52 protein-coding genes and 4 tRNA genes (2 of these 56 cut by a window edge) are annotated in these 56845 nt (G+C 69.1%); 37 read left to right on the top strand and 19 right to left on the bottom strand.

What is annotated here, in order from left to right:
- Positions 1–338: the 5' portion of a potassium channel family protein gene (locus tag IPJ61_RS04440; RefSeq protein ID WP_297105518.1), read on the bottom strand. Its footprint begins 310 nt before the window's first position; only the first 338 of its 648 coding nucleotides appear in the window; its start codon is at positions 336–338; its stop codon lies beyond the left edge, outside the window.
- 68 nt (positions 339–406) lie between these two features.
- On the opposite strand from IPJ61_RS04440, the gene IPJ61_RS04435 reads away from it, so the two are divergent.
- From IPJ61_RS04435 to dxs, 4 genes are all read left to right on the top strand, one after another.
- The gene (locus tag IPJ61_RS04435; RefSeq protein ID WP_297103564.1) at positions 407–2401 is read left to right on the top strand and encodes an APC family permease; all 1995 of its coding nucleotides are present in this window, start codon (positions 407–409) and stop codon (positions 2399–2401) included.
- 50 nt (positions 2402–2451) lie between these two features.
- Positions 2452–3573 carry a class I SAM-dependent RNA methyltransferase gene (locus tag IPJ61_RS04430; protein WP_297103562.1) on the top strand — a complete coding sequence of 374 codons (1122 nt, stop codon included), beginning with the start codon at positions 2452–2454 and terminating at the stop codon, positions 3571–3573.
- 106 nt (positions 3574–3679) lie between these two features.
- Positions 3680–6355, top strand: a complete 2676-nt coding sequence (acnA, locus tag IPJ61_RS04425) for an aconitate hydratase AcnA (protein WP_297103559.1) — start codon at positions 3680–3682, stop codon at positions 6353–6355.
- Positions 6356–6461: 106 nt separating this feature from the next.
- Positions 6462–8411 (top strand): 1-deoxy-D-xylulose-5-phosphate synthase, encoded by a 1950-nt coding sequence (dxs, locus tag IPJ61_RS04420; RefSeq protein WP_297103557.1) that lies wholly within the window; start codon positions 6462–6464, stop codon positions 8409–8411.
- Here dxs and IPJ61_RS04415 read toward each other — a convergent pair.
- The 9 genes from IPJ61_RS04415 to IPJ61_RS04375 form a co-directional block, all read right to left on the bottom strand.
- Entirely contained in the window at positions 8349–9548 is a 1200-nt protein-coding gene (locus tag IPJ61_RS04415; RefSeq protein WP_297103554.1) for an HRDC domain-containing protein, read from the bottom strand. The two genes, dxs and IPJ61_RS04415, sit on opposite strands and share 63 nt — an antisense overlap.
- Positions 9545–10129: a DUF3000 domain-containing protein gene (locus IPJ61_RS04410; RefSeq protein WP_297103551.1), complete on the bottom strand. Its 585-nt coding sequence runs from the start codon at positions 10127–10129 to the stop codon at positions 9545–9547. Before IPJ61_RS04410 ends, IPJ61_RS04415 begins: the two co-directional genes overlap by 4 nt.
- Positions 10130–10192: 63 nt before the next feature.
- Positions 10193–10603 carry a peptide-methionine (R)-S-oxide reductase MsrB gene (gene msrB, locus IPJ61_RS04405; protein WP_297103549.1) on the bottom strand — a complete coding sequence of 137 codons (411 nt, stop codon included), beginning with the start codon at positions 10601–10603 and terminating at the stop codon, positions 10193–10195.
- Positions 10604–10638: 35 nt separating this feature from the next.
- Positions 10639–11409 carry a sirohydrochlorin chelatase gene (locus tag IPJ61_RS04400; RefSeq protein ID WP_297103546.1) on the bottom strand — a complete coding sequence of 257 codons (771 nt, stop codon included), beginning with the start codon at positions 11407–11409 and terminating at the stop codon, positions 10639–10641.
- A 70-nt stretch (positions 11410–11479) separates the two neighbouring features.
- Positions 11480–11551 (bottom strand) — tRNA-Val (locus tag IPJ61_RS04395).
- 117 nt (positions 11552–11668) lie between these two features.
- A tRNA-Val gene (locus tag IPJ61_RS04390) sits at positions 11669–11740 on the bottom strand.
- Position 11741: 1 nt separating this feature from the next.
- Positions 11742–11812, bottom strand: a tRNA-Cys gene (locus IPJ61_RS04385).
- 53 nt (positions 11813–11865) lie between these two features.
- Positions 11866–11938, bottom strand: a tRNA-Gly gene (locus IPJ61_RS04380).
- A 260-nt stretch (positions 11939–12198) separates the two neighbouring features.
- Positions 12199–13887 carry a carboxypeptidase-like regulatory domain-containing protein gene (locus tag IPJ61_RS04375; RefSeq protein WP_297103543.1) on the bottom strand — a complete coding sequence of 563 codons (1689 nt, stop codon included), beginning with the start codon at positions 13885–13887 and terminating at the stop codon, positions 12199–12201.
- A 249-nt stretch (positions 13888–14136) separates the two neighbouring features.
- On the opposite strand from IPJ61_RS04375, the gene IPJ61_RS04370 reads away from it, so the two are divergent.
- From IPJ61_RS04370 to IPJ61_RS04355, 4 genes are all read left to right on the top strand, one after another.
- Positions 14137–15231, top strand: coding sequence for a fatty acid desaturase family protein (locus tag IPJ61_RS04370; protein ID WP_297103540.1), 1095 nt, complete (start codon positions 14137–14139; stop codon positions 15229–15231).
- A 108-nt stretch (positions 15232–15339) separates the two neighbouring features.
- Positions 15340–15993, top strand: a complete 654-nt coding sequence (locus IPJ61_RS04365; protein ID WP_297103537.1) for a hypothetical protein — start codon at positions 15340–15342, stop codon at positions 15991–15993.
- Positions 15990–17537, top strand: coding sequence for a DNA polymerase Y family protein (locus IPJ61_RS04360; RefSeq protein ID WP_297103534.1), 1548 nt, complete (start codon positions 15990–15992; stop codon positions 17535–17537). Before IPJ61_RS04365 ends, IPJ61_RS04360 begins: the two co-directional genes overlap by 4 nt.
- Positions 17537–20920 (top strand): error-prone DNA polymerase, encoded by a 3384-nt coding sequence (locus IPJ61_RS04355; RefSeq protein ID WP_297103531.1) that lies wholly within the window; start codon positions 17537–17539, stop codon positions 20918–20920. The genes IPJ61_RS04360 and IPJ61_RS04355 overlap by 1 nt, the downstream gene beginning before the upstream one ends.
- Positions 20921–20939: 19 nt before the next feature.
- Here IPJ61_RS04355 and IPJ61_RS04350 read toward each other — a convergent pair whose 3' ends face one another.
- Positions 20940–21692: a helix-turn-helix transcriptional regulator gene (locus IPJ61_RS04350; RefSeq protein ID WP_297103528.1), complete on the bottom strand. Its 753-nt coding sequence runs from the start codon at positions 21690–21692 to the stop codon at positions 20940–20942.
- 192 nt (positions 21693–21884) lie between these two features.
- Between IPJ61_RS04350 and IPJ61_RS04345 the strand changes: the two genes are divergently transcribed.
- From IPJ61_RS04345 to IPJ61_RS04305, 9 genes are read left to right on the top strand one after another with little or no spacing between them, the layout of a single operon-like run.
- Entirely contained in the window at positions 21885–22952 is a 1068-nt protein-coding gene (locus tag IPJ61_RS04345) for an ABC transporter substrate-binding protein (protein ID WP_297103524.1), read from the top strand.
- Entirely contained in the window at positions 22949–23953 is a 1005-nt protein-coding gene (locus IPJ61_RS04340) for a FecCD family ABC transporter permease (RefSeq protein ID WP_297103520.1), read from the top strand. Before IPJ61_RS04345 ends, IPJ61_RS04340 begins: the two co-directional genes overlap by 4 nt.
- Positions 23950–25011 carry a FecCD family ABC transporter permease gene (locus tag IPJ61_RS04335; RefSeq protein ID WP_297103517.1) on the top strand — a complete coding sequence of 354 codons (1062 nt, stop codon included), beginning with the start codon at positions 23950–23952 and terminating at the stop codon, positions 25009–25011. The genes IPJ61_RS04340 and IPJ61_RS04335 overlap by 4 nt, the downstream gene beginning before the upstream one ends.
- Positions 25008–25811 (top strand): ABC transporter ATP-binding protein, encoded by an 804-nt coding sequence (locus IPJ61_RS04330; protein ID WP_297103512.1) that lies wholly within the window; start codon positions 25008–25010, stop codon positions 25809–25811. The genes IPJ61_RS04335 and IPJ61_RS04330 overlap by 4 nt, the downstream gene beginning before the upstream one ends.
- Before the next feature lie 3 nt (positions 25812–25814).
- On the top strand, positions 25815–27644 hold the full coding sequence (locus IPJ61_RS04325; RefSeq protein ID WP_297103509.1) for a siderophore-interacting protein: 1830 nt from the start codon (positions 25815–25817) through the stop codon (positions 27642–27644).
- Entirely contained in the window at positions 27641–29200 is a 1560-nt protein-coding gene (locus tag IPJ61_RS04320; protein ID WP_297103506.1) for an ABC transporter transmembrane domain-containing protein, read from the top strand. The genes IPJ61_RS04325 and IPJ61_RS04320 overlap by 4 nt, the downstream gene beginning before the upstream one ends.
- Entirely contained in the window at positions 29197–30906 is a 1710-nt protein-coding gene (locus IPJ61_RS04315; RefSeq protein ID WP_297103504.1) for an ABC transporter ATP-binding protein, read from the top strand. The genes IPJ61_RS04320 and IPJ61_RS04315 overlap by 4 nt, the downstream gene beginning before the upstream one ends.
- A gap of 43 nt (positions 30907–30949) precedes the next feature.
- Positions 30950–31801 carry an EamA family transporter gene (locus IPJ61_RS04310; protein ID WP_297103502.1) on the top strand — a complete coding sequence of 284 codons (852 nt, stop codon included), beginning with the start codon at positions 30950–30952 and terminating at the stop codon, positions 31799–31801.
- On the top strand, positions 31794–32090 hold the full coding sequence (locus IPJ61_RS04305) for a GNAT family N-acetyltransferase (RefSeq protein WP_297103498.1): 297 nt from the start codon (positions 31794–31796) through the stop codon (positions 32088–32090). Before IPJ61_RS04310 ends, IPJ61_RS04305 begins: the two co-directional genes overlap by 8 nt.
- Before the next feature lie 6 nt (positions 32091–32096).
- Here IPJ61_RS04305 and IPJ61_RS04300 read toward each other — a convergent pair whose 3' ends face one another.
- The 7 genes from IPJ61_RS04300 to IPJ61_RS04270 all read right to left on the bottom strand — a co-directional run bounded on the left by IPJ61_RS04300 (position 32097) and on the right by IPJ61_RS04270 (position 39402).
- Positions 32097–33161, bottom strand: a complete 1065-nt coding sequence (locus IPJ61_RS04300; protein ID WP_297103496.1) for a family 20 glycosylhydrolase — start codon at positions 33159–33161, stop codon at positions 32097–32099.
- A gap of 43 nt (positions 33162–33204) precedes the next feature.
- Positions 33205–34233, bottom strand: a complete 1029-nt coding sequence (locus IPJ61_RS04295) for a LacI family DNA-binding transcriptional regulator (protein ID WP_297103494.1) — start codon at positions 34231–34233, stop codon at positions 33205–33207.
- A 63-nt stretch (positions 34234–34296) separates the two neighbouring features.
- Positions 34297–35145, bottom strand: a complete 849-nt coding sequence (locus IPJ61_RS04290) for a carbohydrate ABC transporter permease (protein WP_297103492.1) — start codon at positions 35143–35145, stop codon at positions 34297–34299.
- Positions 35142–36011, bottom strand: coding sequence for a carbohydrate ABC transporter permease (locus IPJ61_RS04285; protein WP_297103490.1), 870 nt, complete (start codon positions 36009–36011; stop codon positions 35142–35144). Before IPJ61_RS04285 ends, IPJ61_RS04290 begins: the two co-directional genes overlap by 4 nt.
- 2 nt (positions 36012–36013) lie before the next feature.
- Entirely contained in the window at positions 36014–37405 is a 1392-nt protein-coding gene (locus tag IPJ61_RS04280) for an ABC transporter substrate-binding protein (protein ID WP_297103487.1), read from the bottom strand.
- Between the two features lie 12 nt (positions 37406–37417).
- Positions 37418–38371, bottom strand: coding sequence for a uroporphyrinogen decarboxylase family protein (locus IPJ61_RS04275; protein ID WP_297103484.1), 954 nt, complete (start codon positions 38369–38371; stop codon positions 37418–37420).
- A 98-nt stretch (positions 38372–38469) separates the two neighbouring features.
- A complete protein-coding gene (locus tag IPJ61_RS04270; RefSeq protein ID WP_297103481.1) occupies positions 38470–39402 on the bottom strand; it encodes a LysR family transcriptional regulator in 933 nt (310 codons plus the stop codon).
- Between the two features lie 110 nt (positions 39403–39512).
- Between IPJ61_RS04270 and IPJ61_RS04265 the strand changes: the two genes are divergently transcribed.
- The 14 genes from IPJ61_RS04265 to IPJ61_RS04200 all read left to right on the top strand — a co-directional run bounded on the left by IPJ61_RS04265 (position 39513) and on the right by IPJ61_RS04200 (position 51530).
- Entirely contained in the window at positions 39513–40619 is a 1107-nt protein-coding gene (locus IPJ61_RS04265; protein ID WP_297103478.1) for a PLP-dependent cysteine synthase family protein, read from the top strand.
- Between the two features lie 73 nt (positions 40620–40692).
- Positions 40693–42729: a threonine--tRNA ligase gene (gene thrS / locus IPJ61_RS04260; RefSeq protein WP_297103475.1), complete on the top strand. Its 2037-nt coding sequence runs from the start codon at positions 40693–40695 to the stop codon at positions 42727–42729.
- Positions 42722–43258: an HIT family protein gene (locus IPJ61_RS04255; RefSeq protein ID WP_297103472.1), complete on the top strand. Its 537-nt coding sequence runs from the start codon at positions 42722–42724 to the stop codon at positions 43256–43258. Before thrS ends, IPJ61_RS04255 begins: the two co-directional genes overlap by 8 nt.
- Before the next feature lies 1 nt (position 43259).
- Complete coding sequence (locus tag IPJ61_RS04250) at positions 43260–44081, top strand: LpxL/LpxP family acyltransferase (protein WP_297103469.1); 822 nt, start codon at positions 43260–43262, stop codon at positions 44079–44081.
- Positions 44078–45250, top strand: coding sequence for a glycosyltransferase family 4 protein (locus IPJ61_RS04245; RefSeq protein ID WP_297103466.1), 1173 nt, complete (start codon positions 44078–44080; stop codon positions 45248–45250). Before IPJ61_RS04250 ends, IPJ61_RS04245 begins: the two co-directional genes overlap by 4 nt.
- Positions 45251–45254: 4 nt before the next feature.
- Complete coding sequence (locus IPJ61_RS04240; protein ID WP_297103463.1) at positions 45255–45845, top strand: CDP-alcohol phosphatidyltransferase family protein; 591 nt, start codon at positions 45255–45257, stop codon at positions 45843–45845.
- Between the two features lie 17 nt (positions 45846–45862).
- Entirely contained in the window at positions 45863–46609 is a 747-nt protein-coding gene (locus IPJ61_RS04235) for a DUF881 domain-containing protein (protein WP_297103460.1), read from the top strand.
- Between the two features lie 8 nt (positions 46610–46617).
- Entirely contained in the window at positions 46618–46950 is a 333-nt protein-coding gene (locus tag IPJ61_RS04230; RefSeq protein ID WP_297103457.1) for a small basic family protein, read from the top strand.
- Positions 46943–47698, top strand: a complete 756-nt coding sequence (locus IPJ61_RS04225) for a DUF881 domain-containing protein (RefSeq protein ID WP_297103454.1) — start codon at positions 46943–46945, stop codon at positions 47696–47698. Before IPJ61_RS04230 ends, IPJ61_RS04225 begins: the two co-directional genes overlap by 8 nt.
- Positions 47699–47755: 57 nt before the next feature.
- Positions 47756–48241 (top strand): FHA domain-containing protein, encoded by a 486-nt coding sequence (locus IPJ61_RS22160; protein WP_366505210.1) that lies wholly within the window; start codon positions 47756–47758, stop codon positions 48239–48241.
- Complete coding sequence (gene ftsR, locus IPJ61_RS04215) at positions 48241–48918, top strand: transcriptional regulator FtsR (RefSeq protein ID WP_297103452.1); 678 nt, start codon at positions 48241–48243, stop codon at positions 48916–48918. The genes IPJ61_RS22160 and ftsR overlap by 1 nt, the downstream gene beginning before the upstream one ends.
- 14 nt (positions 48919–48932) lie before the next feature.
- Entirely contained in the window at positions 48933–49403 is a 471-nt protein-coding gene (locus IPJ61_RS04210; protein WP_297103450.1) for a bifunctional nuclease family protein, read from the top strand.
- Positions 49404–49542: 139 nt separating this feature from the next.
- Positions 49543–50118 carry a MerR family transcriptional regulator gene (locus IPJ61_RS04205; RefSeq protein WP_297103447.1) on the top strand — a complete coding sequence of 192 codons (576 nt, stop codon included), beginning with the start codon at positions 49543–49545 and terminating at the stop codon, positions 50116–50118.
- Positions 50119–50357: 239 nt separating this feature from the next.
- On the top strand, positions 50358–51530 hold the full coding sequence (locus tag IPJ61_RS04200) for a YihY/virulence factor BrkB family protein (protein ID WP_297103444.1): 1173 nt from the start codon (positions 50358–50360) through the stop codon (positions 51528–51530).
- An 86-nt stretch (positions 51531–51616) separates the two neighbouring features.
- Here IPJ61_RS04200 and IPJ61_RS04195 read toward each other — a convergent pair whose 3' ends face one another.
- Complete coding sequence (locus IPJ61_RS04195; protein WP_297103441.1) at positions 51617–52837, bottom strand: pyrophosphate--fructose-6-phosphate 1-phosphotransferase; 1221 nt, start codon at positions 52835–52837, stop codon at positions 51617–51619.
- Positions 52838–52933: 96 nt separating this feature from the next.
- Here IPJ61_RS04195 and IPJ61_RS04190 point away from each other — a divergent pair, with 96 nt between their 5' ends.
- The 6 genes from IPJ61_RS04190 to metX form a co-directional block, all read left to right on the top strand.
- Positions 52934–53362, top strand: coding sequence for a TadE/TadG family type IV pilus assembly protein (locus IPJ61_RS04190; protein ID WP_297103438.1), 429 nt, complete (start codon positions 52934–52936; stop codon positions 53360–53362).
- Positions 53359–53778, top strand: coding sequence for a TadE/TadG family type IV pilus assembly protein (locus IPJ61_RS04185; protein WP_297103435.1), 420 nt, complete (start codon positions 53359–53361; stop codon positions 53776–53778). The genes IPJ61_RS04190 and IPJ61_RS04185 overlap by 4 nt, the downstream gene beginning before the upstream one ends.
- Before the next feature lie 41 nt (positions 53779–53819).
- A complete protein-coding gene (locus IPJ61_RS04180; protein ID WP_297103433.1) occupies positions 53820–54443 on the top strand; it encodes an L-threonylcarbamoyladenylate synthase in 624 nt (207 codons plus the stop codon).
- A gap of 77 nt (positions 54444–54520) precedes the next feature.
- Positions 54521–55804, top strand: a complete 1284-nt coding sequence (locus tag IPJ61_RS04175) for an O-acetylhomoserine aminocarboxypropyltransferase/cysteine synthase family protein (protein ID WP_297103429.1) — start codon at positions 54521–54523, stop codon at positions 55802–55804.
- Positions 55805–55900: 96 nt separating this feature from the next.
- Positions 55901–56476 carry a VIT1/CCC1 transporter family protein gene (locus tag IPJ61_RS04170; protein WP_297103426.1) on the top strand — a complete coding sequence of 192 codons (576 nt, stop codon included), beginning with the start codon at positions 55901–55903 and terminating at the stop codon, positions 56474–56476.
- Positions 56477–56510: 34 nt separating this feature from the next.
- Positions 56511–56845 carry the beginning of a homoserine O-acetyltransferase MetX gene (gene metX, locus IPJ61_RS04165; RefSeq protein ID WP_297103425.1) on the top strand. The gene runs 814 nt beyond the window's last position, so only the first 335 of its 1149 coding nucleotides appear in the window; its start codon is at positions 56511–56513; its stop codon lies beyond the right edge, outside the window.

Here is a 56845-nt window from a genome sequence, read left to right as displayed (position 1 = left end):
GTGGCCACGGTAGGAATGCCGAGGCGCTCATAGACGGCCGCGCGGCCCTGGTCATAGATGCGGGCGACGACGTTCTCGACCTTGTAGATCTCGCGCACCACGCGCGCAGCGAGGATGTTGGAGTTGTCGCCCGAGCTGACCGCCGCGAACCCGCCAGCCTTCCGGATGCCCGCCGCTTCGAGGACCTCACGGTCGAATCCGACCCCCTCGACGGTGACGCCCTTGAAGCCCTCACCGAGGCGCCGGAACGCCTCCGCGTTCGAGTCGATGACGGCGACGCTGTGGCCCCGCTTCTCGAGCCCCGTCGCGAGCATGGCACCCACGCGCCCGCATCCCATGATGACGATGTGCACCCCGGTCCTCCTTGGTGGTTGAGGCGAACATAGCACTGGTCTACCGTGGCCCCGTGAACGTGTACTCGGGCCTGAAGCGGCTGCTCGTCGGACGCAGGCTGGCCAACACACAACTGGGCGAGACTCTGCTGCCGAAGCGCATCGCGCTGCCGGTCTTCGCCTCCGACGCGCTGAGTTCGGTCGCGTACGCGCCGGACGAGATCCTAATCACCCTCTCGCTCGCGGGAATGGCGGGCTTCCTGTTCTCCTGGGAGATCGGCGTGGCCGTTGCGGTCGTCGTCGCCGTCGTCGTCATGTCGTACCGGCAGACGGTGTACGCCTACCCCGGCGGAGGCGGCGATTACGAGGTGGCGAAGGTCAACCTCGGCCGCTACGCCGGACTGACCGTCGGCTCCGCCCTGCTCGTCGACTACGTGCTGACGGTGGCCGTCTCCGTGTCCGCGGGCGTGTTCAACGCCAAGGCCATGCTTCCCGTCCTCGAAGGCCACGAGGCATGGGCGGCCGTTGGCGTGATCGCGGTGCTGACCATCGTGAACCTGCGCGGCGTCCGCGAATCCGGCGGCCTGTTCGCCGTCCCCACCTACGTGTTCATGTTCTCCATGCTGGCGATGATCGTCATCGGCCTCTTCCGGATCCTGGTGCTCAACCAAGAACTGCTGAGCGAGACCGCCTCGCTCACCGTCGTGCGGCCCGACGGCGCGGAGGACATCGCAGGATGGGCGCTCGTCGCGATCCTGGCCCGCGCATTCTCCTCTGGCTGCGCGGCCCTCACTGGCGTCGAGGCCATCAGCAACGGCGTGCCCGCGTTCCGGCCCCCGAAGAGCCGCAACGCCTCCCGCGTCCTCGCACTCCTGGGGGTCATCGCCATCACGATGCTGATCGGCATCCTCACGCTGACCAACCTCACCCAGGTGCGGCTGATCGACGAGCTCACCGGCACGCACTACATCGACGCCGATGGCAACACCATCCACTCGGCCGCCACCACCGTCGTCGGCCAGTTGGCGAGGGTCGTGTTCTCGGACTGGTTCTCGCTGGGCTTCTACGTGGTGGTCACCGCCACGATGCTCATCCTGTTCCTCGCCGCCAACACCGCGTTCAACGGCTTCCCGTCGCTGGCGTCCATCCTCGCAAAGGACGGCTACCTGCCCCGCCAGCTCCATACGCGCGGCGACCGGCTCGCGTTCTCCAACGGCATCTTGATGCTGTCGGTGACGGCGATCGCGCTGGTGCTGATCTTCAACGCCTCCGTCACGGCGCTGATCCAGCTGTACGTCGTCGGCGTCTTCATCTCGTTCACGCTCGGCCAGATGGGCATGGTGCGGCACTGGACGACCGCGCTGAAGACGGAAACCGAGCCCGCCGCCAGGAACCGCATGCAGCGCTCGCGCGTGATCAACCTCATCGGCTCGTCACTGACCGGCGTCGTCCTGCTCGTCGTGCTTGTGTCGAAGTTCACCCACGGCGCCTACCTCGCGCTGGTCGCCATGGGTGTGATGTTCGCGATGATGCTCGCGATCTCGAACCACTACGCGGCGGTGGAGCGCGAGGTCGCGCTGACCAACGACTCCGATCGCGCGCTGCCCAGCCGGGTCCGCGCCGTGATCCTGGTGCAGCGCGTAAACCTTCCGACGGCCAAGGCCATCGCATTCGCGCAGGCGACACGCCCGACGATCATCACCGCGGTCGCCGTCGCCATCGACGACGAGCAGGTCGAGCAGATCCTCGACGAGTGGGAGGCGGAGGACTTCGGCCTGCCGCTGAAGGTGATCGCGGCGCCGTACCGGGAGATCACAGGCCCCTTCATCAAGTTCGTCAGCGAGCTGCGCACCGAGAACCCGCGCGACGTCGTCAGCGTCTACATCCCCGAGTACGTCGTCGGGCACTGGTGGGAGCAGCTGCTGCACAACCAGACGGCGCTGCTGATCCGCACCCGCCTGCACTTCATGCCCGGCGTGATGGTCACCTCGGTTCCTTACCAGCTGCGCAGCTCGGGCAAGCGCGACCAGCGCACGCGGAAAGCCGTGGCGAACAAGGTCCGCCGGTGACTCTCGGTTCATTGAGCAGGTCCCCGCGCGAAGCGCCGGACCGTGTCGAAATGACGCTTGAGCGGGTGGCCCACGGAGGATTCGTCGTCGGGCGTGCCGAAGGCAAGGTGCTGTTCGTCACCGGCGGGTTGCCGGGGGAGCGGGTGCGTGTCGAGGTGACTGAACGAGGGTCGCGGTTCGACCGGGCTCGCGTCGTCGAGGTCCTCGACGCGGCGCCGGGCCGCGTCGATCCGCCCTGCGCCATCGCCGACCGGTGCGGCGGATGCGACTGGCAGCACGCCGACCCGCCGACGCAGCTCGAGCTGAAACGAGCCGTCGTCGCCGAGCAGTTGCTGAGGCTCGCGGGCATCGATTGGGACGGCGTCGTCGAGGCCGTCGACGGCGGGCTGACCGAGTGGCGGACGCGGCTGCGGTACGCGGTCGACGAGGGGGGTCGCCTGGGGTTCCGGGCACGCCGCTCGCACGAGGTCGTTCCGCTCCCACCGGAGGGCTGCTTGATCGCGGCGCCGCACGACGCCGCGGCTGTTGCCACCTGCGCGACGCCGGGCGGCGAGGTCGTCGTCGCCATCGGGGACGACGGCACGAGCGCAATCGGCGGGAGGGGAAGGTTCGGGCCCGATCCCGTGCGACAGACGGTGCTCGGCCGCCGATTCGACGTGGCCGCCCAGGGTTTCTGGCAGGTCCACGAGCGGGCCGCGGAGACCCTCACCCGCGCCATGCTCGACGGCCTGGAGCCGCGCCCGGGGGAGCGAGCTGTGGACCTGTACTGCGGCGTCGGGCTGTTCGCCGGCGCCCTCATCGACTCCGGGTGTTCGGTCTTCGGCGCCGAGTTCGGGGGGGACGCGGTCCGCCAGGCACGCCTGAATGTCCCCGACGCACGATTCGTCGCCGCCGACCTCTCCAAGAACCTCTCCGCGCTGCCCCCCGCCGCGGACGTCGTCGTGCTCGACCCGCCGCGCAAGGGCGCGGGGGAGAAGGCCGTGAAGGCTGTCGCGGCCATGTCGCCGCGCGCCATCGCCTACGTCGCGTGCGACCCCGCGGCGCTCGCCCGCGACCTGGCCTACTTCGCGACGCAGGGATACGCGCCGACATCGATCAGGGCCTTCGACCTGTTCCCCATGACGCACCACGTCGAATGCGTGGCCATCCTGCGTGCTTCCCACATCAACTGACCCACGGGGAGCGCTGTCGTCGTAGGATGAGTGGCGTTCAGATGCGCCCGGAACATGATATCTTGACATCAAGATATCTAGCGGGCAGCAAGCAATGAGGAGAAGAATGAGCGTCAACAGTTTCGGATCGAAGTCGACCCTCGACGTCCAGGGCACCGAGTACGAGATCTTCCGGCTGGACGCCGTACCGGGCCACGAGAAGTTGCCGTTCAGCCTCAAGGTCCTCCTGGAGAACCTCCTCCGCACCGAGGACGGCGCGAACATCACCCGCGCCGACATCGAGTTCCTCGGCAACTGGGACCCGACGGCGGAGCCGGACCACGAGATCCAGTTCACGCCCGCCCGCGTGATCATGCAGGACTTCACCGGCGTGCCCTGCGTCGTCGACCTCGCCACCATGCGCGAGGCCGTCGTCGCCCTGGGCGGCGACCCGGACAAGGTCAACCCGCTGTCGCCGGCAGAGATGGTCATCGACCACTCCGTCATCGCCGAGGTCTTCGGCATCGCTTCGGCGTTCGAGCAGAACACCGACATCGAGTACCAGCGCAACCGCGAGCGCTACCAGTTCCTCCGCTGGGGCCAGACCGCGTTCGACAACTTCAAGGTCGTCCCCCCGGGCACCGGCATCGTGCACCAGGTCAACATCGAGCACCTGGCCCGCGTGATCTTCCCGCGCACGGTCGACGGCGTTCTGCAGGCCTACCCCGACACCTGCGTCGGCACCGACTCGCACACCACCATGGTCAACGGCCTGGGCGTCGTCGGCTGGGGCGTCGGCGGCATCGAGGCCGAGGCAGCCATGCTCGGCCAGCCCGTCTCCATGCTCGTTCCCCGCGTCGTCGGCTTCAAGCTCAAGGGCAAGCTGAGCGAGGGCACCACCGCCACCGACCTGGTGCTCACCATCACCGAGATGCTGCGCCAGCACAAGGTCGTCGGCAAGTTCGTCGAGTTCTACGGCGAGGGCGTCTCGCAGGTGCCGCTGGCCAACCGCGCCACGATCGGCAACATGAGCCCCGAGTACGGCTCGACCATCGCGATCTTCCCCATCGACGACAAGACCACCGACTACATGCGCCTGACGGGCCGCGACGAGCACCAGATCGCGCTCGTCGAGGCGTACGCGAAGGCGCAGGGCCTCTGGCACGACGACGAGCACGAGCCGGTCTACTCCGAGTACATCGAACTCGACCTCTCCACCGTCGTCCCGTCGATCGCCGGCCCGAAGCGCCCGCAGGACAGGATCAAGCTGAGCGAGGCCAAGGAGAACTTCGAGGCCAACGTCCCCGCCTATACCGCGACGCCCGGGAAGGTCGTCCCGATCACCCTGGCCGACGGCGCATCGTTCGACCTCGCCAACGGCGCGGTCACCGTCGCCTCCATCACGTCGTGCACCAATACCTCGAACCCGAGCGTCATGATCGGCGCCGCGCTGGTCGCGAAGAAGGCCGTAGAGCGCGGGCTGACCCGCAAGCCGTGGGTGAAGACGTCGCTGGCCCCGGGCTCGCAGGTCGTCACCGACTACTACGAGAAGGCCGGGCTCACCGAGTACCTCGACAAGATCGGCTTCAACCTCGTCGGCTACGGCTGCGTCACCTGCATCGGCAACACCGGCCCGCTGATCCCCGAGATCTCCGCCGCCGTCAACGAGGAGGACATGGCCGTCACCGCCGTGCTCTCCGGCAACCGCAACTTCGAGGGCCGGATCAGCCCGGACGTCAAGATGAACTACCTCGCATCGCCCATGCTGGTGATCGCCTATGCGCTCGCCGGCACCATGGACATCGACATCCTGAACGACCCGATCGCCACGAACGACGCGGGCGAGCAGGTCTACCTCAAGGACATCTGGCCGACCCAGGCCGAGATCGAGGAGGTCGTCGGCTCGTCGATCTCGTCCGAGATGTTCGCCACCCGCTACGCAGACGTGTTCACCGGCGACGAGCGCTGGCGTTCGCTCCCCACCCCCGAGGGCAACACCTTCGAATGGGACGACGCCTCCACCTATGTCCGGAAGGGCCCGTACTTCGACGGCATGCCGGCCGAGCCCGCCCCCGTCGAGGACGTCTCCGGCGCGCGCGTGCTGCTGAAGCTGGGCGACTCGGTCACCACCGACCACATCTCGCCCGCGGGCAACATCAAGGCAGACTCCCCGGCGGGCATCTACCTGTCAAGCCACGGCATCGAGCGCCGCGACTTCAACTCCTACGGCTCGCGCCGCGGCAACCACGAGGTCATGATCCGGGGCACGTTCGCCAACATCCGGCTGCGCAACCAGATCGCCCCGGGTACCGAGGGCGGCTTCACCCGCGACTTCACCGTCGAGGGCGGCCCCGTCACGACGGTGTACGACGCGTCGGTCAACTACCAGGATCAGGGCATCCCGCTCGTCGTGCTCTCCGGCAAGGAGTACGGCTCCGGCTCGTCGCGCGACTGGGCGGCGAAGGGCACCGCGCTGCTGGGCGTGAAGGTCGTCATCGCCGAGAGCTACGAGCGCATCCACCGCTCGAACCTCATCGGCATGGGCGTCCTCCCGCTGCAGTTCCCCGACGGCGAGACCGCCGAATCGCTGGGCCTGACCGGCGAGGAGACCTTCTCGGTCGAGGGCATCACGGCGCTGAACGACGGCGTCACCCCGAAGACGATGAAGGTGACCGCTGTCGCCCCCGACGGCACCGTCACGACGTTCGACGCGGTCGTCCGCATCGACACGCCCGGAGAGCGCGGCTACTACGTCAACGGCGGCATCATGCAGTACGTGCTGCGAAACCTCGCGAAGGCCTGACCTGCGGAAACGGTGGCCCGGGCATGGCGTCCGGGCCACCGTTTTTGTGTCCCTACGGGGCTGCGTTAGGGGACAGGGTTTCGCAAACCGGCGTAGGATGCTCCGCATGCCGTTGTTGGAATCGATCAGGAGCCCGCGGGACCTGCGTGCATTGTCCAAGCGGCAGCTGGAGCAGTTAGCGGACGAGATCCGCTCCTTCTTGATCACCAAGGTCAGCCGCACGGGCGGCCACCTCGGGCCCAACTTGGGCGTCGTCGAACTCACCATGGCCATTCACCGGGTATTCGACTCGCCTAAGGATCCCATCGTCTTCGACACGGGACATCAGAGCTACGTCCACAAGATCCTCACCGGACGTGCGGAGGGCTTCGACCGCCTGCGGCAGCGCGGCGGCCTCTCCGGCTATCCGGAGCCGGCCGAGTCGGAGCACGACTGGGTCGCCAACTCGCACGCGTCGACGGCGCTCGCGTGGGCCGAGGGCATGGCAAAGGGGTTTCGGCTCAGGGGTGAGGACCGCACCGTCGTCGCGGTCGTGGGCGACGGCGCGCTGACCGGCGGCATGGCCTGGGAGGCGCTGAACAACATCGCGGACAACCCGCGGCTCCGCCTCGTCATCATCGTCAACGACAACGGCCGCTCCTACACGCCCACCGTTGGCGGCCTCGCCAACCACCTCGCAGGGCTGCGCACCGACGCGCGCTACGAGAAGACGCTCTCGCTGATCAAGCGGACCGTGAACCGGCTTCCGATCATCGGCCGCCCGATGTATGACCTGATGCACGGCTTCAAGACGGGCGTGAAGGACGTGCTGGCCCCGCAATCGATGTTCTCGGACCTCGGCATCAAGTACACAGGACCCATCGACGGCCACGACCTCACCGCGCTCACCAACCATCTCGAGCAGGCCCGTCAGTTCGGCGGCCCGGTGATCGTGCATTGTGTCACGCGCAAGGGGCACGGATTCCACGCCGCCGAACAGAACGAGGAGGACCGCTTCCACGCCGTCGTCCCCATCAACGAGCTCACCGGCGAGCCGCTGTCGGCGTCGGTGCAGGCCACCTGGACTGACGCCTTCGCCGAAGCGATGGTGCAGCTCGGGCAGCGGCGCCAGGATGTCGTCGCCATCACCGCCGCGATGCTGTATCCGGTGGGGCTCGGGCGGTTCGCCGCGGCGTTCCCCGACCGCATCTTCGACGTCGGGATCGCCGAGCAGCACGCCATCGTGTCCGCCGCGGGCCTCGCCCGGGCCGGCCTGCACCCCGTCGTCGCGCTGTACGCCACGTTCGTCAACCGCGCGTTCGACCAGGTGCTGATGGACGCCGCCCTTCACAAAGTAGGCATGACCATCGCGCTGGATCGCGCGGGAATCACCGGCAGCGATGGCCCCAGTCACAACGGCATGTGGGACATGGCGCTCCTTGCATCCGTGCCCGGGCTTCAGCTCGCGGCGCCTCGCGACCAGGCCAGGCTCGTCGCGGCACTCGATCGTGCCGTCGAGGTCGACGACGCCGTCACGGTGGTGCGCTACTCGAAGGAGCGGCTGCCCGACGAGCTTCCGGCCGTCAGCCACCACGGCGAGGGGAGCGGACGCGTCGACGTGCTGCGGCACGAGGAGTCGGCTCGGGTGCTGCTCGTCGGCTACGGCCAGTTCGCGGGCCTCGCCCTGGCGGTAGCGGAGCGGCTCGACGCGCAGGGCGTGGCCGCGGCCGTCGTCGATCCCCTCTGGGCGCTGCCGGTGTCGGGCTCGCTGGTCGACCTCTGTGCGGCCCACGCGATCGTTGTGACGCTGGAGGACGGGCTCGTGGAGGGCGGCGTCGGGCAGCGTCTCCGCTCGCGGCTGGGAGAGGCCGGGGCGGTCACCACCGTGCTGAACGTCGGCATCCCGCAGCGTTTCCTCGCGCACGGCTCACGAGACGAGGTGCTGGAGGAGATCGGGCTCACGCCGGCGAAGATCGCCATGCGGGTGCTCGACGCCGCGTTGTCAGCGGAGGTGTCAGCCGAGCGTCTCGGCGATGAGCGGGGCGAGGAACTCGACCTGCCACGGCCGGGCGCCTAGCCGGGCGAGATCGTCGGCCGTGGGAAGCGGGTGGTGGAACAGCGCCTCCTGCAATACCTGCGGCGGGGCGACGAGGCTGGGCTGGAGGCCGCCCAGGTCGCACGCGAGGGCGTCGACGACGGGGCGGGTCCTCGCCCAGCGCGACGCGGCGGCGGGGTCGATGCGGTCCCAGGAGCGCGGGTTCGGAACCCCCGTCGACGGCACCCGCCGGGCGGGATAGTCCTCGGGGCTCATGGCTCTGACTTCGTCGATGGCACGCAGCCAGGCGTTGAGGTTGCGTTGGCCCGGCGGACCGGCGAAGCCCCGCAGCCGACCGATCTCGGCGCGGGTGGGGACGGCGTCCTTCGCTGCCGTGGCGGCGTCGAGGATGGCGGCGTCGGGGAGGATCCAGCCGGGTGGGCGGTCGCGCCGGCGCGCGATGTCGTCCCTCGCAAGCCACAGCGCGCGAGCGACGGCGAGCTGTCGGGAGTTCCGCAGGGTGGTGAGGCCGCTGAGGCGACGCCACGGGTCGACGCGGGGCACGGGCTCCGCGCTGTAGCGTTCGAGCTCCTCCGAGCACTCCTGTTCGACCCAGTCGAGGCGGCCCATGTCCTCCAGCTGCACAGTGAGAGTCTCGGCGAGTTCGATGAGGAAGTCGACGTCGAGGGCGGCGTAGGTGAGCCAGGAGTGGGGGAGGGGCCGCTTCGACCAGTTATCGGCCGAGTGGGCCTTGCGCAGGTTGATCCCCAGCTCGGAACTGAGCAGCGCGCCGAGCGCAGCTCCCGGCTTGCCAAGGAGGCGCGCGGCGAGTTCGGTGTCGAAGATACGTCGCGGCAGGATGCCGAGTTCGCGCATGCACGGAAGGTCCTGGCTGGCGGCATGGATGAGCCACACCGCGTCGCCGCAGGCGGTGACGAGGCGGCTGAGGTCGGCGTCGGTGTCCTCGAAGGGGAGGGGATCGATGAGCCAGGTGCCCGCGCCCTCGCGGCGGATCTGCAGCAGGTAAGCCTTCGGCCAGTAACGATGGCCGTGCGCCCGCTCCGTGTCGAACGCGACGGGACCGTCGGCCGCGCTCAGGGCGGCCAGGCATTCCTCGAGCGCCGCGGGCGTGTCGACGATGGGCCGGAGCGGCTCCCGGCTGTGCTCGTGGTAGGTCATGCGCGACGCCCCAGCGGCAGCGCGGCGACGCCGGGAGGAAGGTCGGGTTCGCCGGCGACCTGGCCGAGCAGCTCCTGCCACGCGGCGAGGTGCGGGGTAAGGCTGTGCAGAGCGTCGAGCCGCGGCGTCCAGGAGCTCCGGAGTTCGACCTCGGCGCGGTCGGCGTCGGTCATCTCGCCGAAGCCCTTTCCGTACGAGGCTGTGACGGTGCCCGCGAGGGCCGTCGCGACGCAGCCGTGGCTCTCGAGCGCCTCGGTGAGCCAGGACCAGGCCACCTCCGGCAGCAGCGGGTCGGTCACCATCTCCAGCTCGACTTCGGCGCGGACGTAGGTGACGATCCGAAACGTTCCGCTCCAGGCGGTGTTCCCCGCGGGGTCGTGCAGCAGGATCAGCCGGCCGGTCGAGACGGGATCGTCGAAGGCGTCGGTCAACTCCCCGCTGATCGCGACCGAGAACGGGGCGATCCGCTGCGGCGACCCGATCTCGTCGATGTTCAGCCCTCTTCGCCACCGCATGGCGCCGAGTTGATCGACCGCCGCGGAGAAGGCGGCGGGTGTCGGGCGACTCAGGTTGGCGGGCACGGGCTCAGCCTAGGTCTGAGGGCGCCCAAACGCCGGGCTGACGCGCCGGTGGGCGTGTCGTGGCTACGCGCTATTCAGCCTGAGGCTGACGGAGTTGATGCAGTAGCGGAGATCGGTGGGCGTCTCGTAGCCCTCGCCCTCGAAGACGTGGCCCAGGTGGCCGTCGCACGTGGCGCAGCGCACTTCGACCCGGGGACGGCCGGGCAGCGAGCGGTCCTCGATGTAGCGGACGCGATCCTCGGCGAGCGGCGCGAAGAAGCTCGGCCAGCCGCAGTGTGAGGAGAACTTGGTGTCGCTGCGGAACAGCTCGGCGCCGCAGCCACGGCAGACGTAGGTGCCTTCGTCGACGGTGTCGGTGTACTCGCCGACGAACGGCGCCTCAGTTCCGCCTTCGCGGAGCACGTGGTACTCGAGCTGTGAGAGGCGCTCGCGCCACTCGCTGTCCGGCTTCGCCAGCCACGGGTTCTCGGTCATGTGCCCCAGGATAGGCGCGGACCGAAGTGTCGGGCTCAGGCCTCGTCGTCGTCCAGGTCCTCGACAGGCAGCTGAGTGGGAGTGCCGTCGAGAAGCTCCATGGCGCCGAACGCGTAGCGGGCCAGGATGAGGAGCCGGAGGGGCTCCGAGTCGCCGATGGGGGAGGTGACGGCGATGGCGCCGGCGCGGAGCCCCGCCTGCACGTGCGCCTGGTACCCAGCCGTCGGGGTGAGGAAGAGGGAGCCGACGGCGATGTGCCGACGACCTTGCGAACGCAGTGACTGCACGGCTTGCGCCGTCGCGCGCCCGTCGCCGTCGTCGACGGCGAGTTGGACGGGGAGGCGGTGGTGCGCGGACCACTGGCGGGCGCGGCGGCCGAGCAGCGTGCCGCCGCGGATGTCGCCTCCGGCCGGCGCGGAGAGAACGAGGCCGTCGATCTCCAGGGCGCCCGTGCGGTGCAGCGCCTCGCGGACGCGAGCGTCCAGGATGTTGAGCACCTCGCTGGCGGGGCCGACGGGGCGCGACACGGCGACCCTGATGTGCTCGGAGTGCGAGACGGCATCGAGGCGGGGGTCATGGTCCGCCGCGGAGACGAGATCAAGAGGGACGATGACGGCTTCGGCGACGTCGGCGTCGGCCAAGGCACGCAGAGTCTTCTCTGGCGTGGGCGTGGCGTCGAGGTAGGAGAGACTCACCCGGAGGTCGCGGCGCGCGACCTGCAACGAGGAGGCTATGGAGTTCAGCGATTCGGAGACACCGGGCTCGACGGGGCCGCTGGCCACGAGCACGATTGCCGGTGCAGTCATCGCCTCTCTTCCTGAACATCTAGCGAGCGAGGGTTGTGCAGCTCGCACAACCCTCGGCTCAATCGCTCGGTGGGCGATGGCGGTTTCGAACCGCCGACCTCTTCGGTGTGAACGAAGCGCGCTACCACTGCGCCAATCGCCCCAGCGAGGAAGGAGTCTATCGTAACGCCAGCGACATTGCGAACCGGGCTGTTGGCCTTGGAAATGGAAGAACCCCCTCTGTTGGGGGGTTCTCTCTCGGTCTTCGAGCCATGCTCGGTGGGCGATGCCAGGTTTGAACTGGCGACCTCTTCCGTGTCAAGGAAGCGCGCTACCACTGCGCCAACCGCCCGAGGTGGAGACGGGATTTGAACCCGTGTACACGGATTTGCAGTCCGTTGCCTCGCCTCTCGGCCACTCCACCGCGATGGAGGAGGTTTCCCTCTCCACGTGGGTTCGGGAGAGACAAAGTCTCCGAGCGGACGACGAGATTCGAACTCGCGACCCTCACCTTGGCAAGGTGATGCTCTACCAACTGAGCCACGTCCGCAATGCGTCTCCTGGCTTGGATCTTTCGATCCGCCCCGTTCGGCGCGTTGAGAACACTAGTACACCCCCGTCGGGAAACACAAATCAAGGGGTCTGCTCTGGGAGCGCCCTCCCACTGGGTTGTTCATCGAGCGAGGAGAACGCAGCGAGGCGCCGCTGGGGCGTCGGAAGCCGCAAGCTACTTGTGACACGCGGCACTAGGCTCGATGGCCGACGGTCGGGGCGGCCCTCCCGGTGAGCCGCCCCGACCGTCGGGCTGGGTCAGCTCTTGAGCTTGATCACGGAGAACGCGACCGTCTTGCCCTTCCCGACCTTCTTCGAGGAGGACGTGCCGTTGAAGTAACCACCTACGTACAGGTCCTGGGTGGTCACCGTGTAGGTGCCCTCCCCAAGCCCCGTGACCTTGTAAGCGCCCTTTGCGTCGGTGGTGGCCCGGCCCCAGCCGTTGCCCCAGACCTCGACCTCGACGCCGGCGACGGCCTTGCCCTTGCTGTCGGTGACCTTGCCCGTGATGGTGGCAGCCTTGATCAGCTTCAGGTTCAGGGTCACCTTCTTGCCTTTCGACGTGAGGCTCTTGGTGACGGCCACGCCGTCGGCGACCTTCGCGGAGGAGGCCCGAACGGTGTACTTGCCCTTGAGGATGCCCGAGACCTTGTAGACGCCCTTCGAGTTGGTCTGGACCGAGCGCATCCCGATCCCGTTCGCGTCGGTCACATAGACGCTCGCACCGGCCACCGCCTTGCCCTTGTGGTTCGTGACCTTGCCGGAGATCGTCGTGCCCGCGGCGCGGGTCATCGAGAGCTTGGCGGTCTTGTCCTTCTTCAGGGTGACGGACTTGGTGACGTTCGCCCCGGCGAGCGCAACGGTGTAGGTGCCCGCGGGGAGCCGGTCAAAGGTGATGGTCTTGCCCTTGCCATCGGCGCTGAGACAGCCGCTGTGCGTCCAGAACCCCTTCGAATTGAAGAGCACCGCGCAGGCGTTGCCCGCCTTGACGAGGGCCGATGGCGCCTTGAGGGTGAGGATGATCTTGCCCTTGTACTTCGGGGCGGTAGCGTCCTTCTTGAGCTTGAGATCCGCCTTCGCCGTCTTGTCGACGTTGACCTTCACGGTCTTCGACGCGGAACTGTCGGCCGTATTCGCCGCCACGTTGTACGAGTCCGCGGGAAGACCGGTCAGGGTGTAGCGGCCCTTGCTGTCCGTCATGGCCGACGCGTACCCGGTGCGGTTCTTCGCCGACGCCCAGACGCTGGTGTTCTTCGCGGGCTTGCCCTTGGCGTCAAGAACCGTGCCCGAGACCTTCCCGAGCTTGTCGTAGGCGGCGATGTTCACCGTCTTCGGCGAGTCGGCGACCTTCTGCTTCGCGCTGTCGACGGCGCGGACCGTGTTGCCCGCGTAGGTCGTGACCCAGGTCTTCGCCTCGTCCCATCGCGGCTCGGCGAACACGGTGTAGGAGCCGGGCTTGACGATGACCGAGTACTCGCCCTTGACGATCTCAGCCCGGTAGTAGCCGGCCTTGCCGCCGTCGGCATGGAGGTAGCCGCCGGTCACGACCTTGCCCTTCGCGGTGACCTTGCCCTTGAGGACCTGAATCCCCGTGAGCGTGACGACGACACTGATGTCTTTGTTAGCCTCGACCTTGACCCGGTCGGTCTTCTTGGAGTCCGGCGACCACAACTGTGCCGTGAGGTCGTAATCGCCCGGCGCAAGTTCGCCAGTCTGGAACACGCCGGAGGCGTTGGTCTCGCCATAGGCCCAGCTGTCGTGCTCCCAGTCGTCGATACCGTCGCCGTCAAGGCTGACGTCGACCCCGGCGACCGGGGCCCCTCCAGCCGTCTGGACCGTGATCTTGACCGTTCCTGTTGCGTCGGTCTTCGCGTGAGCCGGCATCACGCCGACACCCGTGAGCGCGAGCGCTACGGCAAGTGCCGCAGCCAGAATCGCTTTCTTCATTTGTACCCCCCACAGATCCTGCACACTCATACAGCCGCCGTGGCTGCCGGGCGGTGATCTGTTGGAGGGATGCTGTCAGGTGCTGGAATTGCTCGTCAAGGATTTTCTCCAATTCTTTGTCGCCGTACGCGTTTATGGACGATTTCCTCGTTTCTCCCACCCGCTGAGCGCGTACCCCTACGCTTGGCGCAACCAGCTCGGGAGATGCCACGGGGGCGTGCTTTGCGAACTGGTGGAAGGCAGCTTCTCTTGACCACGACCACCGCCTCGCCGGCGACCGACCGGCGGACGCGCGTCCGGGCCGAACTGGCCGAACGCACCCGTAGCTTCACCGAGCTCGCACATACTGTCCGATCCGAAGGGCTGAACGGAAGGACACGCGGGTTTTACTTCGCGCTTCTCGGCGGGTTGGGCACGGCCCTGGTGGGCGCGATCGTCGGAGTGGTGCTGCTGGGCGAGTCCTGGTTTCAGCTGCTGATCGCGGCGGCGCTCGGGGTCATCTTCACCCAACTGGCCTTCGTCGGCCACGAGGCCGCGCACCGCCAGGTTCTGGCCTCGGGCACGGCCAATGATCGACTCGGCCGTCTCGTCGCGACCTTCGGCGTCGGCATGAGCTACTCGTGGTGGATGAACAAGCACACCCGCCACCACGGCAACCCGAACAAGGTGGGCAAGGATCCGGACATCGACCTCGGTACCCTCGCCTTCACCCCCGAGGACGCCGCGGCCAGCAGGGGATTCCGGGCGTGGATCATCGCGCGCCAAGGGTGGTTCTTCCTGCCCCTGCTCCTCCTCGCAGGCCTCGACATGCATCAGGTCTCCATCCGGAGCCTTTTCTCCCGCAAGCCGATCAAGGGCCGCGCGCTGGAGATGACCCTGATCGGCGCGCGCTTCGCCCTCTACCTCGGCCTGTTGTTCTGGCTGCTGCCGGTAGGCATGGCCTTCGCCTTCCTCGGCGTCCAGCTCGCCGTGTTCGGCCTCTACATGGCCGCGAGCTTCGCCCCGAACCACATCGGCATGCCGATCATCCCGCACGACGCCAAGCTCGACTTCCTCGACAAGCAGGTGCTGACGTCGCGCAACGTGTCGGGTGGTTGGTGGATGACCGCGCTGATGGGCGGGCTCAACTACCAGATCGAGCACCATCTCTTCCCGAGCATGCCGCGCCCCCACCTGTACCGGGCCCGCCAACTGGTGCGGGCCCACTGCCGTACACACGACGTGCTGCACACCGAGACGAGCCTCCGCGAGGCCTGGGTGATCGTGATCAGGTACATGAACGAGGTCGGCCTCGGCGCCTCGCGCTCCTTCCGTTGCCCGACTGCCGCCGCGATGGGCCGCTGATTCACCCTCTCCGCAGCGGCGCGGATCCTTGACATGATCGAACGCTTATTCGATTATTAGAGGGTGTCTCTCTCACCCGTTCGCGCAGCGTCTCCCGCTTCGGAGTTGATGCGTCAGCTGCGCGCTCAGGTGGACAACAAGGGTGGTCAACCCGCGCCGTCGAGGTTGTTCGCGGTGCCCGATGAGGTGGCGGGGCTGCTGCCGGATGCCGGGCTCAGGCCCGGGTCGGCCTACGCACTGGGCAGCGCCGGCGCGCTGCTGCACGCCTTGCTTGCGGAGCCGTCCCGGGCGGGGACGTGGTGCGGGATCGTCGGCATGCCCGAGTTGGGGTTGGAGGCCGCGCACCAGGCCGGGGTGGTGCTGGACCGGCTCGTGCTCGTTCCCCAGCCCGGACCTCGGTGGCTGTCCGCCGTCGCTGCGTTGGCAGAGGTGCTGGGCGTCGTGGCCGTCCGGCCCAGCGGCTCGGTCGCTCCCGCCGACGCGGCGCGGCTCGCTTCCCGGCTGCGGGACAGGGAGGCGACGCTGCTCGTCGTCGGGGACTGGCCCCGGGCTGAGGCGGTGCTGCGGGTGGAAGAGCCACGCTGGTTCGGAGTGGGTTCCGGGCACGGGAACCTCACACAGCGGGAGGTGACGCTCACCATCACCTCCAAGCGGATGGCTCGGCCGCGCAGCACGCGGCTGCTGCTGCCTGGACCTGACGGCCACCTGGGCCAGCTTCCAACACCTCTTCCGGCAGGCGACACGCTGAGGGCCGTCGGGTGACCGTCTCGACGCCGCCGCAGCCACCCCGCTGCGGCGTGATCTGGTTTCCCGAATGGCCGGCGACGGCCTGGGCGCAGGCCGAGGGACGCGATCCGGAGGTGGCGGTGGCGCTGTTCGAGGCCAACCGCGTCGTCTCTTGTTCCCTGACCGCGCAGGCAGAGGGCGTGCGCCGCGGACAGCGACGACGCGAGGCCCAGGTGCGCTGTCCCACGCTGGTCGTGGCGCCTGTCGATGTCGACCGGGATCACCGGTTGTTCGCGCCGCTGGTGGACCGGCTTGAGGAGGTAAGCCCTGGGATCCAGGTGATCAGGCCCGGGCTCGTCGCACTCCGGATGCGCGGCCCTGCCCGGTTCTACGGCGGCGAACGGCAGGCGGCCACCCGGTTGCTGGGCGCGATCGACGAGGCCGGCGTCGTCGGGTCCCGGGCGGGTGTGGCCGACGGGATGTTCACCGCGGAGCAGGCGGCCTACGACCCCGAGCGGATCCGGATCGTGCCGCCCGGGGAGGCCACGTCGTTCCTCGCTCCGTTGCCCGTCAACCGGCTGGGCGACGACGAACTGGACGCCCTGCTGCCCCGGCTGGGGGTCCGGCGGCTCGGCGATTTCGCGGCCCTCGACGAAGCCCTCGTTCGTGACCGTTTTGGCGGGAACGGCCTCAGGCTGCACGCCTTGGCCGCAGGCAGGGATCCGCGCGCCGTCCAGCCACGCACGCCTCCCGTCGATCTGGAGCGCCAGGCCGAGTTCTCCCCGGCGCTGGAGCTCGTGGACCAGGTGGCGTTCGGGGTGCGGACAACCGCGGACGAGTTCATCGCCGGGTTGGCAGAGCACCACCTCGTATGCACCGAGCTGCGGGTGATCCTCACGGCGGAGGAAGGCGAGCGGGCGGAGCGGGTGTGGCTGCACCCGGCCGCCTTCGACGCGGCCGCCGTCGTCGACAGGGTGCGGTGGCAGTTGCAGGCCGCCGCGGGGACCCAGATCGACAGCGGGGTGGTGCGGGTGCGGCTCGAGCCGGTCGCCGTCGACGCCGCTGTCCACCACCGGCCGACGCTGTTCGGGTCGGGGGCCGACGAGCGGGTCCACCATGCGCTGTCGCGCGTGCAGGCGATGCTGGGCGCCGACGGCGTGGTCACCGCGGTGATCGGCGGCGGGCGCCGGCTGGCCGAGCGCCAGGTGCAGGTTCCCTGGGGGGAACGCGCGGTGCTGCCGCTGGCCCCGGATCGTCCTTGGCCCGGCCATCTGACCGCGCCCCTGCCCGCGACGTTGTTCGAGGGGCTCCGCAGGATGGCCGTCCTCGCCGACGACGGCGCCGGCATCACGGTGGACGCCCGCGGCTTCCCCTCAGCCAACCCCGCGCTGCTGATCGACGGCGCCCGTCGCCGCCCGATCTCGGCATGGGCGGGGCCGTGGCCGATGGACGAGCGCGCCTGGGACCCGGATCGTCGGCGCCGCGCGCACCGGTTCCAGGTGGTCGACGACACCCAGACGGCGTGGCTGCTGCTGTGCGAGGACGACGGCACCTGGTTAGCCGAGGGGAGGTACGACTGATGGGCTTCGACAACCCGCCGATGCCGTGGTCGGAGCTCGAGCGCACCCTGAGCGCGCCACGGCCGAAGCCGACGCAGGCTCCGGCCGGCGACGTCCCCTTCTCCCGCAAACGCGCACCCTATGTTCCCCCGCCGGTCGAGCGTCCGCAGGGGGCGGTGCCCTATGCCGAACTCCACGCGCACTCGTCGTTCTCCTTCCTCGACGGCGCCTCCTCGCCGGCAGAGCTGGTCGTCGAGGCGGAGCGGCTCGGGCTGCACGCGTTGGCCCTCACCGACCACGACGGGCTCTACGGCATCACCCGTCTCGCGGAGGCCGCCGAGCCGGAGCAGGTGAAGCTACAGACCGTCTTCGGGGCGGAGTTATCCCTGGAACTCCCTGCACCACAGAAGGGGAACCCTGACCCCGTCGGCAGCCATCTCCTGGTCCTGGCCAAGGGCGAGGAGGGCTACCACCGGCTGGCGAGGGAGATCACCCACGCCCAGCTCAGGGGAGGAGAGAAGGGCAGGCCTGTCTACGACCTCGCCGCGTTGGCGGACGCCGGCCGCGGCCACTGGATAGTACTGACCGGCTGCCGTAAGGGCGCAGTGCGGCAGGCCCTCCTAAGCGGCGGCGTGGAGGCCGCGGGAAGGGCCCTCGATGAGCTGGTCGGCCTCTTCGACCGGGTCTACATAGAGCTGACCGACCACGGAAACCCGCTGGACTCCTCCCACAACGACGCCCTCGCCGCGCTCGCTGCCAGCCGGGGACTGCCCACCGTCGCCACCGGGAACGTGCATTACGCCACGCCCGCACAGCACCCCCTCGCCCAGGCCGTCGCGGCCATCCGGGCGAACAGGAGCCTCGACGAGCTGGACGGGTGGCTGCCCGCCGCGGGGACGGCCTTCCTCCGCTCAGGCGCGGAGATGATGAGGCTCTTCGCCCGCTATCCAGGGGCTGTGGCGCGCACCGTCGAGCTCGCCGACGAACTCGCCTTCCCGCTGCGCAGGGCCAAGCCCGCCCTCCCGAAGCAGGACGTGCCGAAGGGCCATACCCCCATGTCCTGGTTGCGGGAGCTGGTCTGGCGGGCCGTCCCCGAGAAGTACCCCAGGCTCGACGACGAGGGGAGGAGACGGATTGAGCGCGAGTTGGCCGTCATCGAGGGGAAGGACTTTCCCGGCTACTTCCTGATCGTCCACGACATCGTCGCCGAGGCGCACAGCCTCGGTATCCTGTGCCAAGGCAGGGGGTCCGCCGCGAGCTCTGCCGTCTGCTACCTGCTGGGCATCACCGCGGTGGACTCGATCCGCTACAACCTGCCCTTCGAGCGTTTCCTCTCGGCCATGCGCGACGAGGAGCCCGACATCGACGTCGACTTCGACTCCGACCGGCGCGAGAAGATCATCCAGTGGGTCTTCGACCGGTATGGGCGCACGCGCGCCGCGCAGGTGTGCAACGTCATCCAGTACCGGCCGAAGAACGCCGTCCGCGACATCGCGAAGGCCCTGGGCTATTCGCCGGGTCAGCAGGACGCCTTCGCCCGTCGGGTCGAGCACTGGAACCTGCCGGATCCCGACGACGGCGAGGACGGCGTCCCGCAAGGCGTGCTGGATCTGGCCACGCAGCTGCTGAAGGCGCCCCGCCACCTGGGCATCCACTCGGGAGGGATGGTGCTCACCGAGCGTCCCGTCGGCGAGGTGGTGCCCGTCGAGCACGCCAGGATGGAGAAGCGGACGGTCATCCAGTGGGACAAAGACGACGCGGCCTGGATGGGGCTCGTGAAGTTCGACCTGCTCGGCCTCGGCATGCTGGCCGCGCTGCAGCACTGCTTCACCCTCATCCGAGAGAGCACAGGGGAGGAGTGGGGGTTGGCGACCATCCCCAAGGAGGAGGCCGGCGTCTACGACATGCTGTGCCGCGCGGACGCCATCGGAGTCTTCCAAGTGGAGTCGCGCGCACAGATGGGGCTGTTGCCGCGGCTGCGCCCGCGGACGTTCTACGACCTCGCCATCGAGATCGCGCTGATCCGCCCCGGCCCCATCCAGGGTGGGGCGGTGCACCCGTTCGTGCGGCGCAAGCTGGGCCAGGAGAAGGTCACCTACGTCCATCCCAAGCTGGAGCCGGTCTTGAGCCGCACCCTCGGCATCCCGGTCTTCCAGGAGCAGCTGATGCAGATGGCCATGGCCGTCGGCGAATGCACGGGAGAAGACGCCGACCTGTTGCGCCGCGCGATGGGCTCCAAGCGGGGAGTCGAACGAATCGAGTCGTTGAAGAAGAAGCTCTATGACGGGATGGCGAGCAACGGCCTGACGGGCGAGGTTGCGGACCAGATCTACGCCCAGATCCAGGCGTTCGCGAACTTCGGCTTCGCGGAGTCGCACTCGCTGAGCTTCGCGCTGCTGGTCTACGCCAGCTCCTGGCTCAAGCTGCACTACCCCGCGGCCTTTCTCGCCGGTCTGCTGCGCTCTCAACCCATGGGGTTCTACTCGGGGGCCACCCTCACCGCCGACGCGCGCAGGCACGGCGTCGAGGCGCGCCGGCCGGATCTGCGGTTCTCAGGGGTCGACGCCTGCCTGGAGCCGCTCGGTGAGGTTAGGGGGCCGACGGGGATGGAGGCCTGCTGCGCCGTCGATCAGCCTCCGGTGCCGGAGTTCGACCCGTCGGCGCCGGACCTGACCGCGGAGCACCGCCGCGACGGCAACTTCGCGGTCAGGTTGGGGCTGGCGGGCGTGCGGGGGATCGGCGAGGAGGTCGCGAAACGCATCGTCGCTGAGCGGGATGCCGACGGCCCTTACGCGTCCATGGAGGACCTGGCTCGGCGGGCGGGACTGGGGGAGGAGCAGCTCTCGGCGTTGGCGACGGCGGGCGTCTTCGACGGCCTGGGGTTGAGCCGACGGCAGGCGCTCTGGCGGGCCGGCTCCGCCGCGCTCGATCAGGCGGGCACCCTGCCGGGGCTGATCGCGCCGCTGCAGCCCCCGCTGTTCGACGGCCAGACGGGTCTTGAGGTGCTCTCCGACGACTTGTGGGCCACCGGGATCTCGACCTCCGACCATCTGCTTGCCCATTTGCGCCCGTATCTCGACGAGCGCGGGGTGCTGTCGTCGGACACGCTGCGCTGGGTCGAGCCCGGCAGCAGGATCCGCGTCGCGGGTCTCGTCACTCATCGGCAGCGACCGTCAACGGCGTCGGGGATCACCTTCCTCAACCTCGAGGATGAGCACGGGCTGCTGAACATCGTCTGCTCCGCAGGCGTCTGGTCCCGGCAGCGTCGGCTCCTGCGCGAGGCCCGTGGCCTGATCATCCGCGGCATTCTCGAACGCTCCGCGGAGGGCGTCATCAACCTGCTCGCCGAGCATGTGGAACCGCTGCCGGTCAGCGTCCGCCACACCTCCCGCGACTTCCACTAGCGCGGATCAGTGCCCAGCGTCAGGAGGCCGCGAACCGGGCGGCGTAGTTGGTCGGGGTCTCCCCGAGGTGAGCGCGGAAGGCCCTGCTGAAGGCGGAGTGGCTGTCGTAGCCGACCCTTCGGGCGACGGCGTTCACCGTGCCGCGCTGGCGGAGCAGTGCGCAGGCCGCTTCGAGCCGACACAGCGTCCGCCACTTGCCGAACGACAGTGCGGTCTCCGCCAGGAAGGCGCGCTCCAGCGACCGGGACGAGACGTGGGCGGCGGCAGCCCACTCGGCGATCGTGCGCGGGTCCCCGGGATCGAACAGCAGCGACTCCGCCACCGCCAGCGCCGACGGTGACCGCGGGAGGCGGAGCGACGAGTCCGGCCGCGTCGCCTGTTCGATGTGACCGAGGAGTTGTCGCTGAGTGTTGGTCGGCGGCGCGATGATCGAGTTCTGTGCCGCGATCTCCACGAGACACTGCAGCTGGGCCTGGCTGTCCAGGGTGATCACGGTCGGCTCGGTGATCGTGGTGGCGATGTCATCGACGTCGAAGAAGATCGGCAGCAGCACCGAGTCTGCGTGCACGGTGAACGCGTGCCAGCTGCCCGGCGGCACCCAGAGCGCCTCGTGGCGCTGCAGCTCGAAAAGCAGGCCGTCGACTCTGAACGTGCTCCGGCCGTGCGCCTGCCAGAGCAGGATGTGGTAGTCGGTGTGCATCCGGGGCTCGATGGTCGTGGCCGGGACCCGGAACTCGCGAGACAGCGCATCGGGGCCGCGCCGGGTGAGCATCACCGTCGGTTTCCCGGCGTCAGGCGACGAGTCCTTGGCATCGAAGGCACCTCCAGATGAGTTCTGTCGTGTGCGGCACAGTGGGCGCCGCAAACCGCACAAGGTATTAGGTTAGGCAAGGCTACTCTAATTCTGCTCAACGGGCCGTCGCCTCGGTGTCGGCCCCTTAGTTATGCAGAAAGTGACCTCTCAATGAGAACGCCCACGTCGATCGTCCTGCTCCTCGCCGCCTCCGCCGCCCTTGTCGGCTGCGGTGGGCAGGCCGGCACGCCGACCACCCCCGCCGAGTCGCCGGCGGCACCTGCCACGCAACCGGCCGCCGATGCCTTGGTTCCGGCGGCGGAGGGTGCCGCCACGTATCCGTTGACGCTGACCACACCCTACGGAACGACGACGTTGGAGGAACGCCCGGAACGGATCGCCGTGGTCGGCGGGCTCGGCGAACTCGACGCGGTTCTGGCATTGGGCATCAAGCCGGTGATCTCGCCGGAGAAGGCGGACGGCTGGGCGTGGTACCCGCAGTACACCGAGCAGCTCGCGGAGGCCACCGTCATCAACCCATGGGCCGACGCCATGGAGATCGAAGCGATCCTGTCCGCCAAGCCCGACCTGATCGTCGCCTTCAGCGGCGACGTCGAGAACAACTTCGAGCGGATGTCGAAGATCGCTCCGGTCCTCGGCTTCGAGACCGCCGACGGCGACCCCGGCGACTGGCGCGCGGTCACCCGCAGCGTCGGCGCCGCGCTGGACCTGACGAAGGCCGCGGACTTGGCGGTCGCCGACGCGGAGCAGCACGTCGCCGGCGTCGCGGCGGAGAACCCGCAGTTCGTGGACAAGACCCTCGCCGTCCTGATCAACCGCGGCCAGGCGAGCGGGATCGAGTTCGTCAACGCGGCGGGCTCGCCGGCAGAGGAGATCCTGAGCGAGCTGGGCTTCGCACCCCACCCGAACGCCGCGAAGTTCGTCGGCGACAACTGGGAGGTCAGCCTCGAGAACATCGGGATGGTCGACGGCGACGGCCTGCTCATCGCCCAGCACGGCGGCGAAGGCACCGCCGAGGAGGCCGAGTCCTGGCTAAACGCCAGCCCGCTCTTCCAGTCGCTGAACGTGGTCAAGGAGGACAGGGTTTCCTACCTGCTGCCGGACCCGAAGACCGGCGGCCTCGACATCGCGTGGTCGTTCTCCCATCCCACCGCCGTCAACCTCGTCTGGACCGTTGACGCGCTCAACGAGGCGCTCGAAGGTTCGTTCCCGCGGTGACGCATGGCGCGTCGCGACGCGCCGCGGGAGCCCTGGTGATCCTCGGGGCACTCGTCTGCGTGTGCGTGCTCAGCATCGCCGTCGGGGCCAACCCGTTCAGCCTCGGAGAGGTCTGGAACGGGCTGATCCGCCCCGACGACACGGAGGCCTCCCTCATCGTGTGGTCGCTGCGCGGTCCGAGGACCGTTGTCGGGGTCGTCGTCGGCATCGCCTTCGGGCTGGCTGGCGCGCTGATCCAGGCGCTGACTCGTAACCCGCTGGCCGACCCGGGCATCCTCGGGGTCAACGCCGGAGCCGGGTTCGCCGTCACCCTCGGCGTCGGCATCTTCGGGATCACCGGCATCTCGGGCTATGTCTGGTTCTCCTTCGTGGGCGCGGCAGCCGCGACGGTGCTCGTCTACGTGATCGGATCGGCCGGACGGGGCTCCGCATCTCCCGTCACGCTGGTGCTGGCCGGCGTCGCGCTCGGCGCGGTGCTCGGCGGCTTCAGCACCTTCCTGACGCTGATCGATCCTGAGACATTCCGCGCCCTGCGCAGCTGGGGCCTCGGCTCGATCGCCCGCACGGGGCTCGATGAGCTGGCTGCCGTAGGGCCGTTCCTGGCGATCGGCACCGTGATCGCGCTGGGACTGTCCGGGTCGCTGAACTCCGTCGCCCTCGGCGACGAGCAAGCAACGGCCCTCGGGGTACACCTGCTGCGCACCCGGGTCCTCGGCATCGTCGCGCTCACCCTCCTCGCGGGAGGGGCGACGGCGCTGACCGGCGGCATCGCGTTCGTCGGGTTGATGGTGCCGCACATCGTGCGGTGGATCGTCGGCCCCGATCAGCGCTGGATCATGGCCTATACCGTGCTCGCCTCGCCCGTGCTCGTGCTCGGCTCCGACGTCGCGGGCCGCGTGCTGGGACGCCCGGGCGAGATCGAGGTGGGGATCATGACCGCCGTGTTCGGGGCGCCGGTGCTGATCGCGCTCGTGCGGCGAAGGCGGGTGAGCGGGTTATGAGCGTCGACTTCGGATACCGGGTCGCCGTCGTCCGCGCCGCACGGGGGTCGGCGCGGCTGCCGCTGCGGCTCGTCGCGACGAGCGTCGCACTGTTCGCCGCCGCTGTCCTGATGGCGACCTGGGCCATTCGCTACGGCGATTATCCACTTACCGCAGCCGAGGTGTTCGGCACACTTGCTGGACGCGGGGACGACTTCACCGCAATGATCGTGCTGGAGTGGCGGCTGCCCGTGGCGATCTCCGCCGTGCTGTTCGGCGCGATGCTCGGCGTCGGCGGGGCGATCTTCCAGTCGCTCACCAGAAACCCGCTCGGGTCGCCGGACCTGATCGGCTTCGACGCCGGCTCCTACACCGCCGTCGTGCTCCTGATCCTGCTGCTCGGTAACGCCAACTACTGGGCCGTCGCCGGCGCCTCTCTACTCGGCGGCATGGCGACGGCGCTCGTCGTCTATCTCCTGGCCCGCCGGCGGGGCGTTCAAGGATTCCGACTCATCATCGTCGGCATCGCGATGTCGGCGCTGCTCGGCTCAGTCGACGACTATCTCATCTCGCGGGCCGAGCTGCGCGACGCGATGATGGTCGGGTTCTGGGGGGCCGGCTCCATCGCGCGGGTCACCTGGGCCTCGCTCGCGCCGGCAGGCGCCTTCGCGCTCGTCATCGCCGTCGGCTGCATCCTGCTCGCCCCGGCCCTGCGGAGCATGGAGCTCGGCGACGACGCCGCCGTCACCCAGGGCACGACGGTAGGCCCGGCGCGGATCCTGCTGATCGTCGTCGGCGTCGCGACAACGGCGATCGTCACGGCCGCAGCAGGGCCCATCGCGTTCATCGCGCTCGCCGCGCCGCAGATGGCCAAGCGCCTCGCCCGCACCCCGGGCGTGAGCCTGCTTGCCTCAGCGGCCATGGGTGCGGCGGTCCTCGCCGCCGCGCACCTGCTCAGCCTGCTGATCGGACAGGTCAGCTACACCGTTCCGGTCGGGCTGATCACGGTCTGCGTCGGCGGCTGCTACCTGATCTGGCTGTTGATCCACGAGACCCGAAGACGCGGGGGAGCATCATGAACCACCCACGGCTGGTGGCCGACACGGCCACCATCGGCTACGAGCGCAAAGTGATCTGCGCCTCGCTCAGCACCGACATCCCGGATCGTTCCTTCACCGCCATCATCGGCCCCAACGGCTGCGGGAAATCGACGCTGCTGCGCGCGTTCGCCCGCGTGCTCACCCCGTCGTCGGGCACGCTGCTCCTCGACGGCCGGGCGATCAAGGAGTACCGCTCCAAGGAGGTCGCGCGGCGGCTGGGACTGCTGCCGCAGACGTCGCTCGCGCCGGATGGCATCCGCGTCGCCGACCTCGTCGCCCGCGGTCGCGCACCCCACCAGAACCTGTTCCAGCAGTGGCAGGCATCGGACGAGGCGGCCGTCGCGGAGGCACTCGCGGCCACCCAACTCACCGAGCTCTCGGGCGAGCTCGTCGACGAGCTGTCCGGAGGACAACGGCAACGTGTCTGGGTAGCGATGCTGCTGGCGCAGGACACCGACATCATGCTGCTCGACGAGCCCACCACGTTCCTGGACATCGCGCATCAGTTCGAGCTCATGGAGCTGCTGCGCGACTTCCACCTGCGCGGCAAGACGCTGGTCGCCGTGCTGCACGACCTCAACCAGGCCGCCCGCTACGCCGATCACCTCATCGTCATGAAGGACGGCGAGATCGTCACCACCGGCGCCCCGGCCGACATCCTTACCGCAGAGCTGGTCGAGCGGGTCTTCGGCCTGCCCTGCCTTGTTCTCCCCGATCCCGTTACCGGCACGCCCAGCGTCGTCCCCATGGTCAACCGCCCATCCAGCATGAGGAGCTAGAACATGGCCGTCAGCCTTCGACCCCTCGAGGTCTTCCCGATCACGACCCGCACGCTTCAGGTACTGGCCGTCGCGGACGTCACGCCCGGCATGCGACGCGTCACGCTGGGTGGCCCCGAGCTCGCCGCGCACGTCGCGAGCAACGGCTTTCCCGTTGCCGCCTTCCGCTCCGACGGGTTCGACGACGAGTTCAAGCTGCTGCTCACTAATCCGGATCTAGGGATCGCTCTCGGACCCGCGCAGGCCGACGGCGTGCTCGACTGGGCGCGGTACGACGAGATGGTCGTGCGCACCTACACGGTTCGGTCGTGGCGGCCAGAGCTCGGCGAGGTGGACGTCGACCTCGTGCTGCACGGTTCCGGGCCTGCGACGACCTGGGCGCGCGAGGCGCGAGTGGGCGACCCCATCCAGATCGCAGGACCCAAGGCGTCGTCCGGCCATCCGGAGGGGGCCGACTGGGTGCTGATCGCCGGGGACGAGACAGCGCTCCCATCGATTGGACGCTGGTTGGAGAACTGGCCGGAGGGCGCCCGCGCGCAGGTGTTCATCGAGGTGGCGGAGCGCTCCCATCGACAGGACCTGCCGGTGCCGCCGGGTGTGGAGGTGACCTGGCTCAGCCGCGACGGCGCTGCGCCCGGCAGCACCACGCTGCTGCTCGACGCCCTCACTGCCGCCGACTGGTGGGAGGGAACCGCGTTCGCCTGGGTGGCGGGCGAGGCCTTGACTCTCACCCCTATCCGGCGCTGGCTGCGCCGCGACAAGGGTCTGAGCAAGGAGCAGATCGACGTCACCGGGTATTGGCGGCGGCAGCGCACCGATGACGCCGCCGACGAGGAGACCGTCGACGTGGAGGCCAGCGCCGAGGACCAGGAGCGGCTGCACGAGCTCGGTGAGCTGCTTCCTCCCTTCGCGCTCCGGGTGGCTGCCACCGTCGGCCTCCCGGGCGTGCTCGACGGTCGTGCTCTTTCGCTGGCCGACCTCGCCGCCGAGCTGGGAACGCACCCGAAGGCGACAGGCAAGTGGGTGCGCTATCTCGCGGCCCTTGGCGTGGTCGACGGCGTGGCCGAGGACCGGGTGCGGCTCACCCCGATGGGTCAGGAACTGGGCGACGAACACGCCGAGGAGTCCCTGAACCTCGACGGCTACGCCGCGCGGAAGGAACTGGACGCGGCGCTGTCGCTGCTGTCGGCGGTGCGCACGGGTGTCGGCACCGGGGGAGAGTGGTTCGGCGCCGCCTTCGAGCGGCGTGTTGACGAGGATCCCGTCCTCGCGCGCGATCGGGCCGACGAGGCGGAGACCCTTTCCACCTACGTGGCAGGCGCGGTCGCCGATGCATGGCCGGCCGCGACGGAGGGCTCCGTCCACGTCTCGGGTCTGGCCGCGTCCGGGTTCGCGGCGGCGCTGCTCGCGAAGCACCCCGGACTCGCGATCACGGTCGTCGGGCCGCCGTCGCAGCTGGCTCTGCATCGCGAGCGGCTGGGCGACCGCGTCCGGTTCGAGGCGGGCAGCCTGCTGCACCGGCGCCCGGTCCCGGCCGACGCGGTCCTGCTGCCCGACGTCCTCGAGACCGCCTCTGACGAGGACGCCGTTCACATCCTGCGCGAGGCCGCGGCAAGCGTGAACCCGGGCGGTGCCGTCGTCGTGTTCGGCGAGCTGCTTGACGAGGCGCTGGCCGATGAGCACGAGTACGAGGCCGACGTGATCCGGTTCGCGCTCACCGGGGGCGGCCTTCGCACCGCGGAGGAGGCCACGGCGCTGTTCCGGGAGGCGGGGCTGACCTGGGAGCGCAGCACCGTCGGATGGGGCTACGCCCTCTTCGCGCTGCGCCCATGACGACGGCCTCCACGTCGGCGAGGCTCGGCTGGGTCGAGCCCTCGCCGACGCCCCCGCCGGGATTGGCTCTCACCATCGGCCGGGGCTGGACACCAACCCGGCTGAGCTGGGCGATCTTCGGCGTCGGCTGGCGCTGGGTGCTGTCCGGCTCGCTTCTGCTCGTGCTGTTCAACCAGGCCACGATGCTGGTGCCGGCCGCGCTCGGCGCCTTCACGGACCGGGTGATCCGTCCACTGTGGGCCGGGCAGCCGCTGGCGACGGTGTCGTCGCAGCTGACGCTGTGGGCCCTCGCGCTGGCCGGGCTCTACGCGGTCATGCACCTCACCTACCGTTTCGGCGGCCGGCTGGGCTGGTTCGGCGTCCAACGCGCGGAGTACGCGCTCTCGCAGGGACTGCTCGGGCGAGTGCTGGGCAACCGGCCCGCCGACCAGCGGCCGCCGGGCGAGGTGCTGTCGGTGGCGACCGGAGACGTGCACCGCGCCTGCGCCGTGCTCTACGTCGCCGTGTACCCGCCCGGCGAGGCTGCGGGGCTCATCCTCGCCGTGTTCCTGCTGTTCGGCATCCATCCGCTCCTCGGGTGGACGGTCCTGCTTGGCCTTCCGCTGCTCGCCGCGCTGGTCCGGCTCGTGATCCGGCCGCTGCACGAGCGAAGCCTCGCCGCGCAGGAAGGGATCGCCGACGCCGCGGCCCTCGCGGGCGACCTCGTGGCGGGAGTCCGGGTCCTGCAGGGCATCCACGCGCAGCCCGTCGCCGCGGAGCGTTACCGCGCCGCGAGCCAGGAGGCCTATCGACGCACCCTCGCGGCCGAGCGCGCCGAAGCTGCGCTCGACGGCGCATCGGTAGGGTCCGCGCAGCTGTTCGCGGCCGGCGTCGCCATCCTCGCCGCGTGGCTCGCGGTCTCCGGGCAGATCGGCGTGGGGCAGCTGATCGCGGCGGCCGGGCTCGCCCTCGGACTCGTGGGGCCTCTGGACGGGCTGGTCTCGGTGGCCAACTACCTGGCGGTGTCGCGCGCATCGGCCCGTCGGGTCCTGAGCCTGCACGACGCCCCGGACCCGCCGCCGGGTGACAGGACCGATCTCCCTGGGGTCGGCCTCGTGGTGTGGGAGGTCCCTGCGCGGCGGCAGGACGAGCTGGTCGACGCGTGGGGTGGGCGCGACGGCGTCGTCGTGCTCCCTCGACAGCCAGGGATCCTGGCGGGGACCGTTCTTGAGAACGTGCAGGCCTGCGGCGTCGAGCCGGTGAGCCGCGAGCGGGCCTGCTCCGCGTTGCGCGTCGCGCAACTGACGCCTGACGAGCTGGCCGACGGCTACGACACGGAGGTGGGGTACGGCGTGGCCGGCCTGTCCGGCGGGCAGCGGCAGCGGGTGGCACTGGCCCGCGGGATCGCCGCGGACCCGGACGTGCTGGTCCTGATCGAGCCGACGTCGGCCGTCGACCCGGTCACCGAGCAGCGACTGGTCCAGGCCCTCGCCGAGCGCCGCCGCGGCCGCACGACCGTCGTGCTGACCGGCAGCCGCGCGTTCGACGTGGTCGCCGACGAGGTGGTTCGGCCATGACGACGCTGCCGACCGCTTCGGGCCGGAAGGTCGCGGCGGAACTCTCTCGCCTGTCGCGCCCGCAGTCCTGGCTCCTGCTGCTTGTGCTCGCGATGTTCGTCGCGGAGTCCGCGCTCGGGCTGGTGTTCCCGTTCGCGGTGGGCCGGATGGTCGACGTCGTCATCGAAGGATCGGACGGGCGGACGCAGTGGCCGTGGCTGGCCGCGGGCCTGCTCGGCGCGGCGCTGGCGGGCGGCGTGCTCGCCTGGCAGGCGAACGTGCGTCTGGCCGGGGTGAGCCAATCGGTGATCGCGGCGCTGCGCGAGGAGTTCGTCGTCGGCGCGCTGGCGCTGGACCGGGATCTGCTCGACAGCGGCGACGTCGTGACTCGCGCCAGCGACGACGTGGCCGAGGTGTCGGACGGCCTGCCCTACGTGCTGCCGCAGCTGTGCTCGGCGGCGGTGGCGATCGTCGTCGTGGCCGCGGGAATGACGGCGGTGCACCCGTGGTTCCTCGCCGCGTTCGCGGTCGTACTACCGCTCCAGTGGCTCACCTTGCGCTGGTATCTCCGCACCGCCCCGGCCGTGTACGCGGAGGACCGCCGCGCGCATTCCGAGCGCGGCCGTCAGGTCCTGGGCACGCTCGGCAACCTGCCCACCGTGCGCGCGCATCGGCTGGAGAAGCGCCAGCTGGGGCTGATTCGTCAGACCACCTGGGAGGTGGTGCGCTGGTCGATGCGCACCCGGATCGTCCAGAACCGGCTGTTCGGGAGGCTGAACGTGGCCGAAGCCGTCGGTCTCGCGGCAGTGCTCGCGGTGGGGGTCCTGCTTGCCGGGAACGGCACCGCGAGTCCCGGCGACGTCACGGCCGCCGCGCTGTTGTTCCTCCAGGCGGTCACGCCGATCGGCGCGTTGCTGCACGTGATGGACGACGTACAGCAGGCATTCGCGAGCCTGAGCCGGATCGTCGGCGTGAGCGCAGGCGCAGCCGCGGGCGCGCCGGAGGCCCCGCTGATCGACGGGGGACACGCGCCGTCGACGATGGTGGAACTGGACGGCGTGCACTTCGCCTACCGGCCGGGGCACCCTGTGCTGCACGACGTCCGGCTCGGGATCGACCGCGGAGCCATGGTGGCGCTCGTCGGGGCATCGGGAAGCGGGAAGTCGACGATCGCGTCCCTTGTCGCGGGGCTGCACGAGCCGGAGAGCGGCGAGGTGATCCGCCGCATCCCACGGGCCGACCTGGCACTGGTGACGCAGGAGTCGCACGCGTTCATGGGCTCGCTGCGGGAGAATCTGCTCCTGGCCTGCCCCGACGCAGATGACGGCCGCCTCGTCGCGGCGCTCTGTGCGGTGGGGGGACAGGAGTTCGTGGAGTGGCCCGAAGGGCTGGACACGCTCGTGGGGCACGGCGGGCGCCCGTTGAGCGTCGCGCAGCTGCAGCGCCTTGCCCTGGCGCGGGTGTGGCTGGCCGACCCCGCCGTGGTCGTGCTCGACGAGGCGACCTCAGAGGCGGGTACGGCCGAGGCCGAGTCGCTGGACGCGGCGGCGCGCCAGGTCACGCGCGGCCGCACCGCTCTCGTGGTGGCGCACCGTCTCAGCCAGGTGCGCGGCGCGGACCGGATCGCGGTCCTCGACCGCGGCCGGATCGCCGAGCTGGGCACCCACGAGGAGCTGCTGGAGGCAGGCGGTTCCTACCATGCCCTCTGGCACGCCCAGCCACGCTGATCCCGGTTTGCCGCGCCCGCCCGCACGCGCGAGAGTAGGGCGCATGCACAGAGTGAACCCGGTGGTGCTCGTCCTGATCAGCATCGCCTCGGTCCAGCTCGGCGCTGCCTTCGGCAAGGGGCTGTTCGACGTCGCGGCGCCCGCCACGATCGCGTTCCTGCGGATCGCGCTGGCCAGCGTTGTGCTCGTCGCCATCTCCCGGCCGCGGCTCACCGGGCGCTCGGCGCGCGACTGGGCGATCGTCGTCGCCTACGGCCTCGCGCTGTCCGGCATGAACATCTCGATCTACTACAGCTTCGAGCGGATCCCGATCGGCGTCGCCGTCACGCTGGAGTTCATCGGCCCGCTGCTGCTGGCGGTATGGGGATCGCGGCGGCCGATCGACCTGCTGTGGGTGGTGCTCGCGGGCGTCGGCGTCGCGCTGCTCGGCGCGTCGCCCGGCTCCCTGGACCTCGTCGGTGTCGTGCTCGCGCTTCTCGCCGGCGCCCTGTGGGCCGCCTACATCGTGATCGCTGGCCCTGTCGGCCGACGCTGGGAGGGCATCTCCGGGCTGTCGGTCGGCAGCACCATCGGCGCGCTGGCCCTGGCCATTCCGGGGCTCATGCTGGCGGGGGACGCCCTCGGGCACCCGCGGGTATGGCTGGTCGCCACCGCCGTCGCGCTGCTCAGCAGCGTCGTACCCTACGCCCTCGAGCTGCATGCCCGGCGCGTCATCAAGGCGGCCACGTTCAGCGTCCTGATGAGCCTCGAGCCCGCCGCCGCCGCGCTGTTCGCGTGGGTCGTGCTGGGGGAGTGGCTCGGCTGGGTCGAATGGCTGGCGATGGCCGCAGTCGTCGTCGCGTCGGTAGGCGCGGTGCGGACGGCACGACGGCGGGTAGAGTCCGCTCATGAGTGACGAGAATGTGACCCTCTCCAAGAACGCCGAGGACAACCGCTACGAGCTGCGCGTCGGCGACGAGGTTGCCGGCTTCATCGACTACGACGACAACGACGGCGTCCTGGACATGCACCACACCGAGGTCGATCCTTCCCACGGCGGAAAGGGCTTCGGGCAACAGCTCGTGGCATTCGCGCTGGCCGACGCCCGCGCCGTCGGCGCGAAGGTCGTGCCGACCTGCCCGTTCATCGCGAAGTACATCGAGCGTCATCCGGCGGAGCAGGACCTCCTGGCAACCGGGTCCTAGCTGTATCTAGCCGCTGGCGCGTGCGACGAACTCGGCGAAGCTGAGGTCGCCGCCGCCGCCGCCGCCGCGGCTGCGCTCGGCGAAGGCGGCGAGAGGGAGTTGGATGCGACGAGCGATCTCGTCGAGCGACTCGCCGCCTTTGTCGCTCCAGATCGAGAAGTAGGCGCCGGCCAAGAGGTCCGGGTAGGGCCCGTGCCACTCCTGGCGCGAGCCGTCGGGGAGCGGTGGGAACAGGCCCGGGTGCCAGCCGTCGGCCCAGGCGCGCTCCGCCGTCGGGTGCCAGTACCCCGCGTTCTGGCCGACGACGTAGTACCAGTGCCGGTCGTCGAAGTTCAGCACGCGATGACCGGCGGCGAAAGCCTCGGCGACCGGCCGCATCTCCCGGTGCCAGTTGGTCCACCACGTGATCTCGACGCGCGGATCCAGCACGACGACGGCGCCGCGGAACAGCCCGTCGTTCCACGCGCGCGGCGTGTAGCCGAGTTGGATGAGATACTCGGCGATCTCGTTGATGAAGTCCGTCAGCAGGTCGAACGCGGTGGCTTCCGGGCCGAAACGGCGCTGCGCCTCCGCAGCCAGGACGGGGTAGTCCTCGATGCGGGCGAAGTCGACGAACTCGTCGCCACCCAAGTTCCAGTAGGTGCTGCCGGCGAAGACCGACGCGTAGTCGTCGATCAGACGCTTCGCGAAGTCACGCGCGGCCGGGTTGGTGATGTCGAGGGCGTGAGCGGTGTCGACGCCGTCCTGGGAGGGAAGCTGCAGCCCGGGGCGGGTCGCGAGCGCCTGCCGGAGGTGACCCGGCATGTCGAGCGAGGGCACGACGTCGATCCCCAACTCCCGAGCGTGGGCGATGATGTCGGCGGCCTGCACCCTCGTGATGTGCTCCTCGGACACGATCTCCGGAAAGGCCTCCGATGCCAGCCGCACGCCCTCGTTCTCGGAGAAGTGCCACTGGAACGCGGTGAGGCCAAGGCCCGCCATACGCTCCAGGAGCGAATGGACCCATTCGACGGGATAGAACATGCGGGCGGCATCGAGATGCACGCCACGCTCCGGCACCACAGGCGACATGACTGAAACGCTATATACGTTCATCCGCCCACGTCAAGGCCACTCAGCGTGACGCAGGCGGGACCGTGCTCTCCCGGACGGTCAGCACGGGCGGCGGGCAGGCCAGGCTCTCCAACGGCGTCCCCGACTTCAACTGCGCCAACAGGAGCCGCGCCGCCTGCTCCCCGAGTTCGAACGTGTCCCTCGTCAAGCAGGTGATGGAGGGGTGCGTCAGGCCGGCGATCACCGAGTCGTCGAACGAGGCGATCGAGATGTCCTGCGGGACACCGACGCCCATCTCCTGCGCGACACGAAGGCCCGCGACGGCCAGCACATCGTTGTCGTACACGATGACCGACGGCCGGCGCCTCCGGCTCAGCAGCTGCCGAGTGATGGCGGAGGCATGGGCGGGGGAGTAGTCCGTGACGAACGACTCCTGGGCCACGCCCTCCGACTCGAGATCGCGCAGGACCTGCGTGCGCAGCAGCGTGTGTTCGAGGGCAGCGGGACCCGACACGTACGCCATGTCGCGGTGCCCGATGGCGACGAGATAGTCGAACAGCGTCGCGGCTGCCTGCGTGTCGTCGACCCATGCCGTCGGCGGCTCGCCCGGGCGGGAGGGACGGGAACCGATGATCACCGCGGGCGTCCCAAGTTCCGTGAGCGCGGCGGTCCGGGGGTCGTCGAGCAGCGGGTCGACCATGATCACGCCGTCGACCTGACGGGAATTGTGCCAGCGTCGGTAGGTGTCGATCTCCGCCTGCACGTCCCGGACCAGCCACATCTGCAGGCCCATCTGGCTCGACGAGACACCGGACTGGATGCCAGCGATCAGATCCGCGAAGAAGGCCTCCGAGCCGATGGTCCGCGCGGGCCTGCTTATCGCGAGTCCGATGACCCCGGTGCTGCCCCCGACAAGCGCACGGGCGGCGGAACTTGGCTGCCACTGCAACTCTTCAGCGATCTCGAGGATGCGCTGGCGGGTGGCCTCGCTGACGCCGGGGCGGTCGTTCAGCGCGAAGGACACCGCGCCCGTCGAGACCCCCGCCAGGCGTGCAATGTCGGAGATCGTCACACGTTTTGCTACCGCCATGCACCGAGCGTAACTTACCGAAACGTTTAAGTTCCGCGTCGGGGCAGACTCCCGGATCACACCTCAGCCCTTGACCGCTCCCGCTGTCATGTCAGCCTTCTGGAACCGCTGGAAGATGATGTATCCGATGACAGGCGGAATCACCGCGATCGACGTTCCGGCCATGATCACAGGCCACGGGGTCGAAAGACCCTCGCCCACCGGCAGCAGCGAGATCGCCTGCACCAGTGTGTACTTGTCCTCCGAGCGCAGGAAGACGAGCGGCCAGAAGAAGTCGTTCCAGCGGGCGATGACGGTGAGCGTCGCCCACACGGCGAGCCCAGGCTTGATCATCGGGAGGACGATCTGCAGATAGATCCGGAAAGGCCCGCAACCGTCGACCCTCGCGGCCTCGATCACTTCGTTCGGAACCGCGCTGATGTACTGGCGCATGTAGAAGATGCCGACGGCGGTGGCCATCTTGGGGATGATCAGCGCCCAGAGCGAGTTGACGAGCGAGAGCCCGGTCATGATCCGAAACAGCGGAATGATCGCCACCTCCGGCGGCACGAGCATCGTCGCGATCAGGATGTAGAAGATGGGCTCACGGCCAGGAAAATCGATCTTTGCGAACGCATACCCGGCGAGCGAACAGAAGAACAAAGTGGTGAGGGTGCCGACGATCGTCGTGAACAACGAGTTCGAGACATTCGTCGCGATCGGAGTCAGTTGGTTGACGGAGGCGAAGTTCGCAAACGTCAGATTGGTGAGGTCTAGCACCTTGGCACCGGTCATCGACGACGACGGAGGCTTCAGCGCGATGAGTATCATCCACGCCGCGGGAAGGAGCGAGTACACCATGATCAGGGCCATCAGGACGTAGGCGACGCCCTGGCCGGCGCGGGCAGAGATAGGGGCACGGCGGCGACTCATGCGTCGTCTCCTCTCCTGAGCACGGCGAGCTGGACGAGGGAGACCACGGCGAGGATCACGGTGAGGGCGACCCCGATCGTGGCGCCGTACCCGAACTTGAACAGTCGGAAAGAACTCTCGTACATGTACTGGAAAAGGCTGATATTCGAGGTGGCAGGACCTCGCATGATGAAGGGCTCGGCGAAGATGTTCCAGGACTCGACCGTGATCATGATCATGCAGAAGACGATGACCGGCCTCAACCCGGGAAGCGTCACGTGCCAAAAGGTCTGGACCGCGTTCGCCCCGTCGACCTTCGCGGCCTCGTAATACTCGGTCGGGATGTTGAGCAAACCGCCGAAGAGGATCAGCGCGAACCACGGCGTGTGCCGCCACACGTTGAGCGCGATGACCGGAACCTTCGAGTACGTGGTGGTGGTCAGCCAGCCGACGGGGTCGAGGCCCACGAACTGGAGAATCTCGTTGATCAGGCCTTGCTGGGTGTCGAACAAGATGTTGAAGATCAGGCCGATCGCGACCGTGGCACACACATACGGGATGAAGGTGATGGTGCGGAACCCTCGCAAGCCTCGAAGGTCTTTGCGATGCAGCAGCAACGAAATCCCGAGCGACAGCGGCAGGATGAGGATCAGGCCGAACACCCAATAGACCAGCGTGTTACCGAACGCGTCCCAGAACTGCGGATCGGTGAGCAGCATCTCGTAGTTCTGGAGCCCGACAGGTTCCGGCTCGCCGAGCCCCGTCCACTCCTGCGTCGAGATATAGAACGTCCAGACGATGGGGAAGAGCTGGAAGATCAGGAAGAGCGCGAAGAACGGGGCGATGAACAGGTAACCCGCCCCGTACCTCGCGACAAATCCCTTCATGGTCAGGCGGCGTCCGTCTGACCGATGCGGTTCTTCAACGCCGCGTCCGCGTTCTTGATCGCGTCGTCGATGCTCTGGGCGCCGGCGACGAACTTCTCGATCTCGGGCGAGATCAGGGCATCCGCCTCGGCGTCGTCCTTGGTCACCCGCAGGTTCGGTGACGGGTTCTCGAGGCCCGCGGACTCCGCCTCGCGGAACGACTGGCCGCCGTAGAACTCCGCCGGCTCCTTCCAGAACGGATCCGCCAGGAGCTCGGTGGCGATCGGATTCGCGTATGGCGCGTTCTGAGCCACCATGTCGGTGGTCCACGCCTCGCGGGCGGCGGCGTCGAAATGGAAGTCGTTGTAGAGCTTCTGCCACAGGCCCGCGTAGGGGGCGCCGTCCTTGTTGACCGCGCACGACATGCCGATGACCGGGGCGCCGCCCAGGCCGATGCCGTCGAACACGGGAGCTGAGCGCACGCGCCACTTGCCGGACATATCCGCGACGTTGCCGCGGAGGAACTCGTCCATGAAGGCGCCGATGTAGAACGTCGCGATCTTGCCCGCGTTGATGGCCTCGTACAGGGGGGCCTGGAACATCTTCGTGACGTGCAGGTGCCCCTCGGTGTGCAGGGTGCCGAAGAACTCGAGCGCCTTGCGGGTGCCCTCGTTCTCGCCGAAGACGATCGCGCCGTCGTCGCCCCAGATCTGGGCCTTGGCCTGCGGCAGAAGGCCGCGGCGACCCCAGTAGCGCCACGCGAAGGTGCTCGGATCGACCTGGCTCAGCTGCACCTCGCCCTTGGAGTCGGTCTTCAGCTTGCGGCCGGCCTCGAGGTAGCCCTCCATGGTGGCGAGCGACTCGGGATCGATCCCGTACTTCTCGAAGATCTCGTTGTTGTAGAAGACGAGCTGCGGACGCACGGAGTCCGGCATCCCGTAGAGCTTCCCGTCGTACTCCGAGTCGCTCAGCGCGCCTGGCACCAGCTTGTCCTCGATGCTGCGCAGGTAGTCGGTCATGTCGACGAGGACGCCGTTCTTCGCCATGTCGAGCATAGAGACGCGACCGGTCTGGATGACGTCTGCCGCCGACTTGGTGTCGCCGGCGGAGAGCGCCTGGATCAGCTTCTGCCGCGCATCGGCCTCGCTCTCGGTCTGCACCATCGCCAGGGTCACCTCGGGCGCGATGCTCCGATTCCGCTCCAACCAGGCGTTGTAGTACTCCATGAGCCACTGGGGCTGGCCGTAGCCGAAGAAGGTCATCGTGCCGGCGGGGAAAGCGTCGCCGCCTCCGGGGGCTCCTGCGGTGGAGGTCGGGCCTCCGGCCGGCGTCTTGTCGCCTCCGCAGGCGCTGAGGCCCGCGACAGCAGCCGCGCCAATCGAGGCTCCGATGAAGCCGCGTCGTGTGATGGTCATGCGCTTGTTTCCTTACTCGGTGGTGCGAAGGGCCCTGGACAGGGCGCCGACGAGGTGGGGATCGGTGTCGTCGGGCAGACTGCAGTCGGCACCGACGATGAAGCGGGCGTGTTGTGTGTCGGCAGCCGATGCTGCCGTAACAAGGGCGTCCGTGTGGCCTCCGTCCACGAAGTAACTGTCGGTGTTGTCGATGCCGCCGACGATGACGGCACCAGGGAAGGCCGCGCGGAGGTCGTCGAGGGTCAGGTCGTTGGCATGCTCGCCGACCTGGACGATGTCGACCGGATACCCGGCATACCGGTGCAGGGCGACGTTCTCCTTGCAGATGTGCAGGTAGCGAAGGCCTCCCGCGGCTCCGACGGCGTCGAGGACCGCCACGTCGTAGGGGCGGACGTGCGCGGCGAACTCCTCGTCGGTGAAGTTGTGCGCCTCACCGCCGAGAGCGGCCAGGAACACACCGTCGACTCCCGCGTCCATGAAAGCGGCTGCCTGCGTAACGAGGCTCGCGCCAATGGTCGCGAAGGCGGCGCCGACCACCTCCGGGTCCTCGCGCAGCGCGCGGGGCAGCTGGGCGCGCTTCTCTTCGTAGTCCGTGCTGCCGCCCCGGGCGTGGAACGCGGACGCGGTGACGCCATGCACGGTCGCGAGCACGTGGTGCGTCTGCCCGTAAGCGGCGACCATGTCTGCGGCCAGCTCGATCTCGGCCTTCAGGGCCGGGTGGTCGACGGCGTAGGGCTCGACGGACGCCCAGTCGGGGGCGCCGGCGAACTCCTCGGCATGCGGATAGAGGGCCTCGTTCATCACCTTGACGAATACGGGATCGGTCTCGGCGATCCAGCGGTCATGGGCGGCCTTGGCTGCGGGACCGGAGTGCTCGTCTGCGGCGAAGTGCTTCCAGAACACGGAACCGAGCCCCCTCGTGGGCTCGCCGGCCAAGATGGCGGTGAGCTCTTCGCGTCTGGTCATTGCGGGGTCCTTCTTCCTCCAGGGAGCGTTCTTGAGTTGCAGCATGGCATGCCGGGACCAGGAACCAAACCCCCTCTCGCCAATGGCAAACGTAACGGTCACTTATAGGTCGAAGGTTCGCGAGTCACAAGAGTTCCTGCTTGTTGGAGGCACATCAGCAGCTCGGCGATGCCGGGTACGCGCATCGCCGTGGGGGTCGTTACCGTGCTGATGCGACGCCTGCGTCGGGGCCGGATCGGGCGCAGTGCGAGCCCCGGATCCGCCCGCGCCGCCTCGAGCATCAGCCCTGAGATGAGGGCGACGCCGAGGCCGGCCGCGGCGAGCCGCTGCAGGGCGACGTAGTCGTCGGTCTCGAGCGTTATCCGCGGCGTGAAACCGGCGACGGCGGCCACCTCGATCAGGTTGGCCCTGCACTCCTCACAGCCGGCGACCCAGGCCTCGCCTGCCAGGTCGGAGAGCGCGACAGAGGCTTGATCCGCCGCGGCGTGGCTCTTGGGCAGCGCCACGAAGACCTCCTCCTCGAGGATCGTGCGCGTCACCCAGTCCGCGGGCACCTCGGTCAGCTCGCTCCCAGACGAGTAGAACTGTCCGATCACCGCGAGATCGGCGTCGCCGCTGGCGAGCTGTCGCACTGCGGCGTGGGCTTCCTGCTCGATGAGCCGCACCGCGACCCGAGGATGGCGACGCCTGAACTCGGCCAGCGCGATCGGGACGATGGTCGCCGACGCTGAGGGGAAGGCGGTGAGCGTGAGTTCTCCGCCTTGGAGGCCCGCGATGAGCTCGATCTCCGACATCGCTCGCTGGACCGCCGATAGTGCTTGGGGTCCATGCGCGAGCAGCACCTCGCCCGCCTGCGTGAGCCGGGTCTTGCGGCCCACCCGGATGATCACCGGGGTACGCACGATGCGCTCGAGCTGACGCAGTTGCTGGGAGGCCGCGGGCTGCGAGTAGCCCAGATCGCGCGCTGCACCCGAGACCGAACCCGTCCGGTGGATGGCCTCGACGAGGCGAAAGTGTTTGAGCTCGAGCATGCCGACGAGTCTAAGCGAGCCATAAGCAGAACAGATGGAAAAGCGAACTAACCTGCCTTTGTGTGCAGGAGTCGGGGCGGCCAGGATGGGAGAACAGGAAGGAGTCTGGTGTGTCGGTGACGAATGAGGCGGCGTGGGCGCGATGGGCGGCACGCAGGATTCACGAAGCGCACGGCGACAAGGAGACCCCCCTGGTCGAGTGCCCCCTGCCGGAGCGGCTCGGCGTGCGGCTGGTCTTCAAAGATGAGTCCACCCATTCCTCCGGCTCGCTGAAGCATCGACTCGCCGCATCGCTTCTGATGTTCGGGGTTTGCAACGGCGACATCGGGCCCGAGACGACCCTCGTGGACGCGTCGAGCGGCTCCACCGCCGTGTCCGAGGCCTTCTTCGCCCGCGCGCTGGGCCTGAGATTCGTCGCCGTCGTCCCCGAGCAGACAAGCCCCTCCAAACTCGCCCTCATCGAAAGGATGGGCGGCCACATCGAGTTCGCGGCCGGCCCCGAGGCGGCGACGGCGCTAGCTGCCCGGATGGGCGATCAGGCCGGACACGTGTTCCTCGACCAGTTCGGCAATGCCAGCGTGCGCACGAACTGGCGCTCCGGCAACCTGGCCAGCGCGCTCTTCGGCCAACTCCACTCCGAGGGATGGCCCGAGCCGGACTGGGTCGTCGTCGGAGCGGGAACCGGAGGGACTTCTTCGACGCTGGCGCGCTTCATCCGCTACACCGGGCGGAGAACGAAGGTCGCGCTCGGCGATCCGGAGGGATCGGCCTACTACCCGTGCTGGGCGCAGGACGACCGGACCGTCGTGGGGACGGCGTCCAGGATCGAGGGAATCGGCCGCCCCCGGGTCGAGCCGTCCTTCGTACCGCAACTCATCGACGACGTCGTCACCGTGCCGGACTCCTGGTCCGTGGCAGGCATGCGAGCCCTCCGTCGCCGCGGACTCTCCGTCGGCCCCTCGACGGGGACCAACCTCGTGGCCGCGCTGCGGATAGCCGAGCGCATGCAGGCGCGGGGACGACGGGGCGTCATCGCCAGCATCGTCTGCGACGCGGCGGACCGGTACGCGGAGACCTACGACCGCGACGACTGGCTCGCCGCCCAGGGAATCCGCCTCGCCGACGCGGAGCCGAGCCTGGAGGCCTACCTCGACGGCGGACCCGCCCCTCAGAGCTGGACTCGGGACTCCCCGCCGCGGGTGCGCGTCTCCGCGTGACGTGCGGCACAATAGCCCGTGGGCCGCACGCGCCCGCGGGCCTCTGCGCCTGTTTTCCGATAAGGAGAGACCGATGAGTGGAGTCATCACCGTCCGCCGCACCGACAACGCGGAACAGGTGGAGCTGACGACCACGACGACCGGCCTCGACCTGTTCGGCGACGATCGCGCCGTCGTTGCGATGCGCGTGGACGGCGAGACCCGCGACCTGCAGCGCGAGCTCTTCGACGGCAACGTCGTCGAGCCCGTGCTGATCAGCGAGCCCGAGGGCCTTTCCATCCTGCGACACTCCGCGGGCCACGTGACCGCCCAGGCCCTGCAGAACCTGTTCGCGGAGGCCAAGCTCGGCATCGGCCCGCCCATCATCGACGGCTTCTACTACGACTTCCAGACCGAGCCGCTCACCCCGGAGGACCTCAAGGCCATCGAGAAGCGGATGGGGCAGATCGTCAAGGAGCGGCAGCGCTTCGTGCGCCGCGTCGTCACCGACGACGAGGCCCGCGAGGAACTGGTCGGCGAGCCGTTCAAGCTCGAGCTGATCACCGACAAGGGCAAGGCCTCCGACGACGACGGCTCCTCCGTCGAGGTCGGCGCCGGCGAGCTGACGATCTACGACAACGTTCGCCGCGACGGCTCCGTCGCGTGGAAGGACCTCTGCCGCGGTCCCCACGTCCCGCACACCGGGTACCTGGGCAACGGCTGGGGACTCACCCGCAGCTCCGCCGCGTACTGGCGCGGCGACCAGAGCAACGCGGGCCTGCAGCGCGTCTACGGCACCGCATGGCCCAGCAAGGACGAGCTCCAGGCCTACAAGACCCGGCTCGAGGAGGCCGCCAAGCGCGACCACCGCAAGCTCGGCCAGGAGTTGGACCTGTTCAGCTTCCACGAGATCGTCGGCTCCGGCCTGCCGCTGTTCCACCCGAAGGGCGGCGTGATCAAGCGCGCCATGGAGGACTACGTGCGCGCCCGCCACATCGAGGAGGGCTTCGACTACGTCGGCACCCCGCACATCGCGAAGGAGGACCTGTTCTACACCTCCGGGCACCTCCCGTACTACAGCGACGGCATGTTCCCGCCGCTGCTGGAGGACGCGGAGCGCGACGAGCAGGGCAACATCGTCAAGGGAGGGCAGGCGTACCGGCTGAAGGCGATGAACTGCCCGATGCACAACCTGATCTTCGACTCCCGCGGCCGCTCCTACCGAGAGCTGCCGTTGCGGTTCTTCGAGTTCGGGACGGTATACCGCGACGAGAAGTCCGGCGTCGTGCAAGGCCTCACCCGCGTGCGCTCGATCACGCAGGACGACTCGCACAGCTACTGCGCCAAGGAGCAGGCACCCGACGAGGTGCGCCACCTGCTGCGCTTCATCCTCTCCCTGCTGACGGACTTCGGCATGACCGACGTCGCGCTCGAGGTCTCGACCCGGGACGAGGACGGCAAGAAGAAGGACAAGTTCATCGGCTCCGATGAGCAGTGGGAGGAGGCGACGGCCATCCTGCAGCAGATCGCCGACGAGTCCGGCCTCGTCGTCGTTCCTGATCCGGGCGGCGCTGCGTACTACGGCCCGAAGATCTCGATCCAGGCGAAGGACGCGATCGGCCGGACCTGGCAGATGTCGACCATCCAGTACGACTTCAACCAGCCCGAGCGGTTCGGCCTCGAATACACGGCCTCCGACGGCTCGCGCCAGCAGCCGGTCATGATCCACTCGGCCAAGTTCGGCTCCATCGAGCGGTTCATGGGCGTGCTGATCGAGCACTACGCGGGCGCGTTCCCGGCCTGGCTTGCGCCGGTCCAGGTGGTCGCGGTGCCCGTCGCGGGCGAGTTCAACGAGTACCTGGGCGGCGTCGCCGAGTTGCTCCGGGCGCAGGGCGTGCGGGTCCACTTCGACGACTCCGATGACCGGTTCGGCAAGAAGATCCGCAACGCGACGCAGGAGAAGGCCCCCTTCATCCTGATCGCGGGCGGCGAAGACCGGGAGCAGGACGCGGTGTCGTTCCGCTTCCGTGACGGGTCGCAGCGCAACACGGTCCCCGCCGACGAGGCGGTCGCCGAGATCGTCGCGTGGATCGCGTCCCGGTCCAACGAGTCGCCGACAGCCAATGCCTGAGGCCCTGCCCAGCACGGACTTCGCGGGGGTCCCGGACGCCTTCCAGCGGCTGTGGACCCCCCACCGGATGGCCTACGTCAAGGGTGAGGGGAAGCCCCGGACCACGGGGGAGTGCCCGTTCTGCGCGGCCCCCGAACGCCCGGACGAGGACGGCTTGGTCGTCGCGCGCGGCGCGCACGCGTACGTCGTGATGAACCTTTTCCCATACTCGCCGGGACACGTGCTGGTCTGCCCCTACCGGCACGTCTCGGACTACACGGACCTCACCGTCGACGAGACGCGCGAGGTCGCAGAGCTGACGCAGCGCGCGATGCGCGTCATCCGGCGGGTCTCGCACCCGGACGGGTTCAACCTGGGGATGAACCAGGGCGAGGTCGCCGGCGCGGGGATCGCGGCTCACCTGCACCAGCACGTCGTGCCGCGCTGGGCGGGCGACGCGAACTTCATGCCGATCGTCGCCCGCACGAAGGCCGTGCCGCAACTCATCGGCGACACCCGTGGCCTGTTGGCCGCGGCGTGGGACGAATGACGTGCGTCTGACCGGAGTGGTGTGGGCGGTCGGTGGACGGCTGCCGCGGCGGGTCGGCGACGCCCTCGCCCGCGTCGTCTCTGTGCCGCTCGCCGCCCTACCGCTGCGCACCGTCGCGGCGTGGGCGGACTCGATCGAGGCCGGGACCGGCCGACGCCCCGGCTATCGGGATCGCCGTCGACTCCTCGCGAACTGGGCACGGAACATGCTGTGGTCCCTCAGCCTCGCGCGGTGGACCGACGACGAGGTGCTCCGCGTCGTGCGGATCACGGAGGCCGACGCCGCCAAGCTGCACGGCTCGCTTGCCGGTCCCGGCCTCGTCGCAGCCCTCCCACACATGGGCTCGTGGGACTTCGCGGGCGCGTGGTGCGCGCGGGTCGGCATCAAGGTGGTCTCGGTCGCCGAGCGGCTGCCCGAGGGCCTTTTCGAGCGCTTCCGTGACGCCCGCGCGGGCATGGGCATGACCATCTACCCGGTGGATCAGCCGGGCCTGATGGGGCTGCTCGCCGACGACATCCGCGCTCGCCGCCTCGTCTGCCTCCTGTCCGACCGGGATCTCAGCTCCCGCGGCCTCGCCGTGCCCTGGCCTGGCGGCGGAGAGCTGCGCGTGCCCGCCGGACCCGCGCTCGTGGCCCGGCGCACCGGCGCAGACCTGCGCGTGGTCACCACACATTTCGACGGCGGCCGCCTCGAGATCCGCGTCTCCGACCCCATCGTCGGCTCCTCGGCCGCCGACCTGATGGCCGGGGTCGTCGCTGGCTTCGCGGACGCCGTCGCCGCCGATCCCGCCAACTGGCTGATGCTGCGGCGCGTCCTTCCGTGAGGATCGCGCTGGTCACCCCCTACTCGCTGGACGTGCCGGGCGGGGTCGGCACGCACGTCCTTGGCCTCGCGCGCTGGCTGCGAGCCGAGGGCCACGACCCGTTCGTCGTCGCGCCCGGGGAGCGGCCCATCGACGCAGGAGTCCCCGTGCGCCTCCTCGGCCGCACGATCCCGTTCTCCTTCAACGGGTCGACGGCGCGGCTCGCGGTCTTCCCGGCTCAGGCGCGCGCGGCCCGCGCCGCGGTCGCGACCGCGGACGTCGTCCACGTCCACGAGCCCCTCACACCGGGAGTCGCCCTCGCCGCGGCCCGGGTGGGGCGCCCCCTCGTGGTGACACACCACGCGGCGTTCACCGTCGGCCCCCTCCGGCCTCTCCTGCGCGCCCGCGCTGCGCTGCTGCCCCGCGACCGCGTCTCGCTCGCCGTCTCCGAGGCTGCTGCCGCAACCGCGCTCGCCGCGACCGACGTTCGGCCGCTTGTGGTTCCGAATGCCGTAGAGGCGTGGGACCTTTCGGCGCCGACGAAGGCCGAGGGCGATCGAGCTTGCTCGATCGCCGAGGCCAAGGAAGGCGTTGCGGCGCGAAGCGCGATCACACGGTCCCGGCGCTTCGCGCGCAGGTCGGACTCCAGGAACGATGCAGCGCCGTGCTCTTTCGGCGCGGCTCGAGAAACAGCACGCCCGCTCGTGCTCTTCGTGGGCCGCGACGAGCCGCGCAAGGGGTTCCCTGTCTTCGCCGAGCTGGCGCGCTCTGGCATCTCAGCGGACTTCGTCGCCGTCGGCCCGTCCGCGCCGACGCCGGGCGTCACCGTCCTGGGCCCGGTGTCCGACGCCGACCGCGAGAGCCTCCTGTCCTGGGCGTCCGTCCTTGTCGCCCCGAACCTGGCAGGGGAGTCCTTCGGGCTGGTCCTGGTCGAGGCGCTCGCCCACGGCGCGGCGGTCCTGGCCAGCGACCTGCCCGCCTTCCGCGCCGTCGCGGACGATCCCGCGGTGATCCGCTTCTTCCCACCCGGCGACGCCCCCTCCGCGGCCGCGGGGCTACGCCGCTTCCTCACGACGCTGCCGGCGCCCTCGGACGCCCAAGCAGCCGCGGCCCCCTACACCTGGGACGCCGTCGGGCCGCACATCGCCCGGGCCTACGCACGGACGCTTGGGAGCCATGGCATAGGCTGAACGGGTGGCTGCCTCTCTCGTCCCTGAACAGCAATGGGATACCGACGCCGTCCTCACCATCCCCAACATCATCTCGTTCGTGCGGCTGCTCGGCATCCCGACGTTCTGCTGGCTGATCCTCATCGGCCAGGACACGGCAGCCATCATCCTGCTCGCGGTGTTCGGGGCCACGGACTGGGTTGACGGCTACCTGGCGCGGCGGCTGAAGCAGCGCACGGCGCTGGGCGCGAAGCTCGACCCGATCGCCGACCGGCTGTACATCCTCGCGACGGTGATCGTCCTCCTGCTGCGTGGCATCGTCCCCATCTGGTTCGTCGTCATCCTCTTCGCCCGCGACGTCATGCTCGCCGTTCTCGTGCCGTTCCTCCGTAAACACGGGATCGTCGCGCTGCCGGTGAACTACGTAGGCAAGACCGGCACGTTCCTGCTGCTGTTCGCCCTGCCGCTGATCCTGATCGGCTCGGACACCTTCCTCGGCTGGCCGGTCGCCTACTGGCTCGGCTGGACGCTGGGCATCGCGGGAGCCGTCTTCTACTGGGCGGCCGGGTTCCTGTATGTGCGGGAGACCGTGCGCCTCGCCAGGGGAGCCAAGTGAGGCGTCCCGACGCCAGCATGAGCCTGCTCACCGACCTGCAGGCGAACGCCCTCGAACCCGAGTACCGTGCCGTCGGGGCGACCCAGCCAAGCAAGACCCGCATCCTTGTCACCATCGCGCTCATCGCGGTCCTTGTCACCGTCGCGCTCCTGCAGACCACCCGCGGCGCGGGAACCGCCGCAGCCGAGCGCCAGGAGTTGCTCGACCGGGTCGCAGCTGCCGAGGCGCAGCAGCACGAGGTCGCGGCAGATGTCGCTCGGCTCGACGAGGAGATCGGTGCCCTCGGCCAACTGGCCCTCGGCGACCCCGCGCAGCGGGCGCGGCTCACCGAGCTCGAGCAGCACACGGGTGCGGTCTCCGTCTCCGGGCCTGGCATCGTCGTCGAGGTGTCCGACGCCCCAGGCTCCGCCGACACCAGCGGCACCGTCCTCGACAGCGACCTCGTGCGGCTCGTCAACGGGCTCTGGGCCGCCGGGGCCGAGGCCATCAGCATCAACGGCAAGCGCCTCACCGTGCTCACGCCGATCCGGTCAGCAGGTGCCGCCATCACCGTCGACTACGTCTCCCTCAGCCCTCCCTACCGGCTGGACGTGATCGGAGACCCCTCGCGGCTCGCCGCCCGGTTCAACGAGACCGCCGGCGCCACGTGGTGGCACTTCCTCACCCAGAACTACGGCGTTACCATGTCGATCTCCCAGGCCGACGGGGACCTTACTCTCCCTGCCGACTCGGGCATGACCCTCCGCCACGCGGCGGTGGGATAGGAGGACCCATGTTCGCGTTGTTAGGGCTCATCGCAGGCATCGTCGTCGGCGTCGTTCTGCAACCCGCTCTGCCGCCCGTGCTCGCCCCCTATCTGCCCATCGCCATCGTCGCGGCGTTCGACGCCATCCTCGGCGCCACGCGCGCGTACCTGGAGGGGATCTTCTCCGACCGGGTCTTCCTCGTCTCCTTCCTTTCCAACGTGGTGATCGCCGGGCTGATCGTGTTCGTGGGTGACCAGATCGGGGTCGGTTCGCAGCTGTCCACCGGTGTGGTCGTCGTCCTCGGCATCCGCATCTTCACCAACGCCGCCGCCATCCGAAGGGCTGTGCTCCATGCCTGAGCAGGAGCCGCCCGCCCGTCGCTCGGTGCCCGACGCGCGCAGGAACCTGCTGCGCGACTTCTTCCGTCCCAGCAGGGGACAGCTGACGGTGGGGTTGGCGCTGTTCGTGACATCGCTCATCGTCGTGATCACGCTGGGCTCCCAGGCGAACCAGCCGGACTTCAGCAACGTCCGCCAGGCCGAACTGATCCAGCTGCTCGACAACATCACCGCCGAGACGCGGCGCCTTGAGGATGAGTCGCGCGAGCTCGAGGCGGCACGCACCGAGCTGATCAGCGGCGCCAACCGCGAGGAGGCGGCGCGGCTGGAGGCGGAGCGACGCATCCAGCAGGCGGAGATCCTGGCCGGCGTCGTCCCCGCGACCGGTCCGGGTGTGCGGATCGCCATCACCGCCGCCGAGGACAAGTTCACGGCGGAGCTCCTGCTCGACGCCGTCGAGGAACTGCGCGACGCCGGCGCCGAGGTGATCGAGCTCAACGACTCCGTGCGCCTCGTCATGCGATCGTCGTTCACCACCGACGGAGACGGGGCCGTCATGGCCGACGGCGTCGTCCTTCACCCGCCCTACATCATCGACGCCATCGGGGACCCGGCCACCCTCGAGGCAGGGGCCCGGTTCCGCGGCGGACTCGTCAGCGAGGTCGAGGGCGAGCGGGTCGGCGGATCCGTGCTCATCACCCAGTCAGAGCAGATCGACGTGTCCACAACAGTGGAACTGCAACCGAATCAGTTCGCCCGCCCACGGTAACGTTAGTGTCAGTAAGCTGTGTTCGGAGCCCCCGCCGAACGACGAGGATGTGTGGATATGAAGTGCGCCAAGTGTGGATCTGACCGACCTGCAGAGGCCAGGTTCTGCAGTGTGTGTGGCGCGTCACTTGCCGACCCGACGGGCGACACCACCACCATGTTTCCCGTGGTGGAGACCCCCGAGCACGTCGAGCTGACCGAAAAGGAACGCGAGGCGGCGAAGGCCCTCTCGCCCGGCAACGCGCTTCTCATCGTCAACCGCGGCTCCGGGGACTCGAACCGCTTCCTGATCGACGCCGACGTCACGACCGTCGGCCGCCACCCGGAGTCGGACATCTTCCTCGACGACATCACCGTCTCCCGCCACCACGCCAAGTTCGTGCGCAGCGCCGGCCACCTGTACCTCGAAGACCTCGGCAGCCTCAACGGCACCTACGTGAACCGGACACTGCTCGACGGCCGCACGGCCCTCCGCGGCGGCGACGAGATCCAGATCGGCAAGTACCGGGCCACGATCTCGCTGGGCGAACCCGGAACGCTCTGATGGCCAGCCCAGCGCGCACCATCGGCCGCGTGCTGGAGATGATCCGTCCCGAGTTCCCCGACATCTCGGTCTCGAAGCTGAGGTACCTGGAGGCGGAGGGGCTGATCGCTCCGGACCGGCAGCAGCCGTCGGGATATCGGCGCTTCGCCCAGGAGGACGTCGACCGGCTGCTGTACGTGCTGCGCGCGCAGCGGGACCGTTATCTGCCACTCAAGGTGATCCGTGAGGAGCTTGAGGCGATCGACCGCGGCGAGGAGCCCCCCACACACGACCCGAAGGCCGAGGGCGAGCCCGTCCAGGAGCCCCGCAAGACGAGCCGCGGCGGCGGCAAGCACCTGATGAGTCGTCGGCAGGTGCTCACCGAGTCGGGCATCGGCGAGGCGACCATGATCCAGCTGGAGCGGCAGCGCATCATCCAGCCCCGACGCGGAACGCAGCTATACGGCCCGGAGGCCGTCGCGCTGGCCGTCGCCGCGAAGAAGCTGGGCAGCCACGGCGTCGACCTTCGCCAGCTCCGCGTACTGCAGCAGGCCGCCAGCATGGAGGCCGCCTTCGTCGAGCAGTTGCTTGAGCCGCACCGTCGCCGCTCCGGCGGCCCGCCGCAGGAACTGGTCCACGAGATGTACCGCCTCGTCATGCAGGCCCACGCCGCCCTGCTCCACGGCCAGATCCTCTGAAGGAGAGTGAAGCCATGATCGCGCTCGAAGTGGTCGGCATCCGGTTGCTGAGCCCCGAAGATCCGCCCGTGCTCCTTTTGGGTGAGGAGGGTGGAACCCGCTCGCTGCCCATCTGGATCGGCAGTACGGAGGCCGCCGCCATCGCATCGGCACTTGAGGGGGAGAAGCCGCAGCGCCCCATGACGCACGACCTGCTCGCCACCATCGTCGCGCGGCTGGGCACCGGCGAGTTCGTGATCACGGGGATGAACGAGGGGATCTACGACGCCGTGCTGCGGCTGGGCGCGGACGAGATCCAGATCCGGCCCAGCGACGCGGCGGCCCTCGCGGTGCGGCTCGGCTGGCCGTTGCGCTGCCCCCGGAGCCTCATGGATCAAGTAGGGGTTGAGGTTGAAGGTGGTGGCACTGACGAGGTTGAGGCTTTCCGGGCCTTCCTCGACAGCGTCAGCGCAGAGGACTTCGAGGACGAAGATCCTAGTCAATAACCAATTGAGGGTCGCGGCTTCCAGAAGGGGGCCTCGTCGGTAAGATGGGCACCCTGATGTTTTGCCGGCCCGCTGGGCGTGTCGCCGCGACCGAGTCACCCGACTCCGGTTAGCGTCGGGGCGTCGGTTTCCGCCGACGATGTCCAGCCGAAGTGAGGAACCCGTGGCCGAGAAGCTCGCCCTGCAGGAGGTACTTTTCGACGGCGAGTTCACGCCCGTCCCCAGCGACACCGGCTTCCGCGGCCCCGTCGCCCATCGCGTGGCGGGCATCACCTACCGTCAACTCGACTACTGGGCTCGCACCGGGCTCGTCGTGCCGAGCATCCGCGACGCCGTCGGCTCCGGCACGCAGCGGCTGTACTCCTTCCGCGACATCCTGCTGCTGAGGGTCGTCAAGAGATTCCTCGACATCGGCATCTCGCTGCAGCAGATCCGCGTCGCCATCGAACACCTGCGCGCCCGCGGCGTCGATGATCTCACTGAACTGACCCTGGTCAGCGACGGCTTCAGCGTCTTCGAGGTCACCTCCGCCAACGAACTGTTCGACCTGACCCGCGGCGGCCAGGGCATGTTCATGATCTCGGTCAGCTCCGTGTGGCGGGAGCTGGAGGGGACGCTGTCGACCCTGCCCGGGGAGCGCACCGTCGACGATGCACCCGCCGCCGGCCATCCCGACGACGAGCTCGCCGCGCGCCGCCGCGCCCGCGCCGTTTGAGGAAGCACTGATCGGTGCTTCTCTAACTGGCACGCCACCTACTTCGTTGCACTCGTCGCCGTCAGGCACTGCTAGCACCAACCCCCTACACCCTGTAGCTGCCGCACCAGGACGCCGCTCGCTACGGCCACCACTTGCGTAACAGACCCTCGTGAAGACCCTGTAACAGACCCTCGTGAAGACCCTGAGGATGCTGCTCGTCTGAGTGCCCACGCCCGCAGATGGGTAGGGTCTAGGCCATGAAAGATTGGTTCGAGCGGGTCAAGAGACACCCCATCGTGGCGCACGCGCTGTGCGCCATCGAGCGCTTCAACGAGCGACTGGGCCCGCAGTTCGCCGGATCCATCACCTACTTCTCGGTCCTCTCGCTGGTGCCGATGCTCATGTTCGTGTTCGCCGGCATCGGCATGACGCTGACCATGCTGCGCCCCGAACTGCTCACCGAGCTCACGCGGCTGATCCACGAGACGCTCGGAGACACCACGCTCGGGGAGGCCGAGCCGGGTCAGGACTCCTTCGCGACCCAGCTGGCCGACATCATCACCCGCGCCCTGCTGAACTGGCGCGGACTCGGCGTCATCGCCATCGTCACCGCGGGTTACGCCGGCACCCGCTGGGCTGGCAACCTCAAGCGCGCCGTCCGCGTCATGTGGTCCAGCGAGTTCGAGAACGCGACGCGCAAGGAGAACTTCCTCGTCGAGCTCGGCGTGAACCTGCTGATCTTCCTTGGCCTCGTGACGACGCTCTTCCTCGGGTTGGGCATCGCGTCGATCGGTGGCGCGTTCTCCGAGCAGATCATCCGGTACCTGGCCTGGGACAGCATCCCTGGTATCAGCTTCCTCGTCCAGGTCAGCGCGCTACTCATGACGTTCGTGGCCGGCTGGGTGATGTTCGCCTTCCTCTTCATGGTGCTCCCCAACGAGCCTGCGGCGCCGCGTCCGTGGCTGATCGGGACGCTGGTCGGCGCGCTCGGCGTCACCCTGCTGCAGTCCGTGGCAGGCCGCGTCCTCGGTATGCTTTCCAGCAACGTGTCGGCCGCCGCCTTCGGCAGCACGATCGTCGTGATGCTGCTGTTCAACATGCTGGCGATGTTCATCCTGTTCACCGCCGCCTGGGTCGGCACCGAGCAGTACTGGCGCAGCTCGGCGACGGAGCCGGTGCCGGTCGAGGCACCTGTCGTGGACACGGAGCCGGCGGTGGTGGAGCTCCTGACGCAGGACGATCCCTACCCTTGGGGCGAGCTCCCTGAGCCGAGCAAGGACGAGACTGTCCGGCAGGATGTCGCCGCGCGGGGCATGAAGGTCAACCTGGGGATCGGGTACGGCCTCGGCACCGCGACGGGACTCGGCCTGGGCGCCGTCCTCGTCAGCCTCGTCCGCCGCCTCAGCGCCTGGAGAAAAACGGCCGGCTGAAGCCGTTGCGTGTACATAGATCTGCGTGGGTTGCACGAGCTGTGCATAGTGCACAGCTGAGCAAGCCCACGCAGATGTATGTACGCCTAGTGAGCGACCGCGGCGGCGGGGAACTCCTGGCCGATCTCGGCGAGCATCGCGCGGTACCAGTCCTGATCGATCTCGAACGGCTTGCCGCCCTTGATGCGGTCGAACGCGATGGCGGTCAGCACGTCGCCGTTCTCCTCGTCGTGACCGATGACGCCGGGCTCGCCGCGCAGCGCGGAGTCGACAGCGAGGTCGGTGCACTGCTTGATGAGCGCCAGGTCGGCGTCGTTCGCGGCGGCGGCGCGCGAGTAGTAGCCGGACTTCTGGATCATGACCTTCTCGGCGTTCAGCTTCTCGGCGAACTTCGACGCGAACCAGGCGCCGGGGTTGACCTTGTCGAGCTTCACGTGGCCGAAGGGATCGCGGGGGACCTCCTCGCCCGCAGCCTCCATCTCGGCGACGATCGAGTCGAGACCCGCGCCCTCCGAGAGGAAGATCGTGACGTTGCCGACCTCGTCCATGACCGTGTTCAGGCGCTCGGCCTCCTTGGCGATGTCGATCTCGCCCTCAGGCACGTAGACGCCGTGGATGTCCCAGGCCTCCTTCGACAGGCCGATCTCGGGCAGCCACTCCTGCGCGTCCAGCCACTCGCGGTACTTCTGCGCGGTGGCGGCGGTCAGCCAGCCGCAGTGGCGGCCCATGACCTCGTGCACGATCAGCATGCGCGAGCCGGAGTTGTGCTCGGCGACGATGTTCTTGGCGAAGATCGCGCCCTGCTCGGCGGCGGTCCAGGCGCCGAGCGACTGCCGGATCGGGATGACGTCATTGTCGATGGTCTTCGGGAGGCCGACGACAGTCAGGCCGTAGTCGTGTTCGGCGAGGTAGGCCGCGAGGTCCGCCGCGGTGGTGTTGGTGTCGTCGCCGCCGATGGTGTGCAGCACGTCGACGCCGTCGGCGACGAGGCGGTCGGCCGCGACCTGCAACGGGTTGTCGCCCTCGGCCACGAGGCCGCGCTTGACGAGGTCCGCCGCGTTGGTCAGCTTCACGCGCGAGTTGCCGACGGGGGAGCCGCCGAACTTGTGCAGCAGCGCGGCGTTGGCGCGGACGGTGCCGTCGACGACGAGGAAGTCGCCCTTCAGCAGGCCCTGGTACCCGTGGCGGTAGGCGATGATCTCCACCTCAGGGGCGACCTCGGTGTAGCGCTCGATGAGACCGCCGATAGCCGAGGAAAGGCAGGGGGCGAAGCCACCAGCCGTGAGGATGGCTACCTTCTTGACCATGAGTGTCCTTTCGTTGACGTCTGCGACGCTGATCGCGTCAGGGGCCAGCCTATTGCACGCGGGACCGCACCGACGGGGAGGGCGCAGGCTGGGAAGTTGTCCACAGGCCGCGTGCCGCCGCTGGCCAAGGCCCGGCCGATGCGCGAAGATGCCGGGATGGGGAGGCGATTAGCGGAGCGTGGCCTGAGCGGCTCGGTGCAGCTCGCGCTCCTGCTGCCCTTCGCCCTCGGCATCTTTCTTCTCCTGCTGCAATGGTCGCTGGTGACCTGGGCGGAGGCGACGGCCCTCGCGGCGGCCCAGGAGACGGCCCGCGCCGCGGCGGTGATCGACGGCAGCGAGCAGGAGGGGCGTAGCGCGGGCAGCAAGGCGGCCGGCAACGGATCGCTCACGGGCGTGACTGTCGCCGTCGACCGCGGGCCTGAGCGGACGACGGCGACCGTTACGGGCAATGCTGTGGTCGTGCTGTGGCCCCGCGAGGTCTCGCGCACCGCCGTCGCGGCCACCGAGCGGGTGACGACGCCGTGAGCCGGGAGCGGGGAGCGGCCGCCTCCGTCGAGGCAGTGATCATTCTGCCGGCGCTCGTTCTCTTCATCGGACTGCTGCTCAGCCTCGCCCGGCTCACGCTCGCCGACCAGCACGTCAACGCGGCCGCGGCGACAGCTGCCCGCGCCGCGGCCCTCGAACGGACGGTGCCCGCCGCGGAACGCGCGGCGGACGAGGCGCTGTCCGTAGCGCTGGCTGAGCACGGCCTCTCCTGTCGGACCGTCAGCACCGCCGTCGACGCGGGAGGCGTCGCGCGGGCGCTGGGGCGGTCGGCCATGGTATCGGTGCGGGTGACGTGCGCCGTCGAACTGGCAGACATCACTCTTCCCGGTATTCCTGGGACGGTGTCGGTGACGGCAACGAAGGACGCTCCCGTCGATCCGCTGCGGGGGAGATAGTGGCCCAGGCCTGAGGAGCGACAGACGACTACGCTGGGCCCATGGCTCAGTATTTCGACGTTCACCCGGACAACCCCCAGCCGCGCTCACTCGCGCAGGTCACGCGGATCCTGCAGGACGGCGGCCTGATCGCGTACCCCACCGACTCCTGCTTCGCGCTGGGTTGCGCGATCGGCAACGCGGAGGGGATCGAGCGGATCCGGAGGATCCGCAAGCTCGACGACAAGCACCACTTCACCCTCGTCGTCGACGAGTTCGCGAAGCTCGGCCAGTTCGTCGAGATGGACAACTGGGTGTTCCGGGCCGTGAAGAAGGCGACGCCCGGGCCGTACACCTTCATCTTGAAGGCGTCGCGCGAGGTGCCGAAGATGATGCAGCACCCGAAGAAGCGGACGGTCGGCGTGCGGATCCCGGCCCACCGCACGACTCTCGCGCTGCTGGAGACCCTCGACGCGCCGCTGCTGTCATCCACGCTGTTGCTGCCCGGCGTCGCCGACCCGATGACCGACGGCTGGGCGATCAAGGAGGAGCTCGACCACCTCGTCGATGCCGTCATCGACAGCGGCGACTGCGGCCTTGAGCCGACGACGGTGGTCGACCTGACCGGCGACGAGCCTGTCATCGCGCGCCTGGGCGCGGGAGACCCGGCCCCGTTCGAGGCGTGACGGGAACGGACGTACCCCGCCGAGACGGCCTCGCCCCACTAAGTTGTCGCCAACGACGACTTTAGGAGACCTCTCTCATGACCTACCGCCCTGAGACGCTCGCTGTCCACGCCGGACAGGAGCAGCCAGATCCCGCGACGAACTCGCGAGCGGTGCCGATCTACCAGACCACGAGCTACGTGTTCGACGACACCGAGCACGCCGCGGATCTGTTCGCGCTGCGCAAGATGGGCAACATCTACACACGGATCATGAACCCGACGCAGTCGGTGCTCGAGACCCGCGTCAACGCGCTGGAGGGCGGCGTCGGCGCGCTGGCGCTTGCGTCCGGCGCCTCCGCGGTCACGTACGCGGTGCTGAATCTCGCGACGGCGGGCGACAACTTCGTCGCCCTCTCGACGCTGTACGGCGGCACGTTCGCGCTGTTCGCGCACACGCTGAAGCAGTTCGACGTCGAGGTGCGCTTCGTCGACCCGACCAAGCCGGAGGAACTGGCCCAGCACGTCGACGATCGTACGAAGCTCGTGTTCGGCGAGACCATCGGCAACCCGGCCATCAACGTCATCGACCTCGACGCCTGGTCCGAGGCCGCGCACGCGCTCGGGCTGCCGTTCGTCGTCGACAACACCGTCCCCACCCCCTACCTGACCCGCGTGTTCGACCACGGCGTCGACGTCGCGGTCCATGCCGCGACCAAGTACCTCGGCGGCCACGGCAATTCCCTGGGCGGCGTCATCGTCGACTCCGGCACCTTCGACTGGGCCGCGCATTCCGACCGCTTCGCGTCCCTGACCCAGGGCGACTCCGCCTATCACGGCGTCGTCTGGACCGACGCCGCAGGCCCCGCCGCCTACATCATCCGCGCCCGCACGGTCCTGCTGCGCAACATGGGCGCGGCGATCGCCCCGCTGAACTCGTTCCTGCTCCTGCAGGGCATCGAGACGCTGCACCTGCGGATGGAGCGGCACTGCTCCAACGCGCTGGCGGTCGCGCGCTTCCTCGAGGGCCACGACAAGGTCGAGTGGGTCAACTACCCGGGCCTGGAGTCCAGCCCGTCGCACGAGATCGCCAAGAAGGTGCTGAAGGGCGGCTTCGGCGGCCTGGTCTCGTTCGGTCTCAAGGCCGGGCGCGACGGCGGGCAGCAGTTCGTGGAGTCCCTCGAGCTGTTCAGCCACCTGGCCAACATCGGCGACGCCAAGTCGCTGGTCATCCACAGCGCGTCGACGACGCACTCCCAGCTGTCCGACGAGGAGCTCGCCGAGGCGGGCGTCGCGCCGGAGATGGTGCGCCTCTCGGTGGGCATCGAGAATGTCGACGATCTGATCGAAGACCTGTCGCAGGCGCTCGACAAGCTGCCCTGACAAGCATTAATACACCTCTAGCGGCCGCCCCCGGGGTGCTTTCAGGCTAGCCTTTCCTGCCTGGACGGACCCGGGGGCGAGTGCTGTCATGGGGGTATGACAACGACGGCAGCGCACCTGCACACCGAGTCCCGGGCCGCCACGCCCGTGGATCCGGCGGAGTTCGCCGGGCGGCTGAACTGGCTGCGCGCGGGCATCCTTGGCGCCAACGACGGCATCGTCTCGGTGGCGGCAACGGTCGTCGGCGTCGCCGCGGCGACGAGCGAGACGCTGCCGGTGCTGCTGGCCGGCGTCGCCGCCGTCGTCGCAGGGGCGATCTCGATGGCGCTGGGGGAGTACGTGTCGGTGGCCTCTGCCGCGGACTCGCAACGTTCCCACCAGGTTGCGGAGAACGAGGTCCTGAACCCGTGGCACGCCGCTGTCGCCTCCGGATTCTCGTTCCTGGCGGGCGCGGCGCTGCCGATGCTCACCATCCTGCTGGCGCCGGTGACCCTCCGCATCCCCGTCACCGCGGCGGCCGTCGTCGTCGCGCTGGCCCTCACCGGCGGCGTCGGCGCGAAGCTGGGCGGCGCCCCGGTACGACGCGCGGTGATCCGCGTCGTCGTCGGAGGTCTCCTCGCACTGGCCGCCACCTACGCCGTCGGCGCGTTGCTCGGCGTGGTCATCGGCTGACCTGGGCGAGCGCGCTTGCTCGACGTGCGCAACAATGGGGCGCGTGAGTCCAACAGGTCAAGGCAGCGTGGGCGTCGTCAAGACGCGCTCTGCCGTCGTGTTCGACGGCGACCAGCCGCTCGTCCTGACCAGTGGCGCAACCCTCCCGCACGTCGACGTGGCCTATGAGACCTACGGCCGGCTGAACAGGGACCGCAGCAACGCCATCTACATCTGCCACGCGCTGACCGGCGACGCACACGCGGCCGGCTACCACACGGGCGCGGACCGGCCGGGGTGGTGGGACAACATGATCGGCCCGGGCAAGGCCATCGACACGAACGTGTGGTTCGTCGTCGCCTCCAACATCCTCGGCGGCTGCCAGGGCAC

The organism is Tessaracoccus sp. (assembly GCF_016714275.1).
Taxonomy (GTDB): domain Bacteria; phylum Actinomycetota; class Actinomycetes; order Propionibacteriales; family Propionibacteriaceae; genus Arachnia.
Note: the sequence above shows the minus strand (reverse complement) of the source record. Positions and strands in the feature narration are given on the sequence as shown.

Bases quoted from the DNA above. Each gene is read 5' to 3' on its own strand.
- IPJ61_RS04430 (WP_297103562.1), top strand. From the start codon at position 2,452: ATGACGCTTGAGCGGGTGGCCCACGGAGGATTCGTCGTCGGGCGTGCC.
- acnA (WP_297103559.1), top strand. From the start codon at position 3,680: ATGAGCGTCAACAGTTTCGGATCGAAGTCGACCCTCGACGTCCAGGGC.
- dxs (WP_297103557.1), top strand. From the start codon at position 6,462: ATGCCGTTGTTGGAATCGATCAGGAGCCCGCGGGACCTGCGTGCATTG.
- IPJ61_RS04415 (WP_297103554.1), bottom strand. From the start codon at position 9,548: ATGACCTACCACGAGCACAGCCGGGAGCCGCTCCGGCCCATCGTCGAC.
- msrB (WP_297103549.1), bottom strand. From the start codon at position 10,603: ATGACCGAGAACCCGTGGCTGGCGAAGCCGGACAGCGAGTGGCGCGAG.
- IPJ61_RS04400 (WP_297103546.1), bottom strand. From the start codon at position 11,409: ATGACTGCACCGGCAATCGTGCTCGTGGCCAGCGGCCCCGTCGAGCCC.
- IPJ61_RS04375 (WP_297103543.1), bottom strand. From the start codon at position 13,887: ATGAAGAAAGCGATTCTGGCTGCGGCACTTGCCGTAGCGCTCGCGCTC.
- IPJ61_RS04365 (WP_297103537.1), top strand. From the start codon at position 15,340: ATGCGTCAGCTGCGCGCTCAGGTGGACAACAAGGGTGGTCAACCCGCG.
- IPJ61_RS04355 (WP_297103531.1), top strand. From the start codon at position 17,537: ATGGGCTTCGACAACCCGCCGATGCCGTGGTCGGAGCTCGAGCGCACC.
- IPJ61_RS04350 (WP_297103528.1), bottom strand. From the start codon at position 21,692: ATGCTCACCCGGCGCGGCCCCGATGCGCTGTCTCGCGAGTTCCGGGTC.
- IPJ61_RS04345 (WP_297103524.1), top strand. From the start codon at position 21,885: ATGAGAACGCCCACGTCGATCGTCCTGCTCCTCGCCGCCTCCGCCGCC.
- IPJ61_RS04335 (WP_297103517.1), top strand. From the start codon at position 23,950: ATGAGCGTCGACTTCGGATACCGGGTCGCCGTCGTCCGCGCCGCACGG.
- IPJ61_RS04330 (WP_297103512.1), top strand. From the start codon at position 25,008: ATGAACCACCCACGGCTGGTGGCCGACACGGCCACCATCGGCTACGAG.
- IPJ61_RS04325 (WP_297103509.1), top strand. From the start codon at position 25,815: ATGGCCGTCAGCCTTCGACCCCTCGAGGTCTTCCCGATCACGACCCGC.
- IPJ61_RS04320 (WP_297103506.1), top strand. From the start codon at position 27,641: ATGACGACGGCCTCCACGTCGGCGAGGCTCGGCTGGGTCGAGCCCTCG.
- IPJ61_RS04315 (WP_297103504.1), top strand. From the start codon at position 29,197: ATGACGACGCTGCCGACCGCTTCGGGCCGGAAGGTCGCGGCGGAACTC.
- IPJ61_RS04310 (WP_297103502.1), top strand. From the start codon at position 30,950: ATGCACAGAGTGAACCCGGTGGTGCTCGTCCTGATCAGCATCGCCTCG.
- IPJ61_RS04305 (WP_297103498.1), top strand. From the start codon at position 31,794: ATGAGTGACGAGAATGTGACCCTCTCCAAGAACGCCGAGGACAACCGC.
- IPJ61_RS04300 (WP_297103496.1), bottom strand. From the start codon at position 33,161: ATGTCGCCTGTGGTGCCGGAGCGTGGCGTGCATCTCGATGCCGCCCGC.
- IPJ61_RS04295 (WP_297103494.1), bottom strand. From the start codon at position 34,233: ATGGCGGTAGCAAAACGTGTGACGATCTCCGACATTGCACGCCTGGCG.
- IPJ61_RS04290 (WP_297103492.1), bottom strand. From the start codon at position 35,145: ATGAGTCGCCGCCGTGCCCCTATCTCTGCCCGCGCCGGCCAGGGCGTC.
- IPJ61_RS04285 (WP_297103490.1), bottom strand. From the start codon at position 36,011: ATGAAGGGATTTGTCGCGAGGTACGGGGCGGGTTACCTGTTCATCGCC.
- IPJ61_RS04280 (WP_297103487.1), bottom strand. From the start codon at position 37,405: ATGACCATCACACGACGCGGCTTCATCGGAGCCTCGATTGGCGCGGCT.
- IPJ61_RS04275 (WP_297103484.1), bottom strand. From the start codon at position 38,371: ATGACCAGACGCGAAGAGCTCACCGCCATCTTGGCCGGCGAGCCCACG.
- IPJ61_RS04270 (WP_297103481.1), bottom strand. From the start codon at position 39,402: ATGCTCGAGCTCAAACACTTTCGCCTCGTCGAGGCCATCCACCGGACG.
- thrS (WP_297103475.1), top strand. From the start codon at position 40,693: ATGAGTGGAGTCATCACCGTCCGCCGCACCGACAACGCGGAACAGGTG.
- IPJ61_RS04255 (WP_297103472.1), top strand. From the start codon at position 42,722: ATGCCTGAGGCCCTGCCCAGCACGGACTTCGCGGGGGTCCCGGACGCC.
- IPJ61_RS04235 (WP_297103460.1), top strand. From the start codon at position 45,863: ATGAGCCTGCTCACCGACCTGCAGGCGAACGCCCTCGAACCCGAGTAC.
- IPJ61_RS04230 (WP_297103457.1), top strand. From the start codon at position 46,618: ATGTTCGCGTTGTTAGGGCTCATCGCAGGCATCGTCGTCGGCGTCGTT.
- IPJ61_RS04225 (WP_297103454.1), top strand. From the start codon at position 46,943: ATGCCTGAGCAGGAGCCGCCCGCCCGTCGCTCGGTGCCCGACGCGCGC.
- IPJ61_RS22160 (WP_366505210.1), top strand. From the start codon at position 47,756: ATGAAGTGCGCCAAGTGTGGATCTGACCGACCTGCAGAGGCCAGGTTC.
- ftsR (WP_297103452.1), top strand. From the start codon at position 48,241: ATGGCCAGCCCAGCGCGCACCATCGGCCGCGTGCTGGAGATGATCCGT.
- IPJ61_RS04210 (WP_297103450.1), top strand. From the start codon at position 48,933: ATGATCGCGCTCGAAGTGGTCGGCATCCGGTTGCTGAGCCCCGAAGAT.
- IPJ61_RS04205 (WP_297103447.1), top strand. From the start codon at position 49,543: ATGTCCAGCCGAAGTGAGGAACCCGTGGCCGAGAAGCTCGCCCTGCAG.
- IPJ61_RS04200 (WP_297103444.1), top strand. From the start codon at position 50,358: ATGAAAGATTGGTTCGAGCGGGTCAAGAGACACCCCATCGTGGCGCAC.
- IPJ61_RS04195 (WP_297103441.1), bottom strand. From the start codon at position 52,837: ATGGTCAAGAAGGTAGCCATCCTCACGGCTGGTGGCTTCGCCCCCTGC.
- IPJ61_RS04180 (WP_297103433.1), top strand. From the start codon at position 53,820: ATGGCTCAGTATTTCGACGTTCACCCGGACAACCCCCAGCCGCGCTCA.
- IPJ61_RS04175 (WP_297103429.1), top strand. From the start codon at position 54,521: ATGACCTACCGCCCTGAGACGCTCGCTGTCCACGCCGGACAGGAGCAG.
- IPJ61_RS04170 (WP_297103426.1), top strand. From the start codon at position 55,901: ATGACAACGACGGCAGCGCACCTGCACACCGAGTCCCGGGCCGCCACG.